This window comes from Pseudomonas corni (genome assembly GCF_057128765.1).
Genome location: NZ_JBSKHW010000017.1, coordinates 1 through 57,671 on the forward strand (window position 1 = coordinate 1; position 57,671 = coordinate 57,671).

Here is a 57,671-nt window from a genome sequence, read left to right on the forward strand (position 1 = left end):
ATCATGTCGAGGCCTCCAGCAATGCCCGCCGAAAAAGGAGGCGGATTGTGCCTTCACTTGATAGGGATCGAAAGGGCAGAAGGGGTTTTTTGCTTTTCGGGCCAGCGTAATGCGCGCTGCATCACCGATGCTACGCTGAAGGTCGACAGTGCTTGGAAACAGCTGATGAACGCTGGCAACGCTCAGTCAAACCGCTGAGGCTGGCGCCTTGGCAATAGTGCAAAAGCATGCTCGGGGATAGTGCAAATGAGCCTGACATTGTCTTGGGCGTGGGCCTAAGATTTGCGGCAAATTTTAGCGAGGCCTCTTATGGATAAGCGTTTTATTGCAGTTGCCGCAGTCATGGCGGCCACCTGGATATCTGTCGTGAGCGCTATCTTGTGGGTCATTTACTGGAAGTAACGCCCCCAGGTCATCCCGGCAATTCCTCCCAGAAAACGTCGCTCAAACCAAATCGCTGCGCATGCTTTTCCAGCGCCAGCAATTCAGGTCGGCCGTGGGGCACGTTGTGCAGCACACCGATTCGGGCGTGCAGGCAGGCGTAATACCAGGCGTCCGCATCGCTCATGGTACGGTCGGGCTGCATGAAGGTCTGTCGCTCGTCTCTGAAGCAATAGTGAATTTGAAACAACCGCTGAACTGGCATACCGTCTCCTGGTGGTGTCGGTGTGACATCACTGGCGTTGCGCCAGTTCAGCGCTAATTTTTCTGCACGACGTATTTCCAGCCTGACAAACCGCCCGCTGCCCCGTGTTCTCTTGCCTTGGCCATCATTTCGCAATCTACCGAGCGACAAAATGTCGCAATCGGCCTGACGGGCGTAAGATAGGCCCCCTGATTTTCATCTCCCCATTTTTCCGGACGGATCCCGCGCTGAGTTGTTGTGCTGAGTTGTGTTCAGCCAACGAACTCGGGGAGCCCGTTTTCGGACATTTATTGATATGAGCAAACAGAGAAAAGGCGATCACTGAAAATGACCAAGACCTCGCGACCTTTATATATTTCCTACGCTGGCCCTTCTTTGCTGGAAATGCCGCTGCTGAACAAGGGCAGTGCCTTCACCCCGCAAGAGCGCATCGATTTCAACCTGGTTGGCCTGTTACCGCAGAACGTTGAAACGATCGAAGAACAATTGGCCCGCGTGTATAGCCAGTACAAGCAATGCGCGAGCGATCTCGACAAACACATCTATCTGCGCTCGATTCAGGACAACAACGAAACGTTGTTCTTCCGTCTGCTGGACTCGCATCTGGACGAGATGCTGCCCATCATCTACACCCCGACTGTCGGTCAGGCGTGTCAGGAATTCTCGAAGATCTACCGCACTCACCGCGGCCTGTTCATTTCCTACCCTGAACGCGATCGCATCGACGACATCCTGCGCAGCGCGACCAAAGATCGCATCAAGATCATCGTAGTGACTGACAGCGAGCGCATCCTCGGTCTGGGCGATCAGGGCATTGGCGGCATGGGCATCCCCATCGGCAAGCTCTCGCTGTACACCGCGTGCGGTGGCATCAGCCCGGCCTACACCCTGCCGATCGTCCTCGATGTCGGCACCAACAATAAAGAACTGCTGGACGATCCGATGTACATGGGCTGGCGCCACGAGCGCGTCACCGGCAAAGAATACGAAGACTTCGTTGCACTGTTCATTGAGGCCGTGCAACGTCGCTGGCCTGATGTACTGCTGCAGTTCGAAGATTTCGCCCAGACCAACGCCATGCCGTTGCTGGAGAAATACCGCGACGAGCTCTGCTGCTTCAACGACGACATTCAGGGCACTGCGTCGGTGGCGGTGGGTACGTTGCTCGCAGCGTGCAAAGCCAAGAACGAGACGCTTGGTCAGCAGCGAGTGGTATTCCTCGGTGCAGGGTCGGCCGGTTGCGGCATTGCCGAACACATTATCGCCGCGATGGTCATCGAAGGCCTGAGTGAAGAACAAGCGCGCAAACGCGTGATGATGGTTGATCGCTTCGGCCTGCTGACCGACAGCATGGACAACTTGCTGGACTTCCAGAAAAACCTCGCACAGAAAGCCGGCGACGTGGCGGGCTGGGCTAGCGCTGATGGTTATCCGGTGCTGTTGGACGTGGTGCGCAATGGCCAGCCGACCGTGTTGATCGGCGTGTCCGGCCAGCGTGGGCTGTTCACCGAAGAAGTCATCCGCGAGATGCACAAACACTGTGCCAAACCACTGGTAATGCCGCTGTCGAACCCGACCTCCAAAGTCGAAGTCACGCCGCAGGAAGTCCTGACCTGGACCAATGGCGAAGCGCTGGTGGCCACCGGTAGTCCGTTTGCGCCCGTGACCGTTGGTGATCGCACTTTCCACATCGCGCAGTGCAATAACTCCTACATCTTCCCCGGCATTGGCTTGGGAGTGATCGCGGCAAAAGCCACGCGCATTACCGACAAAATGCTAATGGCCGCCTCCAATGCCTTGGCCGAGTGTTCCCCGATGGTCACCGGCAAGGGCGATGCAGTGCTGCCGCCGTTGAAGGAGATTCAGGAAGTCAGCAAGAAGATTGCGCTGGCCGTCGCCAAGCAGGCCCAGGCCGACGATGTAGCGCTGGAAACCACCGAAGAAGTGCTGCTGGAGGCCATCGAGCGAAATTTCTGGATGCCGAACTACCGCAGCTACCGCCGTAGCGCGGTTTAAAAGTGCGCTGAAAAACCTGTAGCAGCGAATTGTTCGCGAAGGGCCAGGCGATATATTTGCGTCAGACACACAGGCCTCTCGCGAATAAATTCGCTCCTACAGGTCAGCAGACTGCCACGCTGCCAAATCTGTAGGAGCGAACTTGTTCGCGAAGGGCCAGGCGATATATTTGCGTCAGATGCACAGGCCTCTCGCGAATAAATTCGCTCCTACAGGTCAGCAGACTGCAACGCTGCCAAATCTGTAGGAGCGAACTTGTTCGCGAGGATGCCTACCAGGCGATACATGTGCGTCAGACACACAGGCCTCTCGCGAATAAATTCGCTTTCATAAAACAGGAAGTATGTCGTTGAACTCATTAGCTCCGCGAACTTGCTTCTGCCCGTAGGGCGTAGGAGTCCGGCTTGCCGACGATGGGCTGCGCAGCGGCCCTAAACCGAAGTCCTCGGCGTGCCAGACACACCGCGTGCATAGCTTTTGCTGCCGGTACCCGGCAGATCGCCGACAAGTCAGGCTCCTACGGCCTCCGGCCAGAATCACAAACGCCGGAGACATCCGGGTTTCTGCGCGACAGCTTGGCCTCTCGCGAATCAATTCGCTCCTACAGGTCAGCAGACTGTAACGCTGCCAAATCTGTAGGAGCGAACTTGTTCGCGAGGATGCCTACCAGCCGATACATGTGCGTCAGACACACAGCCCTCTCGCGAATAAATTCGCTTTCATAAAACAAGAAGTATGTCGTTGAACTCATTAGCTCCGCGAACTTGCTTCTGCCCGTAGGGCGTAGGAGTCCGGCTTGCCGACGATGGGCTGCGCAGCGGCCCTAAACCGAAGTCCTCGGCGTGCCAGACACACCGCGTGCATAGCTTTTGCTGCCGGTACCCGGCAGATCGCCGACAAGTCAGGCTCCTACGGCCTCCGGCCAGAATCACAAACGCCGGAGACATCCGGGTTTCTGCGCGACAGCTTGGCCTCTCGCGAATAAATTCGCTCCTACAGGTCAGCAGACTGCAGCGCTGCCAAATCTGTAGGAGCGAACTTGTTCGCGAGGATGCCTACCAGGCGATACATGTGCGTCAGACACACAGCCCTCTCGCGAATAAATTCGCTCCTACAGGTCAGCAGACCGACACGCTGCCAAATCTGTAGGAGCGCGCTTGCCCGCGATTGCGGTGGATCAGCGCAAACGATGTCCGCTGACACATCCGGTTCGCGGGCAAGCGCGCTCCTACAGGGCTTGGCCCGCTACACAGATGAAGGCCGCCCCATGGCAACATGGGGCGGCCTTTTGTTTTGTGCGGAAAACCATCAGGATGAATCGTCGAAAAAAATAAAAATGACCAGCGAGGGACGCATGCAAACTGCCAGTGTGCTCTATGACTACGTAATCGTCGGCGCAGGCCCTGCGGGCTGCTTGCTCGCTAATCGGTTGTCGCAAAACCCCGAGCACCGCGTGCTGCTGCTCGAAGCGGGCGGGCAGGACAACTATCCCTGGATTCATGTGCCGGTGGGCTATCTCTACTGCATCGGCAACCCGCGCACCGACTGGTGCTTCAAGACTGAATCCGAACCCGGCTTGAACGGCCGTTCGCTCAATTACCCCCGGGGCAAAGTGCTCGGTGGATGCTCGTCCATCAACGGCATGATCTACATGCGCGGCCAGTCGCGGGACTATGACGAATGGGCGGCACAGGGCAATAAAGGCTGGGGCTGGCAGGACGTTCTGCCCATGTTCAAACAATCGGAAAATCACTACGGCGGCGAGTCTGACTTTCACGGCGCCAAGGGCGAATGGCGCGTGGAACAACAACGCCTGTCCTGGCCCATTCTTGACGCGTTTCGCCAAGCGGCTGCGCAAACGGGCATTGCTTCGATTCCGGACTTCAACGGCGGAGACAACGAAGGCTGCAGTTACTTTCAAGTCAACCAGCGACGTGGCGTGCGCTGGAACGCGTCCAAAGCTTTCTTGAGACCGATAGCCCAACGTCCCAATCTGACAGTGATGACCGGCTTCGAAGCGTCGCGCATTGAGTTTCAAAACGGCAGGGCCAGCGCGATCATCGCTCAGGGCGATTCGGGCGAAGTACAGTTCCAGGCTCGGCGGGAAATCATCCTCTGCTGTGGCTCTATCGGCTCACCCATGCTGCTGCAGCGCTCCGGTATCGGTCCGCGTCCGTTGCTCGAAAAGCTCGGCATCGGCGTACGTCACGAGTTACCGGGGGTGGGCGGCAATCTTCAGGATCACCTGCAGTTGCGCCTGATCTACAAGGTCAGCAACGGCCGCACGCTGAATCAAATGGTGGGCAGCCTGTGGGGCAAAATGAACATGGGCCTGCGTTACGCAATCAACCGCAGCGGCCCGCTGGCGATGGCCCCCAGTCAGCTCGGTGCCTTTGCCCGATCCGGTCCGGAGCAGGCAAGCGCTAATCTTGAGTACCACGTTCAGCCCTTATCCCTGGAGCGCTTCGGCGAGCCATTGCATGCGTTTGCGGCATTCACTGCATCGGTTTGCGATCTGCGGCCGCAGAGTCGCGGCTCAGTGGAAATACGCTCAGCATTGCCTGATGCGGCGCCGATCATTCGCCCCAATTACCTCAGTCACGAGAACGATCTCAAAGTCGCCGCTGATGCCATCCGCCTGACCCGAAAAATAGTCGCCGCGCCTGCGCTGGCGGCGTTCGAACCGGTGGAGTACTTGCCGGGCGCCAGTCTGCAAACCGAGCAAGAGCTGCGTCAGGCAGCCAGCGCGATAGGCACCACGATTTTCCACCCGGTCGGCACCTGCAAAATGGGGCAGGGGCGTGATGCCGTGGTGGATGAAAGGCTCAGGGTGCACGGGATGGAAGGTCTGCGCGTAGTGGATGCCTCGATCATGCCCACCATCACCTCCGGCAACACCTGCTCGCCGACGCTGATGATTGCAGAGAAAGCCGCGCAGATGATCATCGCCGACGCCAGGCAGGCCGATCGTGCTGTCAACGTCTCCCAGACCTTGGCTACCGATTCGGTGCATTGAACAATCAGGCGGTCGGCTATCGGCCGACCATGGTTGGGTTTTAAAGATTTTTCCTACAGAAAAAGCGGTCTGACACGACTATTTGTTCGCATCCTTTTCACAAAAAATTGATGGCCCTCTGCCTAAAGTTCGCTACGTCGGAGGAGTGAATTTCTATTGCTCCTGTGGCGCCTTCTAATTTGAGTCAAGCAGACCATCATGCTGAACGTTAAAGCAGTTCGTCCCGAGCTTGTAACCTTGCTCGCCAGCGCTTTTTTATTGCTCGGGTTTAACCTGACCCTCTGGCAACACTTGTTCGCTATTACTGATTTCAACAGTAAAGGGCTCATGCTGCGTGCGGCGTTTGGCGTCATGATCTTCTGTGTATTTAATATCTTCCTCACATTGTTTGCCTTTAAGCGCGTCATGAAACCCGTACTGATCTTATTGTTCATGATCAGTGCGGGTGTTGCTTACTTCATGAGTCAATACGGCGTGATGATCGATGCGGGCATGTTTCGAAACTTTGCGGAAACCAATGCCACCGAAGTGCGTGATTTGTTATCGCTGAAGTTAGCGGTGTATATCGTGTTGTTGGGCGTCCTGCCTTCGCTGATTCTATGGAAAGTACCGGTCAACTATCGTCGCTGGCCCCGCGAACTGGTCAGCAAGACGCTGGTCAGCGTAGGTTGTGCGGTGATAATCGGCGGCATCGCGTTGCTCAACTATCAAGGCTTGTCGTCGTTGTTTCGTAATCACCACGAGTTGCGATTGATGGTGGTGCCGAGCAACTACATTGGCGCATCGATCGGTTACCTGAGCGAGCAGGTGGTGTCGGCGCAAAAGCCATTCGTGACTCTGGGCGAAGACGCAAAGCTCGACAGCGAATGGTCGCAGCACAAGCGCAAGTCCCTCACGGTGCTGGTGGTAGGTGAGAGTGCGCGCGCCGAGAACTTCGGGATTCTGGGCTATAACCGTGACACCACGCCGCAATTGAAAAAAGAGCGCGGAGTGATCGCTTTCTCCGACGTGCATTCCTGCGGAACGGAGACAGCGGTGTCGGTCCCCTGCATGTTTTCCAACATGGGTCGCAAGGACTACAGCGCGACCACCGCCAGGAACCAGGAAGGCATGCTCGATGTGCTCAAGCGTGCCGGTCTGAACGTGGTCTGGCGTGACAATCAGTCCGGATGCAAGGGCACTTGTGACCGCGTCACACTGCAAGATGTCAGCAACTTGAAAGATCCGGTGCTGTGCGCCAATAACGAATGCCGCGACGAAATACTGCTGCAGGGCCTGCAAAGTTTTATCGATAACCTGGATAAAGACACGGTATTGGTGTTGCACCAGATGGGCAGCCACGGCCCTGAATATTTCAAGCGTTATCCAAAAGAGTACGAAAAATTCACGCCGGTTTGCGAAAGCAATGCACTTAATAATTGCACTCGCGAAAGCATCGTCAACGGCTACGACAACACGCTGTTATATACCGATCATGTATTGGCGAGTTTGATCGACATCCTGCGCAATAACCAGGACAAAGTAGACACTGCCATGATGTATCTGTCGGACCATGGCGAGTCTCTGGGCGAGTACAACCTGTTCCTCCACGGCACCCCTTACATGCTGGCGCCGGATCAACAGAAACACGTGCCGATGGTGGCCTGGTTCTCCGATAACTATCAGCAGTCGTTCGCCGTTAATACCCGTTGCCTGCAAGGCGAGCGCAATGCCCCGCTGAGCCAGGACAACCTGTTCCATTCCATGCTGGGACTGCTCAAGGTCGACACCAAAGTCTACAACCCGGCCCTGGATATGTTCGCCAATTGCAGGGGGATTTATACGGACGGGGTACTGGCCAATGACTGATCACAGTCCTGACTCCGCGCAAGTGCGCGAGTGCATGCAGCCGCTTGATCAGGGCTTTGCGCGCAAATTAAGCCTGTGGCGTGACGCGCAACTGGCACGCCATGCCCTGCGTGACGCCGGAGATCCGGGTCTGGTGCTGGATTTGCCAGCGGGTTCCGGACGCTTCTGGCCGGTGCTGGCCGAGCATTCCAATCGAGTGATTCTGGCCGCCGACCCCTCCACCGACATGCTGGCGGTGGCGCAGTCCCAGTCGCCTGAGGAAGTGCGCGAGCGCATTCGCACGTTTCAGAGTTCGGTTTTTTCCATCGGCTTGTCGGCCAATGCGGTGGATTGCATTTTCTGCATGCGCCAGTTCCATCACGTGGCGCAAAGCGACGGACGCATGGAAATCCTTCAGGAATTCCACCGCGTTACCCGCGACACCGCCATCGTAGCGCTGTGGGTCGATGGCAACCTCAAGGCGTGGCGGCGCAAACGTCAACAACGCTCGCGTCTGGCCCAAGGCCTTGCTGAATTACCGCGCAACCGATTCGTTGTGAGTCGTTCAACCATCGAGACCGAATTTGCCAATGCTGGCTTCGCTATCGTCGCTCATCATGATTTCTTGCCCGGCTACGCGATGTGGCGAGTGTACATATTGCGAAAAATCACTCATTGAACCGATAGACGGTCGTATTTCGCGCAGGCGTCACATGCGCAAACCATGAAGATGCTCAAGACTTGCAGGTCGGATGCCCGGTAATCGCTTATAGCGATATATACTGCGCGCCATTCTTCAAGGGAGAGCCGTGTGGCCATCGATATTCACTGGATTCGCGACGACGACAGCCTCGCCCGACATTGCGCACAGTGGCAGGCTCTGCCTTTTGTCGCCCTCGACACCGAATTCATGCGGGTCGACACCTTCTATCCCATCGCCGCGTTGCTGCAAATTGGCGACGGTTCCAGCGCTTATCTGATCGATCCGTTGTTGATCAGCGACTGGCGCCCGCTGTCCGCGTTGCTGGAAAACCCCGACGTCATCAAGGTCGTGCACGCCTGCAGCGAAGACCTCGAAGTCTTGCTGCGCCTGACCGGCAGCCTGCCAGCGCCGTTGTTCGACACGCAACTGGCGGCGGCTTACCTGAACCTGGGCTTTTCGATGGGTTATTCACGCCTGGTGCAGGAAGTCCTCAACATCGACTTACCCAAAGGCGAAACGCGGTCCGACTGGCTGCAGCGTCCGCTGTCTGAAACCCAGATCAGCTACGCCGCCGAAGACGCCGTACATCTGGCCGAAGTCTACGCTTTGCTGCGCCCGCGTCTGTCGGACGAAAAGTACGCCTGGGTCGTCGAAGACGGGGCGGAACTGGTGGCGAATCTGCGCCGTGAGACCGATCCGTACGAGGTTTATCGGGAAGCCAAGCTGGCGTGGAAGTTATCCCGCGCCCAGCTGGCGGTGCTGCGAGAGTTGTGCGCATGGCGCGAGAAAGAAGCCCGCGCCCGCAATCAGCCGCGCAACCGCGTACTGCGTGAACACGCATTGTGGCCGCTGGCCAAGACCCAGCCAGACAACCTGGCGGCGCTGGCGAAGATTGAAGACATGCATCCCAAGACCGTGCGACAGGACGGCGAGTTTCTGCTGGACCTGATCAAGAAGGCCGGCAGCGTGTCCCAGGATCAGTGGCCACCAGCCCTGCCTGAGCCGTTGCCGATCGATGCTTCCAACGTGCTCAAATCCCTTCGCGTCATCGGCCAGCAACAGGCAGAACGCCTGGACATGGCCCCCGAATTGATGCTGCGCAAGAAGACCCTTGAAGCGCTGCTCAAGACCGGTTATCCCGACGGTCCTTACCATTTGCCCGATTCGCTGCGTGGCTGGCGCCGCGAACTGATGGGCCAGACGCTGCTCGACAGCCTGGCCGCCCCCGGAGAACAGCCTTGAAACGTATTTGCTCCATCTACCGCAGCCCGCGCCGCAATGAAATGTACCTGTATGTGCTCAAGAGTGATGCTCTGGAGCGTGTGCCGGACGAGTTGCTGGCGGCGTTCGGCAAACCACTGCACGCTTTCAACCTGGTGTTGAGCCCTGAGCGTGCCCTGGCGCGCGAGGACATTCATACCGTCCTCGCCAACCTCGAAAAGCAGGGCTATCACCTGCAAATGCCACCGGCTGAAGACGACTACATCGAGCACTTGCCCGAAGAGCTGCTGCGCCGCAACGACCCGATGTAAGGGGTCGCGCCATTGAAAAGACCCTGCAAACCATCGCAGGGGTTTACCGGATCGATGCGCCCAAGCCTTCTTGGCCTGAAATGCATCGGTCGCATGTCCCGTTTTTTTGAGTTTTGAATCATGCGCGTTCTGATCGCCGAACACGATTTTGCCGTTTACACCGAATTACTCCGTAAAGCCGCTCCCGATATTGAAGTACTGAGCAGCGGCGATTCTGCCGAACTCGCCAGAATGGCCACCGATGCGCCAGTCTGGCTGGGCCAACCTGATTTGCTGGCGAACCTGTTGCGTCAGGGCCACAAGCCGCAGTGGCTGCAATCAACCTGGGCGGGTATCACGCCGCTGCTGGCAGAGGGTTTGAATCGTGACTATCGTCTGACCCGCGCTGTCGGCATCTTCGGCCAGGTGATGGCTGAGTTTGTCCTGACGTACATGCTGGTCCATGAACGCGAAGTGCTGGCCCGGCTGGTAAGCCAGGTCGAACGCAAGTGGGACAACCGCGTGGGTCATAGCCTGGCGGGTCGTAAAGCGCTGATCGTCGGCACTGGCGACATTGGTGCGACGGTGGCGAAGTTTCTACTGCCGTTTGGCGTGGAGCTGTACGGCATTGCCTCCACTGCTCGCACGCTGGAGCCGTTCGTCGAAGTGGGCGCGCCGAGTGATCTGGCGCGTCTGGTGGGGCAGGTTGATTTCGTCATCAACCTGCTGCCCAACACGCCGCACACCCATGATCTGTACGATGCCAAGCTGTTCGCCCAGTTCAAGCCTTCGGCGCTGTTCATCAACGTCGGGCGTGGTACGTCGGTGGTGGACGCCGATCTGGTCGAAGCGCTCAAGGAAGGCCATCTGGCGGGCGCGGTCATCGACGTCTGCCGCCAGGAGCCGCTGCCCCAGCGTCACCCGTTCTGGACCGCCTGGGGTTTGCTGTTGACCGGGCACAGCTCTGCGCCGACATCGCCAACCATGATGACGCAGCTGTTTGTGGAGAATCTACGAGCCTATGCAGCAAGTGAACCGTTGCGCGGCGAAGTGGATTTTTCGCGGGGCTATTGAGCGACCCCTCTGTAGGAGCTGACGAGCAGCGCGAGGCTGCGATTCGGGGCAACTGGCACGCCGCGATAGCAGCCTTGCTGCTCGTCAGCTCTTCCACGTCTTTACTAGGCGCATATGACTGACGGCCCTAAACTGTCGGCCTTTTCATTCCATTGATACCGATTCCGCACCCATGGCCGCTAAAGTCGAACCCTTCTGGATACGCAAAACCCTCGATCAGCTTGACGCGGTCGAGTGGGAATCCTTGTGCGATGGCTGCGGCCTGTGCTGCCTGCAAAAGCTGGAAGACGAAGACGACAACAGCGTTTATTACACGCGCATTGCCTGCAAGCTGCTGGATCTGAAGACCTGTCAGTGCACTGATTACCCCAATCGTCGCGCGTCGGTGCCCGATTGCATCCAACTGACGCCAGGGCAGGCGGATGAATTCAAGTGGCTGCCGCCTACGTGCGGTTATCGATTGGTCAGCGAGGGGAAGGATCTGCCGCTTTGGCATCATCTGGTGTGCGGCGATCGTGATGCCGTGCATCAAGCGCGCGTTTCTCAGTCAGGGCGCATGCTCAGCGAGAACAGCGTGCCGGAAGACGACTGGGAAGATTATTTGATTTTTCGGGCGGGTTAAGACCAACGGTCATCTGTAGGAGCCAACTTGTTGGCGAGGCTTTCGACCGCTCGCGAACAAGTTCGCTCCTACAGAGTTTTCATACGCTTAAATTTCGGTTTTCGGCGCTTTTACCGCATCAATGCTTTTCACCACGGCTTCTTCAGCCGCTACTTCTGCCTTGGTTTTCAGGCTACTCAATTCGGCGCCAGCGCGTTTGATACGAGATTTGGCGACGTCCAGGTCGCTACGGCCTTTTTCGACCAGCGCTTTGGCCGAACAATGACCGGTAATGCCACGCGCCAGCACTGCGCCGCCGATGGCCAGTTGGATCAGGCCGAAGAGGCCGCCACGACGCAGGCCTTTGCCCATCATCAAGACGCCGCCCGCCAACGAGCCAATGCGCTCCCAACCTTGCACGTTCTGCTCAGGCTGAGGCTGAATTGCGGTGTCAATACGTTCAACGATCGGGGTGTCGCTCATGATGTTTCTCCATGAAGGGTTGGGGTCCCTAAAACTGACTGCCCAAGCCTCGATCTGTTCAATGCGTTTGCTCGCACGATTTGCCTACGTGCCTTGGGTGTCCCGACCGAACTGAGGGCCCGAGCGCGTATTGTTGCCCTTGGCCATGCGGTCATAGAGCACAACATTGACAGTTGCAGCCAGGTTCATGCATCCGGTTGTGGGGATGTACACCACGTCCTCGCACCAGTCGCGGATCTCTTTGTCGAGCGAGCCATCTTCAGGGCCGAAGATATAAATGGCCCGGTCAGGATGAGTGTATTCGGGCAACGCGCGCGCCCCGTCGACCAGCTCCACAGCCACCGGGATACAGCCCAGGGGAATGATTTTCTTCAGGTCATCGATGCCAATCAGCGGGATGTCCTGATGGATCTTCTTGGTGTCTGTCACAAAATCCCGTGCTCGCTCGTAGCGCGTCCCGGTGTAGAACACCGAGGCGACGCCATAGCAACCCGCTGCGCGCATCACCGAGCCCACATTTTCAGGAGATTTTGGGTTGTACAGGCCGATGCAGGCATAGCGTTTGTTGGCCACGGGGGAGAGTGCTCGCTGAGGGGAAGGCGCAGGATTATACGTGAAGCGGGGCGTTTGGCTGACGTGTAGGAGCGCGCTTGCCCGCGAAAGCGTTCGTTCCGCCGATTTGATGTCAGCTGTGAAACCGATTCGCGGGCAAGCGCGCTCCTACAGGATCAGTCGTCTTTCTTCATCAACCCGGCCAGCGCTGCAAACGGATTGTGCGTCGCCTTGGCGGTTTTCGGGCTGCTGGTGGAGCTTTCAGAGAAGTACTGCTGGTCGGTGTAACGCGAGTGTTCGTTATCGTGGCAGTACAGGCACAGCAATTCCCAGTTGGAGCCGTCTTGAGGATTGTTGTCGTGGTTGTGGTCGCGGTGGTGAACGGTCAGCTCGCTCAGGCGCTTGCCAGCAAACTCGCGGGCACAGCGGCCACACACGTGGGGGTACATGCGCAAAGCCTTGTCGCGGTAACCCATTTCGCGATCGCGCTGGGCGTCGGCGAGGATGCGATCCAGCTTCGAGGTATTGGTGGGTGTGGTCGTGCTCATGGTGTCACCTGGTTCGTGTTCTGTTGTCGGCAATGTGGGCAGTCTAGCGCTTCGTGGGCCGATCAGGCTTTCAGTTTTTCGGCGATCCAGATCGTATGTCGGGTGCCCTTGTTGCCGTGAGCATAGACCTTGACCTCTTCGGCCTTGAAGCCGGCCTTGCGCAGCTTGTCCGAGAATGCTGCATCAGCGCTGGCCGACCAAACCGCCAACACGCCTTTTGGCCGTAATGCCTGGGCGCAGGCACTGAGGCCGCCAGCCGAATATAACCAGCTGTTGGACTTTTGCGTCAGGCCTTCGGGGCCGTTGTCGACGTCAAGCATGATCGCATCGAAACCCTGTGGCTCGCTTTTCAGCACCTGCGCCACGTCCTGAATCAGCACCTTGGCGCGGGGGTCTAGCAATGGATTGCCGGACTTCTCACCCAGCGGCCCGCGATTCCACTCGACAACGCCGGGCACCAGTTCGGCGACCACCACTTCGGCGTTTTTGCCCAGGTGCTTGAGCGCGGAGGCGAGGGTAAAGCCCATGCCCAGCCCGCCGATCAATACGCGGGGTTGAGTGCGCGCCGCGACCTTTTTGCACGGGATTTCAGCCAGCGCGTCTTCGGAGCCGTGCATGCGCGTGTTCATCAACTGGCCGCCGTCGCCGCCCTGGATCTTGATCACGAAGTCCTCGCCGTATTCGAACAGGCACAAGGCACCGCCGTTGTCGGGGATCGGAGTGGTGTCGAGCAGAACGAAACGTTTCATTGAGCACTCAGTGAAGAAATGAATGTGGATGATGGAAAAATTGACGGTTTGCAGCGCGCAATCCGAGATCCAGGAGTAGCCTGTGACTCACAACTCTCACTGGCGGCGGAGCCCATCGATGAAGCGCTACATTCTAACGGCGATTACCCTGGCGACGCTCTCGGTATGTGCGATTCAGGCCGAGACGCTGCAGCCCACGCTTAACACGCCGGGGCCGACATCGTCCCCTCCGGGTTCTCCGGGCACTGCGACACCCACCCCGTATCCTCAAGTCTCCCCGCCGAGCACTCCCCGCGAGAATGGCGAGGGCAATCCGCCGTTACTCCCCAGAATCCCACAACCCGGCCCGCCAAAAGACGAGGCGTTAGAGGGCCTGGAACAACAAACCAGCCCAGTCGTTAAGCCATAAAATCAGGCACGCCCTCTGTAGGAGCGAACTTGTTCGCGATGCGGATTGACTGGAACGACACGAAATTCTCTCGCCCCTGTAGGAGCGAACTTGTTCGCGATGCGTTGGCTGACGCACCGTAAATAGGTGGTCTGTCGTTGCGTTTCGCGGGCAAGCGCGCTCCTACACCGAACAGAGAAAACTCAAACCTGCTGCGACGCCAACTGCCCATCCATCATGCGCAGGCGTTTGGACAGCGCCACGGCAATCGCACGGATGATTTTGGCGGCGGTCTTGGGCGCCTCGTTGATCATCTTGTCCAGCGAATCCCGGCCCAGGTTCAGCAGGTAACTGGGCGTAGCGGCGATGCAGGTTGCCGAACGCCGCTCGCCGTCGAGCACCGCCATCTCACCGAACGCCCGTCCGCTGCGCAGCACGGCCAGCTCCACTGGCTTGCCGTCGCTATTGAGTTTCTGCACCGACACCGAGCCCGAATGGATGATGCACATAAACGTGCCAGCATCGCCTTCGTTGAAAATGGCTTGGCCTTTGTCGATGCTGCTGATGCTGAAATACCCCGCAGCGGCTGAAAACTCAGCAGGCGTGAGCGGATCGAACAGACCGCAGTCCATCAGCATTTCGCGAATTTCGTTATTCAGTGATGACGGTGTGGACATGGCTCGATCTTGTGCAAGTTTCAGAAAGGGACGACATCATTTACAGGCCCCGGCGACGCAACGCGGGGACCCTGCCTGATGGGCACTCGCGGTGCCCATCAGGTTCCTCAGGCCAATTGCAAAACCTTGAAGATAAAACCGTATTCGAGCGCTACGTCGCGCAGTCCCTGATAACGCCCGCTCATCCCGCCGTGGCCAGCGCCGAGTTCAGTCTTGAGCAGCAACAGGTTGTCGTCGGTCTTGAGGTCGCGCAATTTTGCCACCCATTTTGCAGCTTCCCAATACTGCACACGGCTGTCGTTGTAGCCCGCGATCACCAGCATGGCGGGGTAGGCCTGAGCGGTCACGTTTTCATAGGGCGCGTAGGCCTTGATGCGTGCGTAAACGTCAGGTTCCTGCGGGTTGCCCCACTCATCGTATTCGGTGACGGTCAGCGGCAGCTCGGGGTTGAGCATGGTGTTCAACACGTCGACAAACGGCACTTCAGCAATTGCCGCCTTGAACAACTCTGGGCGCTGATTGACCACTGCGCCTATCAACAGGCCACCCGCGCTCCCACCACTGATCACCAATTGCTCGGCGCTGGTCAATTGCTGGGCGATCAAATACTCGGCGCAGGCGATGAAGTCAGTGAACGTGTTGGTCTTTTGCTCCTGCTTGCCGTTGCGATACCAGGCTTCGCCCAACTCGCCGCCGCCGCGCACATGGGCAATGGCAAATGCAACGCCCCGGTCCAGCAGGCTCAGACGGGCGTGGGAAAACCACGGATCCAGGCTTTCTCCGTAAGCGCCGTAGCCGTAGAGGTACAGCGGCACCGTTTTGCCTGCCAGTTCACGCTTGACCACCAGGCTGATCGGCACCTGCGTACCGTCCGGCGCAGTCGCCCACAACCGCTGACTGACGTAAGCGTCGGCGTCGAACTCGCCAAGCACTGGCGTTTCCTTGAGCACCACTTGCTCGCCGGTCGCAAGCGCCAGTTGCCGAACCTGCGCCGGACGATTGAGCGACTGATAGCGCAGACGAATCTTATCGCTGTCGAATTCAAGTGTGTCTTGCACGTAAAGGTTGTAGGCCGCGTCCGGCAATTGCACGCGATAGGGCGCTGCGCCTTGTGGGTGAATCTCGACAATGGGCAGGCCGCCTTCACGCAGGCTCAAAGTCAGGGCTTTGGCATTAAGGCTGAAGCCGTCGAGCATCACTGAATCGCTATGCGCAATCAGGGTCTGCCACTGCGCTCTGTCCGGCACCCCATGGGTTTGCTCCGGCGCATGGAACAGCGCGAAATTGATGCCGTTCTGGTTACTGCGGATCAGCCAGCTCCAGACGCTATCGACCAGGCCGTGGTCCACCGAGTACTCATGGCCTTCGGCACGTGGCGCCATGCAAACAAAGGCTTGTTCAGGTTTTCCGGCATCCAGCACCCAGGCTTCGCTGGTGGTCTTGCTGTCTAGCGACAACACCAGTTGACGCTCGGAGCTGGTGCGGTAGCAATGCAGGAAGAAACGCCCGTCCGGTTCGTTGAACACCAGGTCGGCCGACTCGTTGCCCAGCGTATGGCGATACAGCTTGTGCGGCCGATGGGTATCGTCCAGTTCGCCAAAAAACAGCGTCTGGCTGTCATTGGCCCACGTCATGCTGCCGTCGCAATCTTCGAACGGCAGAGCGGTGATCTGGCCGTCACTCAGCTCTTTGACGAACAGCCGATAAACCTCTTCACCGGTGGTGTCCAGGCTATAAGCGAGACGCTGATGATCGGGGCTGATGCTGAACGCGCCGAGGGAGAAAAAACCGCCGCCGGCCAGCTCGTTGGGGTCCAGCAGTAATTCTTCAGTGCTTTCATCGACCGTCTGCGAGTCATCGGCTGGGCGAGCGCAGCGGTAATGCCGACCGTACTCGTCGCCCTCGGCGGTGCGTGTGTAATACAGATACGGGCCCCAAGGCGAGGGCAGGGAAAGGTCAGTTTCGAGGATGCGGCCTTTTATTTCCTGAAACAGGGTCTCGCGCAACGCCTTCTGATCAGCCAATTGCTGTTCTTGGTAGGCATTTTCGGCCTTGAGGTAGTCGAGCACCTCGTCGGTGTCGCGGTTTTGCAGCCATGCATACGGATCTTCGCCCTCGGCCTTGCGGGCAATCGGGGCGCGGGTGGAGGCGTTTGATAAGGACATGCTGGGCTCTCTGATCATTAAATGACCGGTGGCGGCCCTGTGTTTGACGGGCCGCGCGCACCGATGCTGAAGCCGGGGAAGCCTGGCTCGCGAAAAGTCGTTATCATAAGCGCCTCTTTACCTGCCTTACCACGGACGTCATGACCGACAACGACTATATGATTGGCTGGGGCCTATACGCATTCGCTGCGTTGGGCTGTCTGTTGGTGTGGATGAAGCTGACGGGCTGGATGTGGCGCTACCTGCGCGAACCGCTGTGGCTGATCGGCGCGGTCCTGTTGTTCACGCCGACGATCGTCGATCCGGGCAAGGGAAAGTACGCACCGGCACTGGCCATCAGCGTGCTCGATCTGGCGTTCAAGGTTGGTGGCAACGTCTGGCGCGCCGTACTGGATCTGGCGACCTATGGCTCTGTAGCGCTGGGGCTTTACGTCATCTTCGCGCTGATTCGCCTGCCGATTCTCAACGCCCGCAAGGCGCGGCAGGCCCATGCCCAGGCAGCCGCCGAGGCGCAAGCTGCTGCCCACAAAGACGACGAAGACGAGCCGTTTTCCTCGGCGGACTCCAGCCGTTACAAATCCGAACCGGTGGCTCCCGCACCGACGCGCAATGGGCCGGCGAGCAATGGCGGCAACCGGCTTCGGGTCGAACCCAAGCTTTAACAGGCCAACGCTGCAGAACGTATCGAGGCCCTGAGCATGTGTGAACTACTGGGCATGAGTGCCAATGTCCCCACCGACATCGTTTTCAGCTTTACCGGGCTGATGCAGCGCGGTGGCCGAACGGGGCCGCACCGCGATGGCTGGGGCATCGGTTTCTATGAAGGCCGTGGCCTGCGCCTGTTTCAAGACCCCGCCGCCAGCAGCGAATCTGAAGTCGCGCAACTGGTGCAGCGCTACCCAATCAAGAGCGAAGTGGTCATCGGCCACATTCGCCAGGCCAACGTCGGCAAGGTCTGCCTCTCCAATACCCATCCGTTTGTCCGAGAGCTGTGGGGCCGTAACTGGTGTTTCGCCCATAACGGCCAGCTCGCGGATTTCAATCCCCGCGCCACGTTCTACCGGCCCGTGGGCGACACGGACAGTGAAGCGGCGTTTTGTGATCTGCTCAATCGCGTTCGCGAGGCCGAGCCCGAGCCGGTGGAAATCGAACAGTTGTTGCCGTCGCTGGTTGAGGCCTGCGCTGAATACCGCAGCAAAGGCGTGTTCAATTGCCTGCTCAGCGACGGCGACTGGCTGTTTTGCTTCTGCTCCACCAAGCTGGTGCAGATTACACGTCGCGCGCCGTTCGGCCCGGCCCGGCTCAAGGACGTCGATGTGATCGTCGACTTCCAGGCGGAAACCACGCCCAACGATGTTGTGACCGTGATCGCCACCGAACCGCTGACCGAGGACGAAATCTGGCATCGCTATGAGCCGGGCCAATGGAGTTTGTGGCGGCGGGGCGAGTGCGTGGCCCAAGGCTCTACCTAAGCGCTTCTGCGTGACCGATTCGACGACTGAGAGGGACCTATGCTGCGAAGCTATTTGAGATTGGTGCTGTTTACCGCTGGATTGCTGTTTGGCGTTCAGGTGCCCGGTTTTATCAGTGATTACAGCAAGCGTGTCGAAGCGCATCTGATTGAAGCCCAGCAGGGCATGAAGGGCTATAACGAAACGGCCCAGCGCTTCTTCAATGGCGATGTGCAGGCGTTGATCCAGCATTACCGCAGCAGCGACGACCCGGTGTTTCGCAGCGATGCCGACAGCGTGAATAACCTGATCACCCGCGCGCAGATCCTCGACCGCGAGTGGCAGGCATTGCAAGGCCCTTGGTACACCAAGGCCTGGCATGTATTCACCGCCGCCAACCCGCAAATCCGTATGGAAACCTGGAACGCGTATAGCTGGCAGGTCTTGCTAACCCCTGAAGTGATTGGCTGGGGGCTGATGGGCGCTTTGCTATTGTCGCTGGTGATCGAAAGCATCGTCGTGTTCATCGACTGGCTGGCAGTCGGTCGTCGGCACAAACGCGCGGTCAACCCGGATTGGCGGTAACGTTGAACCTAACAGTGTAGGAGCGCGCTTGCCCGCGATTGAGGTGTGTCAGCCGCTTATTTAGCGCTGACCCAATACAATCGCGGGCAAGCGCGGTCCTACAGGTGATGACGAATACTCACACAGGAAATCCCCATGAGCCGCCTGTTATTGAATTGCGATATCGGTGAAAGCTACGGCGCCTGGACCATGGGGCTGGATGCCGAGGTAATGCCGTTCATTGACTGCGCCAATATCGCCTGCGGTTTCCATGCGGGCGATCCCAGTGTGATGCGCAAAACAGTCTCTTTGGCGTTGTCCCACGATGTCACCATCGGCGCGCACCCGGCCTATCCGGATCTGGTGGGTTTCGGTCGTCGTTCCATGGCGTGTTCGGCGCAGGAGATTCAAGACCTGCTGCATTACCAGATCGGCGCTTTAGATGGCGTGTGCCGGGGGCAGGGCGGTCGCGTGCAATACGTCAAACCTCACGGCGCGATGTACAACGACATGATGGCCAATCCCGCGCAATTGCGTGCAGTGATTGAGGGCATTGCGCGTTACGACGCCGGACTGCCGCTGATGGTGCTGGCGATGCGCGATAACGCCGCCGCTCAGGCGATCGCCGATGAGTATGGCGTGACCCTGTGGTTCGAAGCATTCGCCGATCGCGCTTACGACAGCATCGGTCGACTGGTCTCACGCAATCTGCCGGGCGCCGTGCATCATGATCCGGAGCGGATCATCGAGCAGGCGTTGACCCTGTCACGCGGCGAAGCGTTGATTGCCAGCGATGGCAGTGAACTGCTATTGGCGGCCAACACCTTATGTGTCCACGGCGATAACGCAAGTTCCATCGCGGCTGTGCAGCGGATTCGGCAGGCGTTGGGTTAAGGGTAGCTTTTGTAGGATCGCGCTTGCCCGCGATTGAGGTAGACGGTCAATCCGTCAGGCGCATTTAGATCGGTATCGCGGGCAAGCGCGCTCCTACAACCTCAGCATTACTTCGCCAAATACCGCATCCCTTCTTCCAACCCTCGCAGCGTCAGCGGATACATTTGATCGTCGATCAAATCTCGGACGATGTTGGTGGAGGTGGTGTAGGCCCAGGCTTCTTTCGGGTACGGATTGATCCAGATGATTTTCTTGAACTTGGCTTTGAAGCGCTGCATCCAGGCGTAACCCGCTTCTTCATTCCAGTGCTCGACGCTGCCACCCGGCTGGGTGATTTCATAGGGCGCCATCGCGGCGTCGCCAATGAAGATCACTTTGTAGTCCGCGCCGTACTTATGCAGCAGATCCTGCGTGGACGTGCGCTCCGAGGTGCGACGCTGGTTGTTCTTCCACACCGATTCATAAATGAAATTGTGAAAGTAGAAGTACTCCATGTGCTTGAACTCGGTTTTGCAGGCTGAGAACAGCTCTTCGCAGATCTTCACGTGGGCGTCCATCGAACCGCCGATGTCGAACAGCAGCAACAGTTTGATGGTGTTGCGGCGTTCTGGGCGCATCTGAATGTTCAACAGTCCGGCATCGCGGGCGGTATGGTCGATGGTGCCGTCGATGTCCAGCTCATCCGCCGCGCCTTGTCGCGCGAATTTGCGGAGTCGGCGCAGGGCGATCTTGATGTTGCGCGTGCCCAGTTCGACCTGATCGTCCAGGTTCTTGTATTCGCGCTGCTCCCAGACTTTCGCCGCCTTGCCCTGACGCTTGCCTGCGTCACCGACGCGAATCCCTTCCGGGTTGTAGCCGCCTGAGCCAAAAGGACTGGTGCCGCCGGTACCGATCCACTTGTTGCCGCCAGCGTGGCGTTCTTGCTGTTCTTCCAGACGCTTTTTGAATTCTTCGATCAGTTTGTCCAGTCCACCTAGCGACTGGATCGCGGCACGCTCTTCATCGGTCAGCGAGCGCTCGAATTCCTTGCGCAACCAATCCTCGGGGATCAGCGCCTGCAAATGGTCATCCAGCTTTTCCAGCCCGTTGAAGTAGGCGCCGAACGCTCGATCAAACTTGTCGTAATGGCGCTCGTCCTTCACGAGGATCGCCCGGGACAGGTAATAAAACTCGTCCATGTCGGCGAAGGTGACACGCTGTTTCAGCGCGTTGATCAGGTCCAGCAGTTCGCGAACCGAGACCGGGACCTTGGCGGCGCGCATTTCATTGAACAGATTGAGCAGCATGTTGATCGTCCCGACTTATCAGAAAGCGCTTAGCGATTGCCGCGACGGCTCATGAACGCCAGGCGCTCAAGCAACTGCACATCCTGCTCGTTTTTCACCAGCGCCCCTGCCAACGGCGGAATGGCCTTGGTCGGATCGCGCTCGCGCAGCACCGCTTCTCCGATGTTGTCGGCCATCAGCAATTTGAGCCAGTCCACCAGTTCCGACGTCGAAGGCTTCTTCTTCAGGCCCGGCACTTTGCGCACGTCGAAAAACACGTCCAATGCTTCGCTGACCAGGTCTTTTTTGATGTCGGGGTAATGCACATCGACAATCTTCTGCAGGGTGGCGCGATCGGGGAAAGCAATGTAATGGAAGAAACAGCGACGCAGGAAGGCATCAGGCAGTTCTTTCTCGTTGTTGGAGGTAATGATGATGATCGGACGGATTTTCGCCTTAATCGTCTCGTCAATCTCGTAAACGTAGAACTCCATTTTGTCGAGTTCTTGCAGCAGGTCATTGGGGAACTCGATGTCGGCCTTGTCGATTTCATCGATCAGCAGAATCACCCGCTCGTTGGCCTCGAAGGCTTCCCAGAGCTTGCCCTTCTTCAGGTAATTGCGCACGTCATGGACTTTGTCGACGCCCAGTTGCGAGTCACGCAGACGGCTGACGGCATCGTATTCGTACAGCCCTTGATGGGCCTTGGTGGTGGATTTGATGTGCCAGGTAATCAGTTTGGCGCCGAAGGATTCGGCCAGTTGCTCGGCGAGCATGGTCTTGCCGGTGCCGGGCTCGCCTTTGACCAGCAGCGGTCGCTCCAACGTGATGGCGGCGTTGACCGCAAGCTTGAGGTCGTCGGTGGCGACATAGGCCTGTGTGCCTTCGAATTTCATCGATAAATCCTCGAACGTAACGTGCGGGCATCGGGCCCGAACGGCGCAAATATGGCTTAAGAATGCGCCGACTATAACGCGCACGCCGGGCCACTGTGAACGCAGACGCTTTATTCAGTACCTGAATGGGGCGTCACGTTCTGACTGGCTGAAAATTGTAACTTTCATTGATGTATCGCTAATTTGGCGATACCTTGCTCGCCATGTCTACCAAGCATCGTTTCAGGGATAAATACCGGATTCAACTGAGGGAGAAGGACCACTTGCCGCCCCACGTGCATCTTACTGGCGGCGGCATTGATGTGTTGATTTGCCTGCAGTTGATAGAACCCATGCGCGGCCATGCACCGGGCGCCGTGCTCAAGGAAGCGCTGGAGTGGATACGGGCTAACAGAGAAGAACTGATGGAGGAATGGAAGCGATGGCATCCATGAAACGACCCCGACTCAAAGCCGTCAGGGCTTTGCCAGGCGCGAAGCTGGCGCTGACATTCATCGACGATCAACAGTTTGTTCTGGATATGAACAACGACATCGCCAGCTTTCCCGGCCTTCAGCCGTTGCGCGACCCGCAGGCTTTTATGCGGGCAGAAATTGCCGACGCCGGCTGGACCGTCGAATGGCCTGATCTGGACATCCAGCTTGGCGCAGATACATTGTATCTGGATGCTCAGGCCCAAGCGGCTACCGACGAAAACACCAAAATCTTCATCGGCTGGCGCGCGCGTACTGGTCTACCACTGGCATTGGCTGCTGAAGCATTAGGCGTTAGCGCGCGCAGCATCACGCGCTACAGCAATGCTCGAGAAGCCACACCGAGAACTCTGGCATTGGCGTGTCTGGGTTGGGATGCCTTGAACAACCAGTCACAAAGCGGGATGTTGGTGGCTGAGGAATGTGAAGCCTACAACGCGCCCAAAGACGACGAAAAACTGTAGGAGCGCGCTTGCCCGCGAATAGATCGATACATTCAACGCATCTCTTTGCCAGAGCCAACGTCTTCGCGGGCAAGCGCGCTCCTACAACGTCGGTGTGGTCCCGGCGGTGTGGGTCAGGCATTCACGGCGCAGCCTTACCGCTGTCATACCGCGTATTGAAGGCCTGAACGAACGCGTTGCGCAGGATCTGCAAAAACGCCTGGAACGCACTGATGTCCTGTTTATGCACGCTGCCGCTCAGCTCCACTCGGGTCGCAAATTGGTTTTTGCCCTGGTTTTTCAACACGGTTTCGCTTCCACCGACCACTGCCTCCCAGACCGAGCGGAAAAACCCTTTGTTCTGGTTTTCCACGTCCTGTTGCCAATTGAAGATGTCTACATTCTTGAGCAACGGCTTAACGTAACCAGTTAGCTGGCCTTTGTTGGCATTGGCCTCGATCACGATGTCGCCATCGCCTGCGTTGAAGTCGAACTTGCCGTACGCCGAGGCGAAGTCATTCATCTGTTTGAGCTGAATGTCGGTTGCGCGCAGCTTGAAGTCGAAATCCTCAAAGTTACTGAAAGGATCAAACGTCGCACTGGCGTCCAGCGGTGCATGGCCGAGCAACAACGCCTTGCCTTCAAAGCGGGCGTCACGCTTGCCAGCGGTATCCACTACGTTGGTCAGGTTGAACACGCTGGCATTGACCTTATCTGCTTCGATTTTCACCTTCGGCGTAGAGCTGAAGTTGTTGAAAGTTATTTTCCCGTCCACTACCCGGGCTTCGTTCAAGGTAATTGGCAGCAGTTTGTTCAGCTGCGCACGCCAGTCGGTGCCTTCACCGGTCTGCGATGCTTGCTTGTTGGCGCCGCCATCGACGAAGTTCAGCTCGGGGCTGATAAATGCAACCTCCGCCACCACCGCATGGTCGTACCACAAAGAATGCCAACTCACCGCCAGATCAATGACCGGCACTCGGACGAAGGGCACCGGCACCTTGCCGTCGACCTTGACGATGTTTAGCCCGTTGATCCTGTAGGCGCCGCGCCACAAGGCGAGATCGACATCGGTGACCTGACCGCGGTAGGCGCCCATGTCAGCGAGCTTTTCATTGAGGTAGTTGCGAACGACGTAGGGCAACGCGATATGCACGGCAATCAATAGCACGACGATGCCGAGCACTGTCCAAAGCGGCCAGCTGTAGCGACGTTTCATGGAAGTGATCTCCGGGGACGTAAGGGTGTTGACTGCGGTCATCGACATCGGTTCGCTATGACTGGACGCCTCAAGGCTTGCGGCATAGGCTTTGACCCATTCCAAACCCTGCACAGAGGACCCCGTCATGAGCCGTATTTACGCTGACAACGCCCACTCCATCGGCAACACTCCGTTGGTGCAGATCAACCGGATTGCGCCACGCGGCGTCACCATCCTGGCCAAGATCGAAGGGCGTAATCCCGGTTACTCGGTCAAATGCCGCATCGGCGCCAATATGATCTGGGATGCTGAGAGCAGCGGCAAACTCAAATCCGGCATGACCATTGTCGAGCCCACGTCCGGCAACACCGGCATCGGCCTGGCGTTCGTCGCAGCGGCACGCGGATACAAGCTGATGCTAACGATGCCCGCGTCCATGAGCATAGAGCGGCGTAAGGTGTTGAAGGCCCTGGGGGCTGAAATCGTCCTGACCGAAGCAGCCAAAGGCATGAAGGGCTCCATCGCCAAAGCCGAAGAGCTGGTGGCGCAAAACCCCGACACGTTCTTCATGCCGGCGCAGTTCGAGAACCCGGCAAACCCGGCGATTCACGAGAAGACCACCGGGCCGGAAATCTGGAACGACACCGATGGCGCCATTGACGTGCTGGTGGCAGGCGTGGGTACGGGTGGCACCATCACTGGTGTGTCGCGCTACATCAAAAACACCATGGGCAAGCCGATTATCTCCGTGGCGGTCGAGCCAATGGGCTCGCCGATCATTACCCAGAAGTTGGCGGGGGAGGAGATCATCCCGGCGCCGCACAAGATTCAGGGCATTGGTGCGGGCTTCATCCCGAAAAACCTGGACCTGTCGATTGTTGATCGAGTCGAGCTGGTCAGCGACGACGAAGCCAAGGCGATGGCGCTGCGGTTGATGCAGGAGGAGGGCATTCTCTGTGGGATCTCCTGTGGCGCCGCGATGGCAGCCGCCGTGCGCATGGCCGAGAAACCGGACATGCAGGGCAAGACGATCGTAGTGATCCTGCCGGATTCCGGCGAACGCTATCTGTCGAGCATGCTGTTCAGCGACATGTTTACTGAACAGGAGCTGACGCAGTAAGAATGCCCAAGGCGGCCAGTGAGTTGATTCAGGCACACTGCCTCGCGAACAAGTTCGCTCCTACAGGGTTTTCAGCCTGCCGGCGCTTTGCGTCTTTTTACCGAGGCTAACTGGGCTTATGATGCTCGCCATTCAGACCTGCCCAATAGTTGCTTCAGATCATTGGGCTTCGGTCTGCAGTCATTCAAACTAATAACGTCGATTGCCGCGCCGCGTCACTGTTAGCTTTTTGCCTGTTTCAAGGAGAGTTTCATGAGCCTTTCTTTCGCTGCCAAAGCGGCGATCCTGTTGCTTTTCATCGGCAGTACGCTTTACGTGCATTTGCGCGGTAAGGCGCGTTTGCCGGTATTGCGCCAATTCGTCAACCACTCCGCGCTGTTCGCTCCTTACAACGCGTTGATGTACATGTTCTCCAGCGTGCCGTCCAAACCCTATCTGGACCGCAGCAAGTTTCCCGAACTCGATATCCTCAAGGACAACTGGGAAACCATCCGCGACGAAGCAATGCACTTGTTCGACGAGGGCTATATTCGCGCAGCCGCCAAGGACAACGACGCAGGTTTCGGTTCGTTCTTCAAAAAAGGCTGGAAGCGTTTTTACTTGAAGTGGTACGACAAACCGCTGCCGTCCGCTGAAACCCTGTGCCCCAAGACCGTGGAACTACTAAGCCGCATCCCCAATGTCAAAGGCGCGATGTTTGCCTTGCTGCCTGGTGGCAGCCATCTCAATCCGCACCGCGATCCGTTTGCCGGTTCCCTGCGTTATCACTTGGGCCTGTCGACGCCCAATTCCGATGACTGCCGGATCTTTGTCGATGGCAAGGTCTACGCCTGGCGCGACGGCGAAGACGTCATGTTCGACGAGACCTACGTGCATTGGGTCAAGAACGAAACCGAAGTTACCCGCGTGATTCTGTTCTGTGACGTCGAACGTCCGCTGAGCAATGGCTTCATGCGTGCCGTGAACCGCAAGGTCAGTGATTTCCTCGGTCGTGCCACGGCGCCGCAAAATACCGATGACGAGCGCGTCGGCGGTATCAACCAGGCCTATGCCTTCAGCAAGCGTTTCAGCAATAGCTTCAGTGGTCAGGTCAAGCAGTTCAAGCGCGCCAATCCCAAGGCGTACCGCGTGTTGCGGCCGGTGCTGGCAGTGATCGTCCTGACGCTGTTGGGCTACTGGCTATTTGGTTGAGACGAGCTATTGCGCAGGACACCGGGCGCTGGTTATAGTCGGCGCCGATGTCCTGAAAGAAACATTCGGCAACATCACTCCTCCTTTCCGATGAAGACCTGCGCCATGCCAGCTTCCCACCTGTTGTTCACGTTTGACGCTGCAGCCTTTGCTGCTGCTCAACCGTGTGGGTGCCAGCAGTTGGTCTTCATCACGCGTTACCCTCCGCCATCTCCTGTGACCGGCCCGGTCGTGTGCGCTGTCGCACCGCCAGGCGTCGTGTCGCTCGCCTGATCCACGGCTTTTTCTGCCGTCGGTTCATGCCAGCAAACACCGCAAAATATCAGTGAATCCGGTTTCTGACCGGGTCCGATTTTGTCTGAATCACAGGTGACACCATGTTCGCTAACAAAGCATTGGCCTCAATGGCCACGACCACGCTGTTCGTGCTGCTCTGGAGCAGCGGGGCGATTTTCTCCAAATGGGGTCTGGCCCACGCGTCCCCCTTTGCCTTTTTGCTGATCCGTTTTCTGCTGGCGCTGGTGGCGTTGGCTATCCTCATCCCAACCCTCGGCTACAAGCTGCCCGGCACTCGGCAATCGCTGATTTACGCGATGGCCACAGGCGCCGTGCTTTTGGGCGCCTATCAGATCTTTTACCTGTTGGCGCTGGACTTGAAAGTCACGCCCGGCGTCATGGCGACCATCATGGGAGTGCAGCCGATCCTCACCGCGGTGCTGGTTGAGCGCAGCCGCTCCTGGTCGCGAATGTTCGGTTTGGCGCTGGGGCTGGCCGGTCTGGTGCTGGTGGTTTATCAGGGAGTCGGCGGCGGTGGATCGTGGGCCGGAATGCTGTTCGGTTTGCTTGGGATGTTGAGCATGACCGGCGGATCGATCATGCAGAAACGCATCACCGATAACCCCCTCGGCACGTTGCCGGTGCAATACCTGGCGGGCGCTGTGGTGTGCGCGGTGTTTGTGCCGTTTCAGCCGTTCCACTTCGAGCACAGCGCGGGGTTCTACGTGCCCGTGTTGTGGATGGGACTGGTGGTGTCGGTGCTGGCGACGTTCCTGCTGTACCGACTGATTGCTCAGGGGAATTTGGTCAACGTCACCAGCCTGTTTTATCTGGTGCCAGCAGTGACCGCGATCATGGACTATTTGATCTTCGGCAATCGCCTGCCGTTGCTGAGTGTGTTCGGGATGGTGCTGATCGTGATCGGATTGGTGTTCGTGTTTCGTAAGGCCAAGTGATAGCGATGTATGGGGGTGTGGTTGCTGCGTAGGAGTCCGGCTTGCCGACGATGGGCTGCGCAGCTGCGACCTCGGCTACTCCTGAACCACCGCATGCGCAGGTTTTGCTGCCGCTTCGCGCCAGATCGCGAGCAAGCTGCGCTCCTACGCCCTCTGGGCAGAATCAAAAGCGTTCGGCGCAGGGCGCGGAATTGATCGGCGCTGAGCGCGGAGATGGTGGCGATATAGGTCGCTGCGATTGCCGCTTCTGCCCGCAGGGCGTAGGAGTCAGGCTTGCCGACGATGGGCTGCGCAGCGGCCCCAATACCTGCGACCTCGGCTACTCCTGAACCACCGCATGCGCAGGTTTTGCTGCCGCTTCGCGCCAGATCGCAGGCAAGCCACGCTCCTACGCCCTGCGGGCAGAATCAAAAGCGTTCGGCGCTGTGCTCGGAATTGATGGCGATTGGCGATTGGCGCGGAATTGACGGCGATATAGGTCGCTGCGATTGCCGCTTCTGCCCGCAGGGCGTAGGAGTCCGGCTTGCCGACGATGGGCTGCGCAGCGGCCCCAATACCTGCGACCTCGGCTACCCCTGACTCACCGCATGCGCAGGTTTTGCTGCCGCTTCGCGCCAGATCGCGGGCAAGCCACGCTCCTACGCCCTGCGGGCAGAATCAAAAGCGTTCGGCGCTGGGCGCGGAATTGATCGGCGCTGAGCGCGGAGATGGTGGCGATATAGGTCGCTGCGATTGCCGCTTCTGCCCGAAGGGCGTAGGAGTCAGGCTTGCCGACGATGGGCTGCGCAGCGGCCCCAAAGCTACAAAACACGTTCATACCTGACAAAACTCGTCTCGAAGTGTGCTCAGCTCAAACTCACATGCCGACTCAGCAGCGCTCGCAACGCTGCGGGCTTGACCGGTTTGGCGAGGTAATCCAGACCTGCCGCGTGGACTTGCGCGACCAGTTCAGGACGCACGTCGGCGCTGATCAACACCCCCGGCACCGGCTCGCCCAGACGCGTGCGCAGCCAGGCCATCAACTGCGTCCCGGTTTCACCGTCGTCCAGGTGGTAATCAACCAGCGCCAGTTGCGGGCGAATTCCCTGATCCAACAGCGCCTGACATTCCTCCCGATTACGCGCGGTCCACACCTGACACCCCCAGCGGCTCAGCAGGCTATTCATGCCGATCAGGATGCTGTCTTCGTTATCGACACACAGCACTTGCGTGCCATTGAGCGGGGCCCGAATCGATTCGCCAACGGGAGCGATGATCGGCAGCGGCGCCTGTTGAGGCGCCAGTGGCACGGTCACGCTGAACACACTTCCACGCCCAGGCCATGAGCGTACTTGCAGCGTATGTCCCAGCACCCGGCACAGACCGTCTGCAATCGCCAGACCCAGGCCCAGGCCTTTTTCGGCGCGCGTCTGGTGGCTGTCCAGGCGTTTGAACTCTTCGAAAATGACCTGGCGCTTATCCTCCGGAATCCCTGGCCCGCGGTCCCAGACTTCCAGGCTCAGTTGCCCGTTCCTGCGCCGCACCCCCAGCAAAACCGGGCCTTTGCCATAGCGGAAAGCATTGGTCAAAAAGTTCTGCAGCACCCGCCGTAGCAGCTTCACATCGCTGTCGATGCGCAGGGCGCTGCTGCGTACCCGAAAGCTCAAACCCTGTTCCTGAGCCAGCGCCTTGAACTCCGCGCCCAGTGTGTCGAACAAGGTATTGAGGGCAAACGGCTGACAGTTGGGCGTGAACTTTCCGTTCTCCAGACGAGAAATGTCGAGCAAGTCGCTGATCAGGTCTTCCGCCGAACGCAGCGAGCTGTCCAGGTGAGTGATCAGCTGTTGCGCCTCGTCCGGAATGTTGTCGCCGGTATGAGACAGCGCCGCCGAAAACAGCCGCGCAGCGTTCAGCGGCTGCATCAGGTCATGACTGACCGCTGCCAAAAAGCGGGTTTTGGACTGATTCGCAGCTTCGGCGTTGCCCTTGGCTTCGGTCAGCGCCATGTTCAGCTGCGACAGTTCGTGGGTGCGCTCGGCAACGCGCTGTTCGAGGCGTTCGTTCACCCCTTTGAGCGCCTGTTCGGCCTCGCGGAACGCGGTAATGTCCGAGAAGCTCATGACGAATCCGCCGCCTGGCATCGGGTTGCCGATCAGCTCGATCACCTGACCATTGGGGAACAAGCGCTCGGAGGTGTGCGCGCGGCCCTGACGCATCCAGTGCAGACGCCGGGCCACGTGGACTTCCGCTTCACCCGGCCCAAGCAATCCGCGTTCGGCGTTGTAGCGAATGATGTCGGCAATCGGGCGGCCGACACTGATCAGGCCTTCGGGGTAATTGAACAGCTCCAGATACCGATGATTCCACGCCACCAGCTTCAGCGACTGGTCCACCACGCTGATGCCTTGGGTGATATTCTCGATGGCACCTTGCAGCAACGCGCGGTTGAATTGCAGCACCTCGGACGCTTCGTCGGCGATCCGCACTACATCTTCGAGCTGCATTTCGCGGCCCTCGATAGCGGCCTTTACCACGGCCCGAGTCGACGACGTGCCGAGTACGCCAGCTAACAAACGCTCGGTGTGAGCAATCCATTCGCCGTTGGCATTCTGGTTCGGGTTAAAGCCCTTGCCCTGGCGATAGGCGAAGCGGTTGAAGCTTTGCTGCGCGCGTTCCTCACCGACGAAGCGCGCCGACAGCTTGAGCAAATCCTCGATCTGCACGGCCAGCAACGAACGGTTATTGGGGCGCGCCTGCAATTCCTGGCCGATGAATCGTCCGGCCTGCCAATGCTCGGAAACCCGGGTTCGCGACAGTACTGAAACCCAGGCGAACAGGATGAAATTGCCCGCCGTGGACAGCACCACGCCCTGGGTCAGCGGGCTGATCGGCAGGTTCAGCGGATTACCGTGCAGCCATTGCAGCAGCGGAAAACTGCTCAATGCCCAACCCATGCTGTGCGCGGCAATCGGCAGCACCAGCGTGTAAAACCACAGGAAAATCCCGGCGGCCAGACCCGCAAATACGCCGCGTCGGTTGGCCTGTTTCCAGTACAGCGCGCCCAGCATGGCCGGCGCCAGTTGAGTGATGGCGGCGAAGGCGATCTGGCCAATGGTCGCCAGGCTCGCCGTCGAGCCCAGCAGCCGGTAGCTGACGTAGGCCAGCAACAGAATCACCACGATGCTCACGCGGCGCACCGAAAGCATCCAGTGGCGGAACACCTCGAACGGCCGCTCGGCGGTTTTGCGCCTGAGCAACCACGGCAAAAGCATGTCGTTGGAAACCATGGTCGACAACGCCACACTGGCGACGATCACCATGCCGGTGGCTGCCGAAGCGCCGCCGATAAATGCCAGCATCGCCAGCGCGGGGTGCGCATGCGCCAGCGGCACGCTGATCACGAACGAATCCGGCAGCACCGAGCTTGGCAGCATCATCTGCCCGGCCAGGGCAATCGGAACGACGAACAGCGCGGCGAGGATCAGGTAGGCCGGAAACACCCAGCGCGCCAGCCGCAAATCCTGAGGCTCGATGTTTTCCACTACCGTGACATGAAACTGCCGGGGCAGGCAGATGATCGCCATCATCGCCACACCGGTCTGCACCACCATCGACGGCCAGTTGACGGTTTCTTTCCAGTACTCCTCAAGGCGCGGCGCGAGCATGGCCTGGCTGAACAGGTCATCGAAACCGTCGTACAAGCCATAGGTGACGAAGGCGCCGACGGCCATGAAGGCGAACAGCTTGACGATGGCTTCGAAGGCAATCGCCAGCACCATGCCGCGGTGGTGTTCGGTGGCGTCGAGGTTGCGCGTGCCGAAGACGATGGTGAACAGCGCCAGCACCAGGGAAACGATCAGCGCGGTGTCCTGGGCGCGGGTGCCTGATGCATCGGCGCCGGCACCGATCAGGATGTTCACGCCGAGGACGATGCCTTTGAGTTGCAGCGCGATGTAGGGCAGCACGCCGACCAGGCAGATCAGCGCGACAACGACGGCCAGCGATTGGGATTTGCCGTAGCGCGCAGCGATGAAGTCGGCAATGGACGTGATGTTTTCCTGCTTGCTGATCAGCACCATTTTTTGCAGCACCCAGGGCGCCAGCACCATCATCAGCACTGGCCCCAGGTAAATCGGCAGAAATGACCACAGTTGCTCGGCGGCCTGACCGACCGCGCCGAAGAATGTCCAGCTGGTGCAGTAAACGGCCAGCGACAGGCTGTAGACCCATGCGCGCAGTCTGGGCGGCAGCGCGCCGCTGCGACGGTCGCCATAAAACGCGATCGCAAACATGATGGCCATATAGGCCAGGGCGACAGCAGCGATCAGTCCGCTGGACAGCGACATGGAAACTCCAGAACTCAAATCAATCAAACCGGGCGTGGGTCAAGCCGGTGAGACAGTCTCGCACGCCGCATCGGCTTCGTCTGTTTCGACCAAGGTCGCAGCGGTGAGGTGTCGCAGGGAGTGGCGCTGTTGTTGGAGCGAGTGGGCGGCATTCCGACTTGCCCGCGAAGCTGCGATCGCGGTGTGGCAGATAGAACGCATCGCAGCCTCGCGGTGCTCGTCAGCTCCTACAGGGACCACGTTTGGCGCAGACAATTTGCGTGATCAAACGCGCAAACCTGGCCGCCGCCATGGCGGGCTATCGACAACCTGCCACACAACGTCTTCAATGTGGCTCGCAAAGGGATTTGACCTTCCCATCCTCATGCCGGCACCGGCGCCATTCAGGACCACGGACGATGAGTCAGTCGCAGTTCAGTTTGTTGGGTAAACGGCGCTTTCTGCCGTTTTTCGTGACCCAGTCCCTCGGGGCGTTCAACGACAATATCTTCAAGCAATCGCTGATCCTCGCGATCCTCTACAAGCTGACCATCGACGGCGACCGTTCGATCTACGTCAACTTGTGCGCGATGTTGTTCATCCTGCCGTTTTTCCTGTTCTCGGCGCTGGCCGGGCAGTTCGGCGAGAAATACCCCAAGGACAAACTGATCCGCCTGATCAAACTGCTGGAGATCGCCATCATGGTGGTCGGTGCGGTCGGCTTTCTGTTCAATCACCTGTCGCTCATGCTGGTGGCGTTGTTCGCCATGGGCACGCATTCAGCGCTGTTCGGCCCGGTGAAGTACTCGATCCTGCCGCAGCACTTGCACGAGAACGAGTTGGTAGGCGGCAACGGCCTGGTGGAAATGGGCACTTTTCTGGCGATTCTGGCGGGCACCATCGGCGCCGGGATCATGATGTCCGCCACCCATTACGCGCCCATCGTCGCCACGGCCATGGTGGTGATTGCTTGTCTGGGTTATCTGGCCAGTCGCGGCATTCCGCCTGCCGCCGCCGCGTCCCCGGACATCACGGTCAACTGGAACATCTTCAGCCAATCCTGGGCCACACTGAAACTCGGACTGCGCCAGACCAAAGCAGTGTCGCGCTCCATCGTCGGCAACTCGTGGTTCTGGTTCGTCGGGGCGATCTACCTGACGCAGATTCCGGCCTACGCCAAGGACTGGATGTACGGCGACGAAACCGTGGTCACGCTGATTCTCACGGTTTTTTCCATCGGCATCGCCGCCGGTTCGATGCTCTGCGAGCGCCTGTCGGGACATAAGGTCGAGATCGGTCTGGTGCCGTTTGGTTCGATGGGGCTGACAGTCTTCGGTCTGTTGCTCTGGTGGCATTCGGGCGGTTTCCCACAGAACGTGCAGGCCAATGACTGGCTCGCCGTGCTGTCTATCGGACAAGCCTGGTGGGTGTTGTTCGACATCCTCGGTATCGGCATTTTCGGCGGGTTTTACATCGTGCCGCTGTACGCGCTGATTCAGTCCAGAACAGCCGAGAAAGAACGCTCCCGGGTGATCGCTTCCAACAACATTCTCAACGCGCTGTTCATGGTGGTGTCGGCCATCGTGTCGATCCTGTTCCTCAGTGTGGCGAAGCTGTCGATCCCGCAACTGTTCCTCGTGGTTTCGCTGATGAACATTGCGGTCAACGCCTACATCTTCAAGATCGTGCCCGAGTTCACCATGCGCTTCATGATCTGGCTGCTGAGCCATTCCATGTACCGCGTCGAGCACCGCGATTTGCAGCAGATCCCGGACGAAGGCGCTGCATTGTTGGTCTGCAATCACGTGTCTTTCGTAGATGCGTTATTGATCGCAGGGTCGGTGCGCCGTCCGATTCGCTTTGTCATGTATTACAAGATCTACAACTTGCCGGTGCTCAACTTCATTTTCCGCACAGCAGGCGCGATCCCCATCGCAGGCAGGAGTGAAGACCTGGCGACGTACGACAAGGCCTTCAAACGCATCGCCGATTACCTGAAAGAGGGTGAGCTGGTGTGCATCTTCCCGGAGGGGAAGCTCACCACCAGCGGTGAGATCGACGAGTTCAAAGGCGGCATGGCGCGCATTCTCGAAGACACCAACGTCCCGGTCATCCCGCTGGCGTTGCAAGGTTTGTGGGGCAGCTTCTTCAGCCGCGACCCGAACAAAGGCGTGTTCCGCCGGTTGTGGTCGCGAGTGACGTTGGTGGCCGGTGCACCGATCTCAGGTGAAGACTCGGCACCGGGGCTGGTGCGCGAGCGGGTGATGGCGTTGCGTGGGACGGTGCGCTGATAGGGCGTAGGAGGTTTCTGAGAGGGACTTCGTGGGTGGCTTGTAGGGATATTCTGAATTTTTCCCGTACCTGCTTTTTGACTTAAATTTCCTGCTAATCGCGCATAGATTCATCCGTCTTCAATTGAGACGGATGCCTGATGCGATTTGCCACCCGATTTAAACCGAAAACCGTAATCCGTTGCTTGATCCTGCTTTGTTTCATCCAAGGGTGCTTGTTGTTCCTCAATCAAGAGCCAAAACCAGTGCTTTCCGAAATCATTGGGCGCTACCCTCTCGGTGATAAAGGTATGGTCTATGTGGTTCTAACTGATGCGGGTGGAGCGACCGTGCCGTACTACTACAACTACTTTGTCCATCGCCGCATAGACGATGACAAGCAGGCCCTCGAAACGCTTCGGCAGGATGCGACGGCGTTTTTGGTCACTCGTGACGGGGACGCGAAGATTTCAGTCGATGGCTACCAAGTGAAAGTTTCAGTTCGAAATCAGGTCAATCGGTTTCACACCCCGGCAAACTTGACGGTGGATGGTAAGTACACGCCTGTCGATATCTGGCTCGACGCGCAGGTCGACTACAGCAGGTATCGCTAACGTAAAACTGTAGGAGCCAACTTGTTGGCGAGGCGTCAGACCGGTTGTAGCAGTCACGCCGCCTCGCGAACAAGTTCGCTCCTACAGGGTATCGTTCGTCAGCTCACAATCGGTTTTTCTTCGGTTACGACCTTTTCAGGCTCCATCTTCCTGAAATACGTCGAAAGCAACGCCCCGGAGATGTTGTGCCATACGCTGAACAGCGCGCTTGGTACTGCGGCGAGCGGGGAGAAGTGGGCGCTGGCCAGTGCGGCGCCGAGACCTGAATTCTGCATGCCGACTTCCAGCGACAGCGATTTGCGCTGGGCCAGCGGTAGCTTGAACACTTTGCCGGTGAAATAACCCAGCAAGAAGCCGAAGCTGTTGTGCAGGATCACCACTGCCATGATCAGCAGGCCCGACTCGGCAATTTTCGCCTGACTGGCAGACACCACCGCGCAGACGATCATCACAATGCTGACCACTGAAATCAGCGGCAGTACATCGACGGCGAAGCTCACGCGCTTACCCAACAAGCGCTGGGCCAGTACGCCCAGCACGATCGGCAGCATCACCAATTGCAGGATCGACCAGAACATCTCCATGAAGGAGACCGGCAACCACGCCGAGGCCAGCAGCCAGATCAGCGCCGGCGTCAGCAGCGGAGCGAGCAGGGTGGTGACGGCAGCGATAGCCACCGACAACGCCAGATCACCTTTTGCCAGCCAGGTCATGACGTTGGATGACGTGCCACTCGGGCAGCAACCTACAAGGATCACACCGACGGCGATTTCTGGCGGCAGATGAAACACCTGGCACAGCAACCACGCCACGCCCGGCATGATCACGAAGTGCGCGACCACGCCCAATGCCACGCGCCAGGGATGGCGCACGACCTCGGAAAAATCGTCGAGCCGCAGGGTCAACCCCATGCCAAACATGACCAGGCCAAGCAGCGGCACGATCAGGGTTTTCAAACCGATGAACCAGGTTGGGAACAGGAAAGCCAATACGGCGAACAGCAGCACCCAGTACGCAAAAGTATTACCGACAAAACGACTTAATGCAGCCAGGGCACGCATGGCTTGCTCCTCTCTTATTAGGCAGGGGTGAATGCACGTTTCTGTAGGAGCGCGCTTGCCCGCGATTGCGGTGTGCCAGTCCCTGCATTTCTGTCTGGCAGAATGCAATCGCGGGTAAGCGCGCTCCTACAAATCAATGGCGCGGGTTTAGATCCCCTGAGGAATCTCTTCGCCGCCTAACGCTTCCATCAGTTGCGGCAAGAACTCGCCGAAGGTCAGCATCATCAGGGTAAAGCTGGCGTCCTGCTGGCCCAGCGCATCGTCGCCGCCGTTTTGTTCGGCTTCATCCTGCAGGAGGTCTTCGAACTTCAGGCGCTTGACCGTCAATTTGTCGTCCAGCACGAAGGACAGTTTGTCCTGCCAGGCCAGGGACAGCTGAGTGACGACCTTGCCCGTGCTCAGGTGCAGCTGAATTTCTTCGCTGGTCAGGTCCTGACGCTTGCACTTCACGATGCCACCGTCTTCGTGGGTGTCGCGCAGTTCGCACTCGTCCAGCACGAAGAAGCTTTCTGCGGTCTGGCCGGTCTTGACCCAGTCGGTCATGACGGCAGTCGGTGCGGTCTTCACAGTGACTGGACGTACTGGCAGGGAACCGACGACTTCACGCAGAGTGGAGAGCAGGTCTTCGGCGCGTTTCGGACTGGCCGAGTTCACCAGCACCAGGCCTTGTTTAGGGGCGATAGCGGCAAAGGCCACCGAGCGGCGAATGAATGCGCGGGGCAGGAACGCCTGGATGATTTCATCCTTGAGCTGATCGCGTTCCTTCTTGTAGACCTTACGCATTTGCTCGGCTTCGATCTCTTCGATCTTCTCTTTAAGCGCGTCATTGACGACGCTGCCCGGCAGAATGCGTTCTTCTTTACGCGCGGCGATCAGCATGAAGTCGCCGCTGACATGGACCAGGGGCGCATCTTCGCCTTTGCCGAACGGGGCGACGAAACCGTAAGTGGTCAACTCCTGGCTGGCACAAGCGCGGGCAGGTTTGCTCGCCAGCGCGGTTTCCAGCGCCTCGGCGTCAAATGGCAGGTCTTGGGTCAGGCGATACACAAGCAGGTTTTTGAACCACATGGGGTGAATCTCTCCTTTATACAAAGGGGGGCATTATTCGCTGCTAAAACCCTGCGGCCAACCCTGCTCTAAGCCTTTGGAACGATTATAAAAATTATTTAAAAAAGTGCTTGCCAGAGGTGGGGTCGCTCCGTAGAATGCGCGCCACACCGAGAGTGAAGGGTGATTAGCTCAGCTGGGAGAGCAGCTGCCTTACAAGCAGCGGGTCGGCGGTTCGATCCCGTCATCACCCACCAATCCTTCTCAGTGTTACGCGCAGCGGTAGTTCAGTCGGTTAGAATACCGGCCTGTCACGCCGGGGGTCGCGGGTTCGAGTCCCGTCCGCTGCGCCATATTTAGCTTCAAGGCCCTTGAACTCCTTGAAGCAACGAAAAAAGCGACCTTAGGGTCGCTTTTTTTATGCCCGTGATTTATGAATCAGAACGCAAAGGCCTGGAGTCGAGTGGGAGCGGACCTGTCCGCGAAGGCTTGGCTCCAGTCGATACAGCTAGGGTGCCTGACATTCAGTCTTCGCGGACGGGTCCACTCCCAAAGGTTTACTCTCAACGGCCCCACTTCAGATACTCACTCATTGAGGTGCAGTCGGCCAACTGACCTATCTGTAGGAGCCAACTTGTTGGCGAGGCTTTTGACATGGTGCATCTGATATGACGCCTCGCGAATAAATTCGCTCCTACAGACATCAGGCTGATGACTTGTTGCATCTAACGCCTCGCGAACAAGTTCGCTCCTACAGATTTCAGGGCAAATCAATTTCCACGACATCCCCGTCCAGTCGCACCGTCCAGGTGCGCAATCGCAATGTTGCGTCTTCCAGGCAGGTGCCGTCTTCAAGCCGGTAATGCTGTTTATACAGCGGCGAGGCAATCACCAGATCTCCCGCCAGGCTGCCGATAATCCCGCGTCCGATCACGTTGACGCCCGTCACCGGATCGCGATTGTCCACGGCAAAAAGCTGCGCCGCACCGTTTGGGTCGATCACCTGAAACAACGCCACCTGAGTGTTGCCCACCAGCGCCACCACGCCGGAATTGGGCACCAGATCGTTGCGCCCGCACACCGCCCGCCATGTCTGTACGGGGGCGTTGTCGATCATTGCTGCGTTGGCCTGGTTCATTGTGCGATTTCCTCGACGGCGATCAGGTTGAGTTCATCTGCGCGGGCCGGACGACGCTGGCTGCGTTCTTTGACGAAGTGGATGTCCGGGTCAGCGCGCTTGTCGTTGACGAAGGTGCGGAAGCGCTTGAGTTTTTCGGGGTCGTGCAGGGCGTTTGCCCACTCACATTCGTAGCGGTCGACCACCAATTGCATTTGCGCTTCGAGTTCTGCCGCCAGGCCCAGGCTGTCGTCGATGACCACGGCTTTGAGGTAATCCAGCCCGCCTTCCAGGCCTTCGCGCCAGACGGAGGTGCGCTGCAATTTGTCGGCTGTGCGGATGTAGAACATCAGCACGCGGTCGATGTAGCGAATCAGGGTTTCGTCGTCCAGATCGGTGGCGAACAGTTCGGCGTGGCGCGGACGCATGCCGCCGTTGCCGCACACATAGAGATTCCAGCCGTTCTCGGTGGCGATCACGCCGATGTCTTTGCTCTGAGCTTCGGCGCATTCGCGGGTGCAACCGGAGACCGCGAATTTGAGTTTGTGCGGCGAGCGCAGGCCCTTGTAACGGTCCTCGATGCTCAGCGCCATTTGCACGCTGTCTTGCACGCCGTAACGGCACCAGGTGCTGCCGACACAGGATTTCACCGTGCGCGTCGATTTGCCATACGCGTGACCGGTCTCGAACCCGGCCGCAATCAGCTCGCTCCAGATGTCCGGCAGTTCATGCAACTGTGCGCCGAACAGATCGATGCGCTGGCCGCCGGTGATCTTGGTGTACAGGTCGTACTTCTTCGCAACCGCGCCAATGGCGATCAGGCCGTCGGGGGTGATTTCCCCGGCAGGAATACGCGGCACCACTGAATAGGTGCCGTTCTTCTGCATGTTGGCCATGAACGTGTCGTTGGTGTCCTGCAATGGCACCAGCTTTGAGTCCATGATTGGCCGGTTCCAGCACGAGGCGAGGATCGAGCCAATCGCCGGTTTGCAGATGTCACAGCCGACGTGGCCTTTGCCGTGACGGGCGAGCATGTCGTCGAAGGTTTCGATGCCTTCCACGCGCACCATCGCGTACAGCTCTTGGCGGGTGAAGGCGAAGTGCTCGCACAAACTCTTATCGACCGCCACGCCGCGGGCGATCAGCTCATGCTCGAAGACCTGCTTGAGCAGCCCCGCGCAACCGCCGCAGCCGGTGCAGGCTTTGGTCTGTGCTTTCAGCCCGCCAAGGTCGGTGCAGCCGCCATCAATGGCCGAACAAATCGCTCCTTTGCTGACGTTGTGGCACGAGCAAATCGTTGCAGTGTCAGGCAAGGCGTCAGCGCCCAGAGTCGGCGCACCTTCGCTCTGGGGCATGATCAGGCTCGACGGATCGGCGGGCAGCTTGATGCCGTTTTGCGCGTATTGCAGCAGGGTGTCGTAGTAGCTGTTGTCGCCGACCAAAACGGCGCCGAGCACCTGTTTGCCGTCGGCCGACACCACCAGTCGGCGGTAGCTGCCGTTGGCTTCGTCGATGAAGCGGTAACTGCGCGCACCGGTCAGTGCGCCATGGGCATCGCCGATGGAGCCGACATCAACGCCCAGCAGTTTGAGTTTGGTCGACATGTCGGCGCCGAAGAACGGCTCGGCGTCCAGATCGCACAATTGCGCCGCGACGTTACGCGCCATCTGATAGCCCGGGGCAACCAGGCCGAAGACGCTACCGTTCCAGGCCGCGCATTCGCCTATCGCGAAGATGTCGGCGTCGCTGGTGCGGCAATGCTCGTCAATCGCGATGCCGCCCCGTGGGCCCAGTTCCAGTTCGCATTGGCGGGCGAGGGCGTCTTGCGGGCGAATGCCGGCGGAGAACACCACCAGGTCGGTTTCGAGAAATTCGTCACCGGCAAAATTCATCCGGTAGCGGTATTCCTCGCCCGGGGTGATCGACTGGGTTGCGCGGGATAAATGCACGCCGACGCCCAACGCTTCGATCCGCGCCTTCAACGCCGCGCCGCCGAAATCATCCAGTTGCACTGGCATCAGCCGCGGGGCGAACTCCACTACGTGCGCCTCCAGCCCCAAAGACTTCAGCGCGTTAGCCGCTTCCAGTCCGAGCAGGCCGCCGCCGACTACCACGCCACGTTGGGCGTTTTTGGCTGCGGCGCGAATGGTGTCCAGATCGTCCAGGGTTCGATAGACCAGACGCGAATCTCCGGCCGCGCCTTCGATCGGTGGCACGAAGGGATAAGAACCAGTCGCCAGCACCAGCTTATCGAACGGGAAACAGCCGTTGGCGGTGATGACTTCACGCCGAACCCGGTCAATTTCCAGCACCGGCACGCCCAGATGCAGCGTCAGCCCGCTCTGTTGATACAGCTCGGCATCGCACATGGCCAGGGACTCGGCGTCCCGACCGCCGAAGTATTCAGACAGATGCACGCGGTCGTAAGCGCGCTGGCGCTCTTCGCCGAACACATGAATGCGATAGCGATCCAACGCGCCGTCGGCGATCAATTGCGCGACGCACTGGTGGCCGACCATGCCGTTACCGATGACGATCAGAGTGGGCACATCTTCAAGAGGGGCGACTGTGGTGTTCATAGCAAGTCCCGGCCAAAGCCAATTCAGGTTTTCTGGAAGCAAAAAAAAGGCGCCCGGAACCTTTCGGTTCCAGGCGCCTTTGCCTGTTCTTTGTTGGTTGCTACCCGACCACAGTGTGGGTGCAACCTGCTTAGCCCGATGCCTGCAAGGGCTGGCGATCGTCATTGACCGTCAGGGCCGCCAACCGCGCATTCAGGCTGGACTTGATTGGGATCAAAGCAAGGGCTGTGCCAGTGGGTGGTTGGGTGCCTGGTGCGGGAGTGGCGTCGGGTATTTCTGCCCGGTAAATGCAGGCTCAGAGGCGGGTGGGCACGCACGAAACAACGCTGATTTGCAAATGAACAAACAGCTCACGACCCGATAAGAAAGGCGCGAAAAAAGTGCGTGAATGGTCAGGTGCGCTTCATTGTGATGCCAAACGTTCAGTTATCGAACCTCGAAATGTCACGGGTACATTTTTGCTTCTGCCGCAGGCGTAGGAGCGTGGCTTGTCCCGCGATGGGCGAAGAATTCGCCCCGACTCCAGCCATCGAGATCTTCCTGATACACCGCGTTTAACAGGTTACTGCCGGTTCCCGGCAGATCGCGGGACAAGCCACGCTCCTACGAGCTCCGCCCCGAATCAAGGGCGGCGATATCAGCGATAGACAGCTTTCAGCCGCCCCTCTGGCCCATCCCTTGCAATGACCCAACCATAGGTGATCAACGCCGATCGCCATCTTCACGACAAAGGCGCCGTGTGCTCCCCGTTTCAGACGGAGGGGACAGGGCGTCTTTTTTTTTGGTTTCGGGAAATGGATATGGCGAGTCGAAGCGTTTCAAGCGTGTGTCCTTATTGCGGTGTCGGCTGCGGGATCGTCATGCAGGTCGAAAATAACCGGGTCATCAAAGTGACCGGCGACAAGACGCATCCGACCAACTACGGGCGTCTGTGTACCAAGGGCAGCACCTGCGCCCAGCCGCTGACAGAGTCCGGACGCATGGACTCGGCCTACCTGCGCGATGTGCGCAACCAAGAGCCGGTGCGCGCCGACATCGACTTCGCCATCAGCGAAACCGCCCGCCGCTTGCGTGCAATCATCGACACCCACGGCCCTGATGCGCTGGCCTTTTATGTGTCCGGCCAAATGTCACTGGAAGCGCAGTATCTGGCCAGCAAGCTCGCGAAGGGGTTTGTGCGCACCGCCCACATCGAATCCAACTCGCGGCTGTGCATGGCCAGCGCCGGCAGCGGCTACAAATTGTCGCTGGGGGCAGACGGCCCGCCAGGCTCCTACGAAGATTTCGACAAGGCCGATGTGTTCTTCGTCATCGGCGCGAACATGGCCGACTGTCATCCGATTCTGTTCCTGCGGATGATGGATCGGGTCAAGGCCGGCGCGCAGTTGATCGTCGTCGACCCACGGCGCAACACCACGGCCGACAAGGCCAGTCTGTTCATGCAGATCAAGCCTGGCACCGATCTGGCGCTGCTCAACGGCCTGCTTTATTTACTGATGGAAAACGGCCACACCGATCCTGCGTTCATCGCCTCGTTTACCGAAGGCTGGGAGGTGATGCCAGGGTTTCTGGCGGATTACACGCCGGACAAGGTTGCGCACATTACCGGCATTCCTGAGCAGGACATTCGCCAGGCCGCGTTGATGATTGGCCAGGCCCGTGACTGGATGAGCTGCTGGACCATGGGCCTGAACCAGAGCACCCACGGCACCTGGAACACCAACGCGCTGTGCAATCTGCATTTGGCAACCGGGGCCATTTGCCGCCCCGGCAGCGGACCGTTCTCACTCACTGGCCAGCCTAATGCAATGGGCGGCAGGGAAATGGGCTACATGGGCCCAGGACTTCCCGGACAGCGTTCTGCGCTGGTGGCAGAAGATCGGCAGTTTATAGAAGACATGTGGGGCATCCCGGGCGGCACCTTGCGCACCGAATCCGGCAGCGGCACGGTGGCGATGTTCGAACAGATGCGCGACGGAGACATCAAAGCCTGCTGGATTATCTGCACCAATCCGGTGGCATCGGTGCCCAATCGCCAGACCGTGATCGAAGGCCTGCGCGCGGCAGAACTGGTCATCACCCAGGACGCCTTTCTCGACACCGAAACCAACCGCTACGCCGACATCCTCCTGCCCGGCGCGCTGTGGGCCGAGGCCGATGGGGTGATGATCAACTCCGAACGCAACCTGACGCTCACGCAAAAAGCCGTGGACGCACCCGGTGACAGCCTGCCGGACTGGCAGATCATCGCGCGGGTGGCCTGTGAAATGGGTTATGCCGAGGCATTCAATTACGCATCGGCAGCCGAGGTGTTCGAGGAGATCAAGCGCGCCTGGAACCCCAAGACCGGCTACGACATTCGCGGCGCGAGCCATGCGCGGCTTCGCCGGACGCCCCTGCAATGGCCTGTCGCGGCTGAAGACGCAAGGGACCGCAATCCGATTCGCTACTTAAATGACGGTATCAGCCAGACGTTGACTGCCGAGCTTGATGGCAGCCGTCCCGCTGTGGTGTTCCCGACGGCCAGCGGCAAAGCGGTGTTCCTGCCGCGTCCGCACATGCCGCCAGCGGAAATGCCCAGTGAAGACTTTCCCTTCGTGCTCAACACCGGACGCCTACAGCACCAATGGCATACGCTGACGAAAACCGGGAAAGTGCCGACGCTGAACAAGCTCAACCCCAACCCGTTCATCGAGCTGCACCCCGAAGACGCCGCGCTGTTCGGCATCAAGGACAAGGACGCCGTTGAAGTGCGCTCGGTGCGTGGCCGTGCGGTGCTGCCTGCGGTGGTCACGGATCGGGTGCGCCCTGGCAACTGCTTTGCTCCGTTTCACTGGAACGATGTGTTTGGTGAGAATCTGGCGATCAACGCTGTCACCAGCGACGCGGTGGACCCGATCTCGTTTCAGCCCGAGTTCAAGTTCTGCGCCGTAGCGTTGCAGCGGGTCGATTTGATCGCTCATCGTTTTTTTGAGACCGCACCGGCTGCCGAAGTCGCTTGCGAGCCACATGACAAACCGGCACTGACCTTGCTCTGGGCCTCGCAAACCGGCAACGCTGAGTCTCTGGCCGAACGGTTCGGCGGCCGTTTGCGTAGCGCTGGCATCGCCATCGACGTGCGCGCGATGGACAGCTTTCCGGCATCGAAACTGGCCGAAATCGACAATCTGGCGCTGATCAGCAGCACCTTCGGCGACGGCGAATCCCCCGACAACGGTCAGGGATTCTGGCAATCGCTGAGCCAACACGATGCCCGGCTCGAACGCCTGCGCTACGCGGTACTGGCGCTGGGCGATCCGAGTTATGACAGCTTTTGTCAGCACGGCAAAAATCTAGATCAGCGCCTGGAAAGCCTCGGCGCCTTGGCTCTGCTGCCTCGCGTCGATTGCGATCCGGAATTCGATGTGCCAGCCGATGCCTGGTTCAAGGCGCTGCAAAAGGCGCTGTCCCTTGAGGTGCCTGAGTTGCCTGCGGCTGAAAGCGCCTCGGTGGTGACGCTGCACACCCGTTCGCTTCCTTTGTCATCCGGCCTGTCGATCAATCGGCGCCTTAACGCTGCGGGCGCGCAGAAGGACACTCGCCAGTTTGCGCTGGCGCTGGGTGATTCGGGCTTTCACTACGAGGCGGGCGATGCCCTCGGCGTTTGGCCGCGCAACTGTCCGGAACTGGTCAACGAATTGCTCGACCTGACGGGCCTTGATGCCGAGCGCCCGGTGACGATTGAAAAGTACGGCGATGTACCCCTGCGCGAGGCATTGGCCGGGCATTTCGAGATCGCCAAACCGCACTTCGATACGTTGCAGTTCATTGCCGAACGCAGTCGCAACCCCGAGCTGAAAGTGCTGCTGGGCGATGCTTATAAAAGTGAGCTGAAAGACTGGTTGTGGGGGCGGCAATTGGCGGACGTGCTTCAGGCATTTCCAATGCGGTGCAGTGCGGAAGAACTGCTGGGTTCGCTCAAACCCTTGCAGCCGCGTTCGTACTCCATCGCTTCGAGTTCCAAGGCGCATCCTGATGAGGTGCATTTGACGGTTTCTGCGGTGCGTTATGGCAAGCGCAAAGGCGTGTCGTCGACGTTTCTTGCTGACCGCGCGGAGCAGTGCGAGGTGCCGATTTTCCTCCAGCCGTCCAAACACTTTCGAGTGCCGGGCGATGGCGACGTGCCGATGATCATGATCGGCCCGGGTACTGGCGTGGCGCCGTTTCGCGGGTTTTTGCAAGAGCGCAGAGCGCGGGGCGATGGCGGCAAGAACTGGCTGTTTTTCGGCGAGCAGCACGCGGCCAGTGATTTTTATTATCGCGACGAGCTGGAAGGTATGCAGCACGACGGGCTGCTGACGAACCTGAGCCTGGCGTTTTCCCGTGATCAAGGCGAGAAGATTTATGTGCAGCATCGGATTCAGCAGCAAGGGGCTGAACTTTGGCGCTGGTTGCAGGAAGGCGCGCAAGTGTATGTCTGCGGCGATGCAGCGCACATGGCCAAGGATGTGGACTTGGCCCTGCGCCACGTCATCGCCCAGCACGGCGGATTGGGCGAGGAGGGTGCGGCAGAGCACCTGCGCTACCTGACCGAGCAGAAGCGCTATCTGCGGGACGTTTACTGATATCGGCTCTTGCTGAGGGCTCGTCTGCGGCGGCTTTGTTTTAGCCGCAAACGATGTGGCGAATGTACCGACCCCTACGCGGACAAGTCCGCTCCCACGGGTTTTGTGTATGGCGCAGGTCGTTGCCGCCACCATAAATCCCTGTAGGAGCGCGCTTGCCCGCGATAATTTTTTTCAGCCGCAAAAGATGCAGCGAATGTACCGACCTATATCGCGGACAGGTCCGCTCCCACGGGTTTTGTGTACGGCGCAGGTCGTTGCCGTCGCCAAAGATCGCTCCCACGGGTTTTGTGTATGGCGCAAGTATTGCGCCACCATGGATCCCTGTAGGAGCGAACTTGTTCGCGAAGCGGCATCAGCTCATCACGCCGATCCCCCGAATGCGATGCGTCAAAAGGGAGACCGGGTTCAATGAACCTTGCACGCAGCGGCGATCGCTTTGCCCAGGGATTCGGTGTTGCCCTTGCCTCCGATGTCGGCGGTCAGCGGTGCGTTTTCCGGCCCCATCGCCAGCACGGTTTCGATAGCGGTCAACACTGCGGCGCCTGCTTCAGGATGCCCCAGGTGCTCCAGCATCATCGCGCCGCACCAGATCTGCCCGATGGGGTTGGCGATGCCTTTGCCAGCGATGTCGGGCGCCGAACCGTGCACCGGCTCGAACAGGCTCGGAAAATGACGTTCCGGGTTGATATTGGCCGACGGCGCAATGCCGATGGTGCCAGTGCAGGCAGGGCCGAGGTCAGAAAGGATGTCGCCGAACAGGTTGCTGGCGACCACCACGTCGAACCAGTCCGGGTGCAGGACGAAATTCGCGGTGAGAATATCGATGTGGTACTTGTCGACGTTGACGTCAGGGTACTTCTTGCCCATCTCGACCACACGCTCATCCCAGTACGGCATGGTGATGGCGATGCCGTTGGACTTGGTCGCCGACGTCAGGTGTTTCTTCGGACGACTCTGGGCCAGCTCATAGGCAAACTTCAGGATGCGGTCCACGCCAATGCGCGTCATCACGGTTTCCTGGAGCACGATTTCTCGGTCGGTGCCGGGGAACATCTTGCCGCCGACGCTGGAATATTCGCCTTCGGTGTTCTCGCGCACCACCCAGAAATCAATATCGCCGGGCTTGCGATTGGCCAGTGGAGCTTTAACCCCAGGCATCAGACGGCAAGGGCGCAAGTTGACGTATTGATCGAACTCGCGGCGAAACTGCAGCAGCGAATCCCACAGGGAAATGTGATCAGGCACCACGTCGGGCCAGCCCACCGCGCCGAAGTAAATCGCGTCGTAGCCCTTGAGGATCTCGAACCAGTCATCGGGCATCATTTTGCCGTGAGCCAGGTAGTAATCGGCGCTGGCGAAGTCGAACCAGTCCCACTGCAATTCCAGGTTGTGCTGCTCGGCTACGACGTCCAGCACGCGCACGCCTTCTGGCATGACTTCCTTGCCAATGCCGTCACCGGGGATCACTGCAATTTTGTAGCGGGGCTTGCTCATGGATTCGACTCCGGGATTGATGGGTGACGAATCTCAGTGTATGCAGTGTCAGGGAATTAATAATTAGCCTCTAACGAAAGCAATTCTTAGATTTAAGGAAAGAATCGATGAGTCTGATCGATGACTTGAGCTTCTTCCAGCACGTGGCGACCCGCGCCAGCCTGACGGAAGTGGCACGCCAGATGGGTTTGTCCCTGCCGGCAGTAAGCAAGCGTCTGAGCCAGTTGGAAGCGCGACTCGGCGTGCAGCTGTTGCAGCGCACCACGCGGCGATTGTCGTTGACGCCCGAGGGCGTGTTGTATCTGGAGGGCGGTCGGCCGATCTTGCGCCAGCTCGAAGAACTGGAAAGCGCCCTGAACAGCCGTCAGTCCACCCTGCACGGGCGCTTGCGCATTAACGGCACGCTGGGATTTGGTCGGCGTCACCTGGCGCCGGTGGTGTCGAGCTTTGCCCGCTTGCATCCTGCGCTGGAGATTTCCCTGGAGCTGACCAGTCAACCGCTGAGCCTTCTGGATGACCAGTTCGACATTGGCGTGAGCATGGGCGAACCGCCAGACTCAAGGCTGATCGGCATCCGCCTGCTGGAGAACCCACGCCTGCTGTGTGCGTCGCCCAATTACCTGACGGCCCATCCGGCGCCGACGAAGGTCGCCGACCTGGCGCAGCACAACTGCATCGTCTTGCGACAGTTCGGCAGTGACTATGCGATCTGGCGTTTCCACAAGGATGGCGAGGACTTCTCCCACAAGGTCAGCGGCACATTGTCCAGCAATGACGGCGAAGTAGCGTTGAGCCTGGCGCTTGATGGCCACGGCTTGATCATGCGATCACGCTGGGATGTGCAGGAGCATCTGGAGAGTGGCCGATTGCAGGCAGTGCTTGAAGATCACCAGGCGCCCCGTGGCGATATCTTTGCGGTGTATCAGCATCGTCGGCATATTCCGCAGCGCATTACAGTATTCACTCAGTACATGACTCAAGCGCTGGCCAAAAGGCTGCCGTTTGCTGCGCCCGGCTAAGTCAGGCGAGCTGGAGCCACGCGGGCTTCTACGGAGTCGGGACTTCGGCATAACTTCAAATCATGTCGGACCTGACTAATCGTTGTTTGTCGATTCAGGGGCGGGTCTTGTAACGTCCAGCGACCCGCTCGGTAAAATAAAAAATCAGACCTGAGCATGCGCTGGTGTGCAGGGTGTTCAGACGGGGTTTTTGAAGCTGCCGAATTACTCTACGTCCAGGATGATTTGCCATGAAGACCCGTTTCCTTGGTTCAGCGTTATCCCTGTTGTGTGTGTCGGTATCGTGCGCGATGCCGGTGATGGCGGAACAAATCACCTTCGTTTCCCAAGGCGGCGTCTATCAGGAAGCCCAGACCAAAGCGATCCTAGATCCCGCAGCCAAGCGCCTGAACATCACCATCAAGCAGGATAGCGTTCCCGACGCCTTGCCCATGGTCAAAGCGCAAGGCTCGGCTGGCAAACCGGTGTGGGACGTCATCGATACCCCGCCCTCCAACTGCATTCGTGGCGGTAACGAAGGGCTCATTGAAAAACTCGACCTGAGTAAAATGCCCAACGTCCAGGCGATGCCCGAGGCTTATCGCACGCCGTATTCGGTGGCTTACGAGTTCTATTCGTCGGTGATCGCGTACAACAAAAAATCCCTGAAAAAGCTGCCGCAGACCTGGGCCGAATTCTGGGACGTGAAAAACTTCCCCGGCACCCGCTCGCTGCGCAACGACCCAATGGGCACGCTCGAAGCGGCGCTGCTGTCTGACGGCGTCCCTCGCGACAAGCTTTATCCGCTGGACGTTGATCGGGCTTACAAACGCCTGCAACAGATCAAACCCGACATCGCTGTGTGGTGGAGTTCGGGTGGACAGTCGGCGCAATTGCTCAACGATGGCGAAGTCGACATGTTGATGATCTGGAACGGCCGCGCCAGCGCCGTGCGCAAGGACAATAAAGACGTCGATTTCACCTACAGCGACGGCCTCTTGCAGAACACCCAGTTGTGCATCCTGAAAAACGCACCCAACTACGCCACGGCGGTGAAATTCGTCAACGAAGCGGTATCGCCTGATCTCCAGGCCAACCTGCCGCTGTACATCGATTACGGTCCAGGCAACCCCGCCGCTTTCAGCACCGGCACACTGAGCGCAGAACGCGCGAAAGAACTGCCAAGCTCGCCAGAAAACGCCGCCAAACAAGCGCTGCTTTCAGAAGAATGGTGGTCGTCTCCAGCCGGTATTGCGGCCAAAGACAGATGGCTTGAGTTCGTTCAGTAAGCCTGGGTTGCGAGCATGATCGATTACCTCATTCTGGGCGGTGGCTCGGCAGGCTGCGTGCTTGCCGCGCGGCTGTCGGAGGACCCGGAACAACAGGTGTGCCTGATCGAAGCCGGCCGGGATATTTCGGCACGCAGCATGCCCGACGCGATCCGCAGCCGCTATCCGGGCCGGGCCTATCTGGACACCGGCAATCTCTGGCGCCGGTTGACCGCGTTGATGGGCAAGCACTCCAGCGAGCGACGTTACGAGCAAGCGCGATTGCTGGGTGGCGGCTCGGCGATCAATGCCCTGATGACCAATCGCGGCGCGCCGGACGACTACGACGAATGGCAACGCCTGGGTGCCGACGGCTGGAACTGGAACAGCTGCCTGCCGTACTTTCGCAAGCTGGAAACCGACACTGATTTCAGCGGCCCGCTGCATGGCGATCAAGGGCCGGTGAGGATTCGTCGCACCGCGGACGGATTCCTTTCGCCGTTCGTCAAGGCGGTCATCAACGTGCTGGGCGAGCGAGGTTTGCCGCGCAAGCCTGACCAGAATGGCGAATGGGAGCAGGGAGTTTTCGTTGGCGCAATCGGGGTAAGCGAGCAGGGCGAACGGATCCCCACCTCGGTGTGTTACCTGACCGAGGCGGTGCGTCAGCGCAGCAATTTCGCCCTGCAAACCGATTGTCTGGTGGACAGGGTGTTGTTTGAGTCCGGGCGTGCAATCGGCGCGCGGTTGATTGATCAGGACGGCTCGGTGAGGGATGTCTTCGCCCGGCAAGTAATCCTCTGTTCGGGGGCGATTCACAGTCCGGCGGTGCTGTTGCGCAGCGGTGTCGGGCCTGCTTCGGATCTCGCTGCGATGGACATTGCGCTGGTGGCGGATCGTCCCGGGGTGGGCCGCAATCTGATGGAACATCCGTCGATCGCCGTGTCTGCGCTACTCACTTCGTCGGGGCGTACGCCCTTTCCCGAGGAGCATCATGAACAGGCCATCGTGCGGTTCTCCTCTGGCCTGCCCGACACCGTGCCTTGCGATATGCATGGTGCGATTCTTTCGCGGTCCGGCTGGCATTCCATTGGCTATCGACTGGGCACGATGTTTTTCTGGGTCAATAAATCGTACTCGCGCGGGCATCTGCGTCTGACTTCCAGCGACCCGCAGCAGGAGCCGGAGGTCAGTTTCGACATGCTGTCCGATCCTCGGGATTTGCAGCGCCTCAAACAAGCGCTGGTCTTCGGTGCGCAGACGCTCTCTGCACCGCAAATGGGAGGGGAGCGCAGCGTGGTGTTTCCCTCCAGCTATTCGCCGCGGGTGGCAAAAGTCGCGATGCCGGGGACGGTCAATGGCGTGCTGCGCGGGATATTGAGCCTGATGCTGGACATCGCTGGCCCACTGAAAGCGACACTGATCCACGGGCTGGTGACCCAAGGCGTGACCCTGAAAAAATTGTTATCTGACGACGCTGCGCTGACTGATTTTGTGCGCCGCAATGTCGGCGGCACCTGGCATCCGTCAGGCACCTGCCGCATGGGCCGAATGGAGGACCCTGACGCTGTGACCACCAGCGACGGACGAGTGATCGGTGTGGAAAATCTGCGGGTCTGTGATGCGTCGCTGATGCCGTCGATTCCCTGCGCCAACACCAACGTGCCCACCATCATGATCGCCGAGCGCATGGCGGATTTGATCAAGCAGGAAAACCATTGATCCCTCAATCTGCAACGGGTCAGTTCGAATGTGGGAGCAACTGGCTTCCCCCTGATTGCTAGCGTCTGACATTAAGTCTTCGCGGTGTCCGCTCCCACGTGTTTGCGATCGACCGATATTGCGCAAACACTACAAATCCCCTGTAGGAGCCGACGAGCCCGTGCGAGGCCGCGATGCGGTGTGTCAGACAAATTGCATCGCAGCCTCGCGCTGCTCGTCAGCTCCTACAGGTTTTGCGTCAGCCCCGGATACGGTAGCGGCTCAAAACCAATGTGGGAGCGGACTTGTCCGCGAATGCGATGGTTTGGGCGTTAGAGATCTGTTGGGTGTCCTGACCTCTTCGCGGACAGGTCCGCTCCCACAGGATCTGTTTCAGCTCAGGAATTGCCAGGCACCGACAATCTGGTTGGAGCGATTGGGCAGCGATCAGCGCTCGTAGCCGACAATCCCCTTGGTTTCCAGAAACGCATCCAGGCCCCATTCGGCGTACTCGCGGCCGTTGCCCGATTGCTTGTAGCCGCCAAACGGGGCGCCTGCGTCCCATGCTGGGTAGTTGATGTACACGCTGCCTGCTCTTAGCTGGAAAGCAACGGCCCGCGCGCGTTCAAGACTGGCTGACTGGACGTATCCAGCTAAGCCGAACACGCTGTCATTAGCCATGGTCACGGCTTCTTCGTCATCGGCATACGCCTGGATCACCAATACCGGCCCGAAGATTTCTTCACGGGAAATGGTCATCTGCGGCGTTACCCCCGCAAACACCGTAGGCCGTACGTAATAACCGGTGTCCAGCCCGTCCGGCCTGCCCAGTCCGCCGCACACCAGGTGCGCGCCTTCTGCGATGCCAATGGCGATAAGGCGCTGAATCGCCAGATACTGACGCTTACTGATCACCGGCCCCATGTTGGTTCGCGGGTCTGTGGGCGAACCGACGCGATGGGCGAGGGCGGCGCGGCCAGCGATTTCAGCGGCTTGAGCATGCAACGCAGCTGGCACCAGCATGCGGGTCGGGGCGTTGCAGGATTGACCGCTGTTGCCGAAGCAGCCGTTCACCCCGGACGTAACAGCGGACTCTAGATCCACGTCGTCCAGCAGAATATTCGCCGATTTGCCGCCCAGTTCCTGATGCACGCGTTTGACTGTCGGCGCAGCCAGGCGCGCCACCTCAATGCCGGCGCGCGTCGAGCCGGTGAACGAGACCATGTCCACCTCGGGGTGAGCGGCCAGTGCCGCGCCGACGGTCGGACCGTCGCCATTGACCAGATTGAACACGCCCGGCGGCACACCGGCTTCGTGCATCACCTCGGCGAACAGCAAGGCGTTGATCGGCGCAATTTCGCTGGGCTTGACCACCATGGTGCAGCCCGCCGCCAAGGCCGGGGCCACTTTGCACACGATCTGGTTGATCGGCCAGTTCCACGGCGTGATCAGTGCAACCACGCCCACCGGCTCCAGATTGATCAGAGTTTTGCCTTTTGCTCTCTGGAACTCGAAGGTGTCCAGCGTGCTGAGCAGTTGCTCAAGATGAAACTTGCCGATCCCGGCCTGCCAGTCCCGTGAAAGCGCTTGGGGCGCACCCACTTCGTTGAGGATGGCCTGGGCGATCTCGTCGTAGCGCTTCAGGAAAACCTCAAGCACCCGCGCCAGCAGTGCTTTGCGCTCTTGCGGCGAGGTCCGTGCGAATGCCGGAAAAGCACGTTTGGCGGCCATGACAGCGGCATCGACATCTGCCTGATTACCCATGGCAATGTGCGTGAAGGCTTGCTCGGTCGCCGGATTGATGACGGGCAGTCGCTCTGTCCCGAAGGGCTCGACCCACTGACCATCGATATAAAACTTCAGGGCGTTCTGCATAAAAGGCACGTTCTCTCGGGGCAGGCGGAAGTGGCTGAGCGCGCACGCCGGGGCGTTCGATTCAGGTGAAAAAGTACACTCGGTCGCTCGCAAGAATAAGCGCGCTATTTTGCATCCGGCAATTTACTAATAGTTGTGTCAGGCATAAGCTCAGGTCATGTCTAATTTACGCAGAAAACTTCCCAGTTCCAGTTCCCTGTTCGTCTTTGAAGCTGCTGCGCGTTGTGGCAGCTTCACCCGGGCGGCGGATGAATTGTGCGTCAGTCAACCGGCCGTCAGCCGTATGCTTTCGCGTCTCGAAGAGCACTTGGGCGTGCAGTTGTTCGAGCGTGTTCGCGGTGGTGCGCGGCTCACCGAAAGCGGCAGTATTTTGTATCGCAGGGTGCAGGAAGGCTTCAGCACCATCGAGTCGGCGATCAGCGAAATCGAGTCCCGCGCCACGGGGATCGAAACCGTCACGCTCTCGGTTTCAACGGCCTTCACCACCCACTGGCTGATGCCGCGCATGAGCCGTTTTAGTGAGCGTTTCCCCACTGTCGATATGCGTTATCAGCTTATGTCCGGCAGGATCGGCGGCCCCCTGGTCGATGTCGATCTTGGCATGCGCTACGTCGAATCGATCAGCCTGAAAGCCACGGATACAGTGGTTATTCCGGAAATCACCCTGCCGGTCTGTACCTCTCGTTATCTCTGTCAAATCCTCCAGGACCCGGTCAAAAAACAGGCCCCGACGCTCATCAGCATGGACAATCAGGACCGTGGTTGGGCCGACGCTTTTCTGTGTTCCGGTCGGTCTGAAAATGCTTTGGTTTTTTCCGATTATGCGGTTGTCGTGCAAGCGGCTTTGCTGGGTCAGGGCATGGCATTGGGCTGGCTGAACGTGGTGTCCAATTCCCTGAAAAAGGGTGAACTGGTGCCCGCCGCCGAGCAGGTGAAAATGACTTCACGGCGCTGTTGTCTGGTCTCGCCTGGCAACCGTCCCATGCGTCCGGTAGTGGAAAACGTACGTGACTGGATCATTGAGGAAATGCGTGCAGACATCGCAGAAGTCGACGGGCTTTACCCTCATTTGGGGCTCGCTGCACTGATTGAATCGGCCAATTGAGCACGGTGTGTCGTGACGTGTAAAAAAACAGTAGGTTATGCCCCGAGGCGCTGCTAAAACAGAATATTGCACGAGGACACGGGAAGATAATGGGGCCAGACCCAGATTGCTTCATCCTCATGAATACCCTGCGGAGCGCCCTATGTCATTCAAGCAGTTCAAAGCCCTGACGTTCGACGTCGTCGGTACCCTGATCGATTTCGAAGCCGGCATTCTCGCTCACGTTCGTGAGGTGGCGGGTGAGGCGGGTAAAGCCTGCACGGACGATGACATCCTCAAAGCGTACCGCGAGGCACGGGCGCAGACTGATTCGGGCTGGTGGCCTGACGATCTGGAGCGTTGCTACCACGTTATCGCGGCAAAACTGGGCCTGCCGGACAGCGACGAATACGCCAAGGGCCTGGCTCAGGCGGTGAAGAACTTCCCGGCCTTTCCGGATTCCATCGAAGCGCTCAAACGGCTGCGCAAGCATTTCAAACTGGTCGCCACCACCAATTCGCAAGTCTGGGCACTGAACCACATGGCCAAGACCCTCGATGAGCCGTTCGATGTCCGGGTGACGGTTGACGATGTACGTTTCGAGAAGCCCGATCCACAGTTTTTCGCCTACACCCGTGGCGTGCTGGCGACTCAAGGCATTCTGTTCGAAAACATCCTCCACGTTGCTCAGAGCCAATATCACGACATCGGCGTGGCCATGCGTCTGGGTTACCAAACCTGCTGGATCGAGCGTCGCTTCGCGCAGAAGGGCACCGGCGGCACGCTGGAATCCGAGCGCACCGAGCCGCATTACCACTTCACTTCGCTGGCGCAACTGGCCGACGCAGTGGAAAAAGAACTGGGTTGATGACCTCGGCCCCCGGACCTGTCCGCAAGCGCTGTTCTTCTTTTTAGCCGGAAGCCGTCCATGACTGTTCAGAGCTTGTGGGCGGCGACCGCCCAACCTTCACCGGCGCTGCAATCGCTCGAAGGAGAGCGGCAGTGTGACGTGGTGATCATCGGCGCCGGTTACACCGGATTGGCGGCGGCGCATCACATTGCGTTAAGCGGTCGGGAGCCGTTGATCCTCGAGGCCAATACCCTGGCGTGGGGTGCAAGCGGGCGCAACGGTGGCGTGGTGTCGCCCAAATTTCGCGTCGGTTTTCCCACGCTGATGGCGCGCTTTGGGCGCGATACCGCGCTGCAGATGTACCGCACCGGATACGCGGCGGTGGACAGCTTGGTCGAGATGATCGACACCCTGGGCTTGAGCGAAGCGCGCCTGCATATGGGCGGGCACATTGCTGCTGCGCATAGCGTCCATGCCCTTAGCGGACTGGAGTCGACGGCGAACTGGATCAAGCGTGAAACCGGTGGCGCATCGTCAGTGATGATCAGTGCTGAACAGGTGCGCGAAATGACCGGGTCGACGATCTTTCATGGCGGCCTGTTGACGCCCAAGGCAGGCGGCATTCATCCATTGAATTACGCCCGCGGGATCGCCCAAAGCCTGCATGATCGTGGCGTGAAGATGTACATCAACAGTCCGGCCCAACAGGTGCGTCACGAAGGCGAGCGCGTCATTGTGCAGACGCCTCAGGGGCGGGTCAGCGCTCGGCAAGTGATTTACGCCACCAACGGTTATTCGGATCAAACGCAGGCCACGGATACCTTGCACCGTCGGCTGATTCCGTTTCGCAGCGCGATTATTGCCACGCAATCCCTCCCGGCTCACGTGCTGGCTGCGATCATGCCCGGCGGTCAGGTGTGTGGAGACACCAAACGCATGCTGCGCTGGTTCCGCGTGGTGGGGGATCGCTTGATCTTTGGTGGTCGTGGCGCTTTTGGCAAAAACGATTCGGAAAGTGCATTCCGCACTTTACAGCGCAGCATGGGCGAAGTGTTTCCGGTGCTGCGCGATTACAAGATCGAGTTTCGCTGGTCAGGCCTGGTAGCCATGACTCTGGATTACCTGCCCCACGCCGGACAACTCGATGACCGCAGCTTCTACGCCATCGGTTACAACGGCGGCGGGGTGGCGATGTCGACCTGGATGGGCCAGCAACTGTCGGCAATGACGGCAGGCAAGAAAGTCGAGCTGGCGTTGATGTCGGGCGAGAAATTCAAGCCCATTCCACTGCATGCTTTCCGCGCCCCTGGCGTTCGTCTGGCGGCGGGCTGGCAGCAATTTCTTGATGTCATCGGCAGGTAGGCGTTTCTTCATCATCCTGAGTCAGTTTCACGACTGCTGCGCAGCCGATCGCGGCCTCGCGGTGCTCGTACGCTCCTACAGGGTTGGCGATTGGATCGCGCAGTGTCGGTATACGTAAATCCCTGTAGGAGCGAACTTGTTCGCGATGGGCAGCGAAGCGGCCCCAAACCACACGACCACGGTTTCAGCAGATAAACCGCGTAATCGGGTTTTGCTGCCGCTGCGCGCCAGATCGCGGCCTCGCGGTGCTCGTGCGCTCCTACAGGATCGGCGATTGGCTCGCGCAGTGTCGGTATGCGGAAATTCTGAATGGCGATTGGATCGAGCAGTGTCGGTATACGCAAATCCCTGTAGGAGCGAACTTGTTCGCGATGGGCAGCGAAGCGGCCCCAAACCACACGACCACGGTTTCAGCAGATAGACCGCGTGATCGCGTTTTGCTGCCGCTGCGCGCCAGATCGCGGCCTCGCGGTGCTCGTACGCTCCTACAGGATCGGCGATTGGCTCGCGCAGTGTCGGTATGCGGAAATTCTGAATGGCGGTTGGATCGAGCAGTGTCGGTATGCGCAAATCCCTGTAGGAGCGAACTTGTTCGCGATGGGCAGCGAAGCGGCCCCAAACCACACGACCACGGTTTCAGCAGATAGACCACGTGATCGGGTTTTGCTGGCGCTGCGCGCCAGATCGCGGCCTCGCGGTGCTCGTACGCTCCTACAGGATCGGCGATTGGATCGCGCAGTGTCGGTATGCGCAAATTCTGAATGGTGATTGGCTCGCGCAGTGTCGGTATGCGCAAATCCCTGTAGGAGCGAACTTGTTCGCGATGGGTCGCGAAGCGGCCCCAAACCACACGACCACGGTTTCAGCAGATAAACCGCGTGATCGGGTTTTGCTGCCGCTGCGCGCCAGATCGCGGCCTCGCGGTGCTCGTGCGCTCCTACAGGATTGGTGATTGGCTCGAGCAGTGTCGGTATGCGGAAATTCTGAATGGCGATTGGATCGAGCAGTGTCGGTATACGCAAATCCCTGTAGGAGCGAACTTGTTCGCGATGGGCAGCGAAGCGGCCCCAAACCACACGACCACGGTTTCAGCAGATAGACCGCGTGATCGCGTTTTGCTGCCGCTGCGCGCCAGATCGCGGCCTCGCGGTGCTCGTACGCTCCTACAGGGTTGGCGTCTCGCGATTCGCGATTGGGGTTGTCGATTCGCGAATCGCGATGGGTGTAGCGTTTCGCGATTTTGTGATTTGGGTTGGCGTTCGCGATTGGCGCCTGTACGTGGGGATCAAACCGCCCTGACCAGGCTGCGCAACGGCACGGTGCTTTTGATCACCGGTGATTTGATGACGATGTAGCTGAAGTATTTTTCGATGCCGATGTTCTTGTCGAGGATCGACTCCATCAGTTCCTGATAGTGCTGAATGCTACTGCACAGAAAGCGCACCAGGTAATCGTAACCACCGCTGATCAAATGGCATTCGAGCACTTCATCGATGTTACGGATGCTCGATTCGAATTTCACGAAGTCCGAACGCTTATGGTCAGACAGGGTGACTTCGGTGAATACGGTTACCGAGTTAGCGAATTTGGCCAGGTTGACGTGGGCTTCATAGCCGCTGATATAGCCTGCCGATTCCAGGCGCTTGACGCGTTGCAGGCAGGGGCTGGGCGACAGGCCGACGGCTTCGGCGAGGCTGACGTTGGTCATGCGCCCGTCTTTCTGCAGTTGGACCAGGATGTTGATATCGATACGATCCAGC

Annotated in this window: 46 protein-coding genes and 2 tRNA genes (1 of these 48 running past the window's edge); 29 read left to right on the forward strand and 19 right to left on the reverse strand. The window is 58.9% G+C overall.

What is annotated here, in order from left to right; genetic code table 11:
- Positions 1–198: hypothetical protein (locus tag ACWKV9_RS22700; RefSeq protein ID WP_483838349.1), on the forward strand; the 198-nt coding region annotated here is incomplete at its 5' end.
- 214 nt (positions 199–412) lie between these two features.
- On the opposite strand, the gene ACWKV9_RS22705 is transcribed toward ACWKV9_RS22700, so the two are convergent.
- The gene (locus ACWKV9_RS22705) at positions 413–646 is read right to left on the reverse strand and encodes a DUF6555 family protein (protein WP_483838350.1); all 234 of its coding nucleotides are present in this window, start codon (positions 644–646) and stop codon (positions 413–415) included.
- Between the two features lie 327 nt (positions 647–973).
- On the opposite strand from ACWKV9_RS22705, the gene ACWKV9_RS22710 reads away from it, so the two are divergent.
- The 8 genes from ACWKV9_RS22710 (at position 974) to ACWKV9_RS22745 (ending at position 11,415) form a co-directional block, all read left to right on the forward strand.
- Positions 974–2,662 carry an NAD-dependent malic enzyme gene (locus ACWKV9_RS22710; protein WP_483838351.1) on the forward strand — a complete coding sequence of 563 codons (1,689 nt, stop codon included), beginning with the start codon at positions 974–976 and terminating at the stop codon, positions 2,660–2,662.
- A gap of 1,354 nt (positions 2,663–4,016) precedes the next feature.
- The gene (locus ACWKV9_RS22715; RefSeq protein WP_483838352.1) at positions 4,017–5,678 is read left to right on the forward strand and encodes a GMC family oxidoreductase; all 1,662 of its coding nucleotides are present in this window, start codon (positions 4,017–4,019) and stop codon (positions 5,676–5,678) included.
- 198 nt (positions 5,679–5,876) lie between these two features.
- A complete protein-coding gene (locus ACWKV9_RS22720) occupies positions 5,877–7,526 on the forward strand; it encodes a phosphoethanolamine transferase (RefSeq protein WP_483838353.1) in 1,650 nt (549 codons plus the stop codon).
- Positions 7,519–8,184 carry a class I SAM-dependent methyltransferase gene (locus tag ACWKV9_RS22725; protein WP_483838354.1) on the forward strand — a complete coding sequence of 222 codons (666 nt, stop codon included), beginning with the start codon at positions 7,519–7,521 and terminating at the stop codon, positions 8,182–8,184. The genes ACWKV9_RS22720 and ACWKV9_RS22725 overlap by 8 nt, the downstream gene beginning before the upstream one ends.
- Positions 8,185–8,316: 132 nt before the next feature.
- Positions 8,317–9,450 carry a ribonuclease D gene (rnd, locus tag ACWKV9_RS22730; RefSeq protein ID WP_483838355.1) on the forward strand — a complete coding sequence of 378 codons (1,134 nt, stop codon included), beginning with the start codon at positions 8,317–8,319 and terminating at the stop codon, positions 9,448–9,450.
- Positions 9,447–9,740 carry a YcgL domain-containing protein gene (locus ACWKV9_RS22735; RefSeq protein ID WP_483838356.1) on the forward strand — a complete coding sequence of 98 codons (294 nt, stop codon included), beginning with the start codon at positions 9,447–9,449 and terminating at the stop codon, positions 9,738–9,740. The genes rnd and ACWKV9_RS22735 overlap by 4 nt, the downstream gene beginning before the upstream one ends.
- A 120-nt stretch (positions 9,741–9,860) precedes the next feature.
- Entirely contained in the window at positions 9,861–10,793 is a 933-nt protein-coding gene (locus tag ACWKV9_RS22740) for a D-2-hydroxyacid dehydrogenase (RefSeq protein ID WP_483838357.1), read from the forward strand.
- A 172-nt stretch (positions 10,794–10,965) separates the two neighbouring features.
- Positions 10,966–11,415, forward strand: coding sequence for a YcgN family cysteine cluster protein (locus tag ACWKV9_RS22745; protein WP_483838358.1), 450 nt, complete (start codon positions 10,966–10,968; stop codon positions 11,413–11,415).
- 87 nt (positions 11,416–11,502) lie between these two features.
- On the opposite strand, the gene ACWKV9_RS22750 is transcribed toward ACWKV9_RS22745, so the two are convergent.
- The 6 genes from ACWKV9_RS22750 to ACWKV9_RS22775 all read right to left on the reverse strand — a co-directional run bounded on the left by ACWKV9_RS22750 (position 11,503) and on the right by ACWKV9_RS22775 (position 16,956).
- Positions 11,503–11,877, reverse strand: coding sequence for a YgaP family membrane protein (locus tag ACWKV9_RS22750; RefSeq protein WP_483838359.1), 375 nt, complete (start codon positions 11,875–11,877; stop codon positions 11,503–11,505).
- 84 nt (positions 11,878–11,961) lie between these two features.
- Positions 11,962–12,450, reverse strand: coding sequence for an RNA methyltransferase (locus tag ACWKV9_RS22755; RefSeq protein ID WP_483838360.1), 489 nt, complete (start codon positions 12,448–12,450; stop codon positions 11,962–11,964).
- 155 nt (positions 12,451–12,605) lie between these two features.
- A complete protein-coding gene (locus ACWKV9_RS22760; RefSeq protein WP_483838361.1) occupies positions 12,606–12,977 on the reverse strand; it encodes a YajD family HNH nuclease in 372 nt (123 codons plus the stop codon).
- 62 nt (positions 12,978–13,039) lie between these two features.
- Entirely contained in the window at positions 13,040–13,726 is a 687-nt protein-coding gene (locus ACWKV9_RS22765) for a spermidine synthase (RefSeq protein ID WP_483838362.1), read from the reverse strand.
- 591 nt (positions 13,727–14,317) lie between these two features.
- The gene (locus ACWKV9_RS22770; protein ID WP_483838363.1) at positions 14,318–14,791 is read right to left on the reverse strand and encodes a Crp/Fnr family transcriptional regulator; all 474 of its coding nucleotides are present in this window, start codon (positions 14,789–14,791) and stop codon (positions 14,318–14,320) included.
- 107 nt (positions 14,792–14,898) lie between these two features.
- Positions 14,899–16,956: a S9 family peptidase gene (locus ACWKV9_RS22775; protein WP_483838364.1), complete on the reverse strand. Its 2,058-nt coding sequence runs from the start codon at positions 16,954–16,956 to the stop codon at positions 14,899–14,901.
- A 140-nt stretch (positions 16,957–17,096) separates the two neighbouring features.
- Between ACWKV9_RS22775 and ACWKV9_RS22780 the strand changes: the two genes are divergently transcribed.
- The 4 genes from ACWKV9_RS22780 (at position 17,097) to ACWKV9_RS22795 (ending at position 19,865) form a co-directional block, all read left to right on the forward strand.
- Positions 17,097–17,618 carry an MFS transporter gene (locus tag ACWKV9_RS22780; protein WP_483838365.1) on the forward strand — a complete coding sequence of 174 codons (522 nt, stop codon included), beginning with the start codon at positions 17,097–17,099 and terminating at the stop codon, positions 17,616–17,618.
- A 36-nt stretch (positions 17,619–17,654) separates the two neighbouring features.
- Positions 17,655–18,428, forward strand: a complete 774-nt coding sequence (locus ACWKV9_RS22785) for a class II glutamine amidotransferase (RefSeq protein WP_483838366.1) — start codon at positions 17,655–17,657, stop codon at positions 18,426–18,428.
- 39 nt (positions 18,429–18,467) lie between these two features.
- A complete protein-coding gene (locus ACWKV9_RS22790) occupies positions 18,468–18,992 on the forward strand; it encodes a DUF2937 family protein (protein ID WP_483838367.1) in 525 nt (174 codons plus the stop codon).
- Between the two features lie 135 nt (positions 18,993–19,127).
- Positions 19,128–19,865, forward strand: a complete 738-nt coding sequence (locus ACWKV9_RS22795) for a 5-oxoprolinase subunit PxpA (RefSeq protein ID WP_483838368.1) — start codon at positions 19,128–19,130, stop codon at positions 19,863–19,865.
- 107 nt (positions 19,866–19,972) lie between these two features.
- On the opposite strand, the gene ACWKV9_RS22800 is transcribed toward ACWKV9_RS22795, so the two are convergent.
- Both ACWKV9_RS22800 and ACWKV9_RS22805 read right to left on the reverse strand, forming a co-directional pair.
- Positions 19,973–21,151, reverse strand: coding sequence for a vWA domain-containing protein (locus ACWKV9_RS22800; RefSeq protein WP_483838369.1), 1,179 nt, complete (start codon positions 21,149–21,151; stop codon positions 19,973–19,975).
- A 29-nt stretch (positions 21,152–21,180) separates the two neighbouring features.
- A complete protein-coding gene (locus ACWKV9_RS22805; RefSeq protein WP_483838370.1) occupies positions 21,181–22,026 on the reverse strand; it encodes an AAA family ATPase in 846 nt (281 codons plus the stop codon).
- Between the two features lie 203 nt (positions 22,027–22,229).
- Here ACWKV9_RS22805 and ACWKV9_RS22810 point away from each other — a divergent pair, with 203 nt between their 5' ends.
- Both ACWKV9_RS22810 and ACWKV9_RS22815 read left to right on the forward strand, forming a co-directional pair.
- Positions 22,230–22,460, forward strand: coding sequence for a DUF4160 domain-containing protein (locus ACWKV9_RS22810; protein ID WP_483838371.1), 231 nt, complete (start codon positions 22,230–22,232; stop codon positions 22,458–22,460).
- On the forward strand, positions 22,457–22,963 hold the full coding sequence (locus ACWKV9_RS22815; protein ID WP_483838372.1) for a DUF2442 domain-containing protein: 507 nt from the start codon (positions 22,457–22,459) through the stop codon (positions 22,961–22,963). Before ACWKV9_RS22810 ends, ACWKV9_RS22815 begins: the two co-directional genes overlap by 4 nt.
- 121 nt (positions 22,964–23,084) lie before the next feature.
- On the opposite strand, the gene ACWKV9_RS22820 is transcribed toward ACWKV9_RS22815, so the two are convergent.
- On the reverse strand, positions 23,085–24,158 hold the full coding sequence (locus ACWKV9_RS22820) for a DUF748 domain-containing protein (protein ID WP_483838456.1): 1,074 nt from the start codon (positions 24,156–24,158) through the stop codon (positions 23,085–23,087).
- Positions 24,159–24,285: 127 nt separating this feature from the next.
- Between ACWKV9_RS22820 and cysK the strand changes: the two genes are divergently transcribed.
- From cysK to ACWKV9_RS22835, 3 genes are all read left to right on the forward strand, one after another.
- Positions 24,286–25,260: a cysteine synthase A gene (gene cysK, locus ACWKV9_RS22825; RefSeq protein ID WP_483838373.1), complete on the forward strand. Its 975-nt coding sequence runs from the start codon at positions 24,286–24,288 to the stop codon at positions 25,258–25,260.
- A 252-nt stretch (positions 25,261–25,512) separates the two neighbouring features.
- On the forward strand, positions 25,513–26,451 hold the full coding sequence (locus ACWKV9_RS22830; RefSeq protein ID WP_483838374.1) for an aspartyl/asparaginyl beta-hydroxylase domain-containing protein: 939 nt from the start codon (positions 25,513–25,515) through the stop codon (positions 26,449–26,451).
- Between the two features lie 377 nt (positions 26,452–26,828).
- The gene (locus ACWKV9_RS22835; RefSeq protein WP_483838375.1) at positions 26,829–27,683 is read left to right on the forward strand and encodes a DMT family transporter; all 855 of its coding nucleotides are present in this window, start codon (positions 26,829–26,831) and stop codon (positions 27,681–27,683) included.
- An 845-nt stretch (positions 27,684–28,528) separates the two neighbouring features.
- Here the strand turns inward: ACWKV9_RS22835 and ACWKV9_RS22840 are convergent.
- Positions 28,529–32,008: a hybrid sensor histidine kinase/response regulator gene (locus ACWKV9_RS22840; RefSeq protein WP_483838376.1), complete on the reverse strand. Its 3,480-nt coding sequence runs from the start codon at positions 32,006–32,008 to the stop codon at positions 28,529–28,531.
- A 398-nt stretch (positions 32,009–32,406) separates the two neighbouring features.
- On the opposite strand from ACWKV9_RS22840, the gene ACWKV9_RS22845 reads away from it, so the two are divergent.
- Both ACWKV9_RS22845 and ACWKV9_RS22850 read left to right on the forward strand, forming a co-directional pair.
- Positions 32,407–34,278, forward strand: a complete 1,872-nt coding sequence (locus ACWKV9_RS22845) for an MFS transporter (RefSeq protein WP_483838377.1) — start codon at positions 32,407–32,409, stop codon at positions 34,276–34,278.
- 140 nt (positions 34,279–34,418) lie between these two features.
- Positions 34,419–34,871 (forward strand): hypothetical protein, encoded by a 453-nt coding sequence (locus ACWKV9_RS22850; RefSeq protein WP_483838378.1) that lies wholly within the window; start codon positions 34,419–34,421, stop codon positions 34,869–34,871.
- A gap of 98 nt (positions 34,872–34,969) precedes the next feature.
- On the opposite strand, the gene ACWKV9_RS22855 is transcribed toward ACWKV9_RS22850, so the two are convergent.
- Positions 34,970–35,932 carry a bile acid:sodium symporter family protein gene (locus ACWKV9_RS22855; protein ID WP_483838379.1) on the reverse strand — a complete coding sequence of 321 codons (963 nt, stop codon included), beginning with the start codon at positions 35,930–35,932 and terminating at the stop codon, positions 34,970–34,972.
- Positions 35,933–36,079: 147 nt separating this feature from the next.
- Positions 36,080–37,000 (reverse strand): recombination-associated protein RdgC, encoded by a 921-nt coding sequence (rdgC, locus tag ACWKV9_RS22860; protein WP_483838380.1) that lies wholly within the window; start codon positions 36,998–37,000, stop codon positions 36,080–36,082.
- Between the two features lie 160 nt (positions 37,001–37,160).
- Here rdgC and ACWKV9_RS22865 point away from each other — a divergent pair.
- Positions 37,161–37,236 (forward strand) — tRNA-Val (locus ACWKV9_RS22865).
- A 19-nt stretch (positions 37,237–37,255) separates the two neighbouring features.
- Positions 37,256–37,332, forward strand: a tRNA-Asp gene (locus ACWKV9_RS22870).
- 407 nt (positions 37,333–37,739) lie between these two features.
- Here the strand turns inward: ACWKV9_RS22870 and nirD are convergent.
- The 3 genes from nirD to ACWKV9_RS22885 form a co-directional block, all read right to left on the reverse strand.
- A complete protein-coding gene (gene nirD / locus ACWKV9_RS22875) occupies positions 37,740–38,117 on the reverse strand; it encodes a nitrite reductase small subunit NirD (RefSeq protein WP_483838381.1) in 378 nt (125 codons plus the stop codon).
- Entirely contained in the window at positions 38,114–40,675 is a 2,562-nt protein-coding gene (nirB, locus tag ACWKV9_RS22880; RefSeq protein WP_483838382.1) for a nitrite reductase large subunit NirB, read from the reverse strand. Before nirB ends, nirD begins: the two co-directional genes overlap by 4 nt.
- Before the next feature lie 444 nt (positions 40,676–41,119).
- Positions 41,120–41,269, reverse strand: a complete 150-nt coding sequence (locus ACWKV9_RS22885) for a hypothetical protein (RefSeq protein WP_483838383.1) — start codon at positions 41,267–41,269, stop codon at positions 41,120–41,122.
- Between the two features lie 206 nt (positions 41,270–41,475).
- Here ACWKV9_RS22885 and ACWKV9_RS22890 point away from each other — a divergent pair, with 206 nt between their 5' ends.
- Entirely contained in the window at positions 41,476–45,279 is a 3,804-nt protein-coding gene (locus ACWKV9_RS22890; protein WP_483838384.1) for a bifunctional nitrate reductase/sulfite reductase flavoprotein subunit alpha, read from the forward strand.
- A gap of 408 nt (positions 45,280–45,687) precedes the next feature.
- On the opposite strand, the gene ACWKV9_RS22895 is transcribed toward ACWKV9_RS22890, so the two are convergent.
- Positions 45,688–46,776, reverse strand: coding sequence for a tartrate dehydrogenase (locus tag ACWKV9_RS22895; protein WP_483838385.1), 1,089 nt, complete (start codon positions 46,774–46,776; stop codon positions 45,688–45,690).
- A gap of 107 nt (positions 46,777–46,883) precedes the next feature.
- Here ACWKV9_RS22895 and ACWKV9_RS22900 point away from each other — a divergent pair, with 107 nt between their 5' ends.
- The 3 genes from ACWKV9_RS22900 to ACWKV9_RS22910 all read left to right on the forward strand — a co-directional run bounded on the left by ACWKV9_RS22900 (position 46,884) and on the right by ACWKV9_RS22910 (position 50,761).
- The gene (locus tag ACWKV9_RS22900; protein WP_483838386.1) at positions 46,884–47,795 is read left to right on the forward strand and encodes a LysR family transcriptional regulator; all 912 of its coding nucleotides are present in this window, start codon (positions 46,884–46,886) and stop codon (positions 47,793–47,795) included.
- Positions 47,796–48,025: 230 nt separating this feature from the next.
- Positions 48,026–49,063 carry an ABC transporter substrate-binding protein gene (locus tag ACWKV9_RS22905; RefSeq protein WP_483838387.1) on the forward strand — a complete coding sequence of 346 codons (1,038 nt, stop codon included), beginning with the start codon at positions 48,026–48,028 and terminating at the stop codon, positions 49,061–49,063.
- Between the two features lie 15 nt (positions 49,064–49,078).
- The gene (locus tag ACWKV9_RS22910; RefSeq protein ID WP_483838388.1) at positions 49,079–50,761 is read left to right on the forward strand and encodes a GMC family oxidoreductase; all 1,683 of its coding nucleotides are present in this window, start codon (positions 49,079–49,081) and stop codon (positions 50,759–50,761) included.
- A gap of 426 nt (positions 50,762–51,187) precedes the next feature.
- Here ACWKV9_RS22910 and ACWKV9_RS22915 read toward each other — a convergent pair whose 3' ends face one another.
- The gene (locus tag ACWKV9_RS22915; protein ID WP_483838389.1) at positions 51,188–52,615 is read right to left on the reverse strand and encodes an aldehyde dehydrogenase family protein; all 1,428 of its coding nucleotides are present in this window, start codon (positions 52,613–52,615) and stop codon (positions 51,188–51,190) included.
- Positions 52,616–52,772: 157 nt separating this feature from the next.
- Between ACWKV9_RS22915 and ACWKV9_RS22920 the strand changes: the two genes are divergently transcribed.
- The 3 genes from ACWKV9_RS22920 (at position 52,773) to ACWKV9_RS22930 (ending at position 55,911) form a co-directional block, all read left to right on the forward strand.
- Positions 52,773–53,720, forward strand: a complete 948-nt coding sequence (locus tag ACWKV9_RS22920; protein ID WP_483838390.1) for a LysR family transcriptional regulator — start codon at positions 52,773–52,775, stop codon at positions 53,718–53,720.
- A gap of 142 nt (positions 53,721–53,862) precedes the next feature.
- Positions 53,863–54,567, forward strand: a complete 705-nt coding sequence (locus tag ACWKV9_RS22925; protein WP_483838391.1) for an HAD-IA family hydrolase — start codon at positions 53,863–53,865, stop codon at positions 54,565–54,567.
- Between the two features lie 60 nt (positions 54,568–54,627).
- A complete protein-coding gene (locus ACWKV9_RS22930) occupies positions 54,628–55,911 on the forward strand; it encodes an NAD(P)/FAD-dependent oxidoreductase (RefSeq protein WP_483838392.1) in 1,284 nt (427 codons plus the stop codon).
- A gap of 1,285 nt (positions 55,912–57,196) precedes the next feature.
- Here the strand turns inward: ACWKV9_RS22930 and ACWKV9_RS22935 are convergent.
- Positions 57,197–57,671, reverse strand: partial view of an Lrp/AsnC family transcriptional regulator gene (locus ACWKV9_RS22935; RefSeq protein WP_020289696.1) — the 3' portion only. 17 nt of this gene lie beyond the right edge of the window; the window shows 475 of its 492 coding nt (coding positions 18–492); its start codon lies off the right edge, out of view; its stop codon occupies positions 57,197–57,199.

Excerpts from the sequence above, each read along its gene's own strand:
- ACWKV9_RS22705 (WP_483838350.1), bottom strand. The coding sequence starts at position 646 with ATGCCAGTTCAGCGGTTGTTTCAAATTCACTATTGCTTCAGAGACGAG.
- ACWKV9_RS22710 (WP_483838351.1), top strand. The coding sequence starts at position 974 with ATGACCAAGACCTCGCGACCTTTATATATTTCCTACGCTGGCCCTTCT.
- ACWKV9_RS22715 (WP_483838352.1), top strand. The coding sequence starts at position 4,017 with ATGCAAACTGCCAGTGTGCTCTATGACTACGTAATCGTCGGCGCAGGC.
- ACWKV9_RS22720 (WP_483838353.1), top strand. The coding sequence starts at position 5,877 with ATGCTGAACGTTAAAGCAGTTCGTCCCGAGCTTGTAACCTTGCTCGCC.
- ACWKV9_RS22725 (WP_483838354.1), top strand. The coding sequence starts at position 7,519 with ATGACTGATCACAGTCCTGACTCCGCGCAAGTGCGCGAGTGCATGCAG.
- ACWKV9_RS22740 (WP_483838357.1), top strand. The coding sequence starts at position 9,861 with ATGCGCGTTCTGATCGCCGAACACGATTTTGCCGTTTACACCGAATTA.
- ACWKV9_RS22745 (WP_483838358.1), top strand. The coding sequence starts at position 10,966 with ATGGCCGCTAAAGTCGAACCCTTCTGGATACGCAAAACCCTCGATCAG.
- ACWKV9_RS22750 (WP_483838359.1), bottom strand. The coding sequence starts at position 11,877 with ATGAGCGACACCCCGATCGTTGAACGTATTGACACCGCAATTCAGCCT.
- ACWKV9_RS22760 (WP_483838361.1), bottom strand. The coding sequence starts at position 12,977 with ATGAGCACGACCACACCCACCAATACCTCGAAGCTGGATCGCATCCTC.
- ACWKV9_RS22765 (WP_483838362.1), bottom strand. The coding sequence starts at position 13,726 with ATGAAACGTTTCGTTCTGCTCGACACCACTCCGATCCCCGACAACGGC.
- ACWKV9_RS22770 (WP_483838363.1), bottom strand. The coding sequence starts at position 14,791 with ATGTCCACACCGTCATCACTGAATAACGAAATTCGCGAAATGCTGATG.
- ACWKV9_RS22775 (WP_483838364.1), bottom strand. The coding sequence starts at position 16,956 with ATGTCCTTATCAAACGCCTCCACCCGCGCCCCGATTGCCCGCAAGGCC.
- ACWKV9_RS22780 (WP_483838365.1), top strand. The coding sequence starts at position 17,097 with ATGACCGACAACGACTATATGATTGGCTGGGGCCTATACGCATTCGCT.
- ACWKV9_RS22785 (WP_483838366.1), top strand. The coding sequence starts at position 17,655 with ATGTGTGAACTACTGGGCATGAGTGCCAATGTCCCCACCGACATCGTT.
- ACWKV9_RS22790 (WP_483838367.1), top strand. The coding sequence starts at position 18,468 with ATGCTGCGAAGCTATTTGAGATTGGTGCTGTTTACCGCTGGATTGCTG.
- ACWKV9_RS22795 (WP_483838368.1), top strand. The coding sequence starts at position 19,128 with ATGAGCCGCCTGTTATTGAATTGCGATATCGGTGAAAGCTACGGCGCC.
- ACWKV9_RS22800 (WP_483838369.1), bottom strand. The coding sequence starts at position 21,151 with ATGCTGCTCAATCTGTTCAATGAAATGCGCGCCGCCAAGGTCCCGGTC.
- ACWKV9_RS22805 (WP_483838370.1), bottom strand. The coding sequence starts at position 22,026 with ATGAAATTCGAAGGCACACAGGCCTATGTCGCCACCGACGACCTCAAG.
- ACWKV9_RS22810 (WP_483838371.1), top strand. The coding sequence starts at position 22,230 with ATGTCTACCAAGCATCGTTTCAGGGATAAATACCGGATTCAACTGAGG.
- ACWKV9_RS22815 (WP_483838372.1), top strand. The coding sequence starts at position 22,457 with ATGAAACGACCCCGACTCAAAGCCGTCAGGGCTTTGCCAGGCGCGAAG.
- ACWKV9_RS22820 (WP_483838456.1), bottom strand. The coding sequence starts at position 24,158 with ATGAAACGTCGCTACAGCTGGCCGCTTTGGACAGTGCTCGGCATCGTC.
- cysK (WP_483838373.1), top strand. The coding sequence starts at position 24,286 with ATGAGCCGTATTTACGCTGACAACGCCCACTCCATCGGCAACACTCCG.
- ACWKV9_RS22830 (WP_483838374.1), top strand. The coding sequence starts at position 25,513 with ATGAGCCTTTCTTTCGCTGCCAAAGCGGCGATCCTGTTGCTTTTCATC.
- ACWKV9_RS22835 (WP_483838375.1), top strand. The coding sequence starts at position 26,829 with ATGTTCGCTAACAAAGCATTGGCCTCAATGGCCACGACCACGCTGTTC.
- ACWKV9_RS22840 (WP_483838376.1), bottom strand. The coding sequence starts at position 32,008 with ATGTCGCTGTCCAGCGGACTGATCGCTGCTGTCGCCCTGGCCTATATG.
- ACWKV9_RS22845 (WP_483838377.1), top strand. The coding sequence starts at position 32,407 with ATGAGTCAGTCGCAGTTCAGTTTGTTGGGTAAACGGCGCTTTCTGCCG.
- ACWKV9_RS22850 (WP_483838378.1), top strand. The coding sequence starts at position 34,419 with ATGCGATTTGCCACCCGATTTAAACCGAAAACCGTAATCCGTTGCTTG.
- ACWKV9_RS22855 (WP_483838379.1), bottom strand. The coding sequence starts at position 35,932 with ATGCGTGCCCTGGCTGCATTAAGTCGTTTTGTCGGTAATACTTTTGCG.
- rdgC (WP_483838380.1), bottom strand. The coding sequence starts at position 37,000 with ATGTGGTTCAAAAACCTGCTTGTGTATCGCCTGACCCAAGACCTGCCA.
- nirD (WP_483838381.1), bottom strand. The coding sequence starts at position 38,117 with ATGAACCAGGCCAACGCAGCAATGATCGACAACGCCCCCGTACAGACA.
- nirB (WP_483838382.1), bottom strand. The coding sequence starts at position 40,675 with ATGAACACCACAGTCGCCCCTCTTGAAGATGTGCCCACTCTGATCGTC.
- ACWKV9_RS22890 (WP_483838384.1), top strand. The coding sequence starts at position 41,476 with ATGGCGAGTCGAAGCGTTTCAAGCGTGTGTCCTTATTGCGGTGTCGGC.
- ACWKV9_RS22895 (WP_483838385.1), bottom strand. The coding sequence starts at position 46,776 with ATGAGCAAGCCCCGCTACAAAATTGCAGTGATCCCCGGTGACGGCATT.
- ACWKV9_RS22900 (WP_483838386.1), top strand. The coding sequence starts at position 46,884 with ATGAGTCTGATCGATGACTTGAGCTTCTTCCAGCACGTGGCGACCCGC.
- ACWKV9_RS22905 (WP_483838387.1), top strand. The coding sequence starts at position 48,026 with ATGAAGACCCGTTTCCTTGGTTCAGCGTTATCCCTGTTGTGTGTGTCG.
- ACWKV9_RS22910 (WP_483838388.1), top strand. The coding sequence starts at position 49,079 with ATGATCGATTACCTCATTCTGGGCGGTGGCTCGGCAGGCTGCGTGCTT.
- ACWKV9_RS22915 (WP_483838389.1), bottom strand. The coding sequence starts at position 52,615 with ATGCAGAACGCCCTGAAGTTTTATATCGATGGTCAGTGGGTCGAGCCC.
- ACWKV9_RS22920 (WP_483838390.1), top strand. The coding sequence starts at position 52,773 with ATGTCTAATTTACGCAGAAAACTTCCCAGTTCCAGTTCCCTGTTCGTC.
- ACWKV9_RS22925 (WP_483838391.1), top strand. The coding sequence starts at position 53,863 with ATGTCATTCAAGCAGTTCAAAGCCCTGACGTTCGACGTCGTCGGTACC.
- ACWKV9_RS22930 (WP_483838392.1), top strand. The coding sequence starts at position 54,628 with ATGACTGTTCAGAGCTTGTGGGCGGCGACCGCCCAACCTTCACCGGCG.